Origin of the sequence: Candidatus Phytoplasma palmae (genome assembly GCF_046896035.1) — a bacterium.
Classification (GTDB): Bacteria; Bacillota_I; Bacilli_A; order Acholeplasmatales; family Acholeplasmataceae; genus Phytoplasma; species Phytoplasma palmae.
In genome coordinates, this window is record NZ_JBIPDD010000003.1 from 1 (window position 1) to 43,610 (window position 43,610).

Below are 43,610 nucleotides of genomic sequence, written 5' to 3' on the forward strand. Positions count from 1 at the left end.
GTTATCAAAAACCCTAAGATGTTTTTTGTTAAAAACATTGATAATTTTGAAAATCGTAACTTTTATTTTTCCAAATAACTTTGATAAACAGTTCAGTTTCAATTCATTTCTGCTTAGTATTATAATTACCCCGTTTATTGCATTTAGCCTTTTTTAATAAGGTTATCCGTGTGAGTCATTCTTCTGGCGTGATCTTCTTGGATATGAATTTCTCCTCAACCCGCTTTTATTCTTTGCTGTAACTTTTGATTCTTTCGTTTCAAAAGCCAAGAATATGAAGGAACATATTATCATGATGTTCGTGATACGTGAAATCACTCAAAATTAGGCATCATTTTACGCCCTGTTACAATTGATGGATGTCTATAATCCAAATAATTACTTTCTTTTCTGAAAATATTAATTTCAAATATATTGTTTTCAAATAAAATTTTTAAAGAACCATATTTTTCATTTATAAAAATACAATTAAATAATTTTTTAATTTTTTCTATATTTGCATTAGTTATTATATCGATATCAGAAAATTTTAAATTTAAAATAAAATCTCTAACAAAACCTCCTACAATAAAAGCTTCAAATCGATTTTTTTTTAATATTTTTAAAATTTTTTGTGCTTGTTTAAATTTTTGAATTTTTTTTTCTTTAAATATTATTTGTTATTTCCTCCTTTAGATTTGGTTCGGTTATAATAATACCTACTCCTATTACATTATTACCTACATGTGCTCCAATAGCTGGTGTAGAAGGAATTTCTAAAATGTTTTTTAAATTAAAATTTTGACATAAAATTGATTTTAATTTTTCTCTTAAGTTATTGTTGCCTGTAAATAGAATAAACATAATAAATTTTTTATTTTTAGTATAATTTTTTATTTTTTCTATTATTGACAAAAAAGCTGCTTCGATGGTGAATTTTTTCTCAATTATTATTATTTGCCCTTTTTCATTAACTTGTAAAATGGGTTTTATTTTGAAAAATCTTCCTAAAAATCCTTTTGTTTTGGTTAAGCGTCCGTTATTTATTAATTGAGTTAAGGAATTCACAACAAAAAAAATAGTATTGTTTTTTTTTAAAAAATTTAAATGTTTAATAACTTGTTCTGTTGAATAACCTTCTGAAAATAAACGTTTTGCTTCAAGAGCGAAATATCCTTCAGAAAAACAAACTGTATTAGTATTATATGGTATTATTTCTATTTTATTTTTAAGAAATTTTTGACTTTGCAAAACAACATTATAACTTCCACTGAGTTTTTTAGATAATGTTGTAACAAATATTGTTTTGTATCCTTTTTGAGCTATTGTTTCAAAATAATTAATTACTTCTCCTAAAGATACTTGAGAAGTTTTAATTACTAGTTTAGGATTTTCATTTAACATATTATAAAAGTTATATGCTGTTAAATTTTTTCCATCTGTATATTCTTTATCGTTTATATAAATTTTAATTCTAATTAAACCAATATCATGATTTTCTTTATAATAATCTAAGCAACTAGTTGATGTGGAAACTACTTTTACATTCATATTCATTAATATCCTCTTTTTTTAATTTTTTTTAATTATAAAAATTTTATTTTTATAAATATTTATACCAAAATATTCACTTTAAAATATTTTGAATAAAAATAATTTTTTCATAATATGAATATTTAATAGTTTTTAATGTTTTTGGGTATTAATTATTTTTTATATTAATACTAAATTAATATGAATAATGTAATACAATTGATTTAATTTTTTTTAATACAATCATTTATTAATAATAACATTTTAATGAAAATTTTTTATTAAAAATTTTTTAATAATTTTTAATTTTTTATTTTTTATGACAATTCATTATTACTACGTGTTTATTTTCATAATTAAAATTAAGTTTAAAAAAATAAATAAATAAATTAGAATAAAATAATAAAAAAAAAATATTTTTTTATTTTTGGAATAATATTGTTTAAAATTTTTTTTAATAAAATTGTTAATTTTTTTTTTCATTTTTCCTCATTTTTTTTATTTTTAATATTTTTTTTCAAAAAATAAAATAATAAAAAATATTTAATTTTATAAAAAAATTATTAAAAAATAATTATAATTATTTTTTATTTTAAATCTTAAAAAATATTTTTCGATATCATGTCAAAATAATAAATGTAAAAAAATATTTTAAATAATAATATTAATATTATAATATTAAGATTATAATATTTTTCTTGTAATATTAAATAAATTAAATAACTTAAATAATTAAAAAAAATGAATTTTTTTGTTTTTTATATTAAAATTAAAAAAATAATAATAATTTTATTATTAATTAATTTAAATATTTTTATATTTTTAATTTTTTTTATAGAATATTAGTATTGTAAGTGTTTTTTTGATTTCAATAAATAAATAATTTTTTAATTAAAATAAAAAAAAAGAAAAGTTAAATTCATATATGTTAATGAAAAAAATAATAAAAAATAAGTTGATTTATTTTTTTAAAATTTTTATTATAATGATAAATATTTTGTTTTTTTATTTATTTTTAATAACTTTGTGCAATTTGTTTTGGTCGCATGAAATAGCTCTTAAATTTTTATTTTTTAATTTTTATAGAGTTGATAGCGGAAGTATGGAACCTTTAATCAAAGTAAATGATATTGTTTTAGTGAGGAAAATTTCTAATAAAGAATGTGATAACTTGAAAGCTTCTCGTGAAGATGGAGATATTATTATTTTTAAAGTGAGAGACAGTGGTTTTTCTTCTTTGGGTAAAAATAATGAAATTAATGTTATTCATAGGGTTATTGATAAAAATTTAAAGGAAAAATTTGTTCAAACTAAAGGTGATGCTAATGCAGGTATTCATGATTGGGAGAAAAAAATTTTTTATGATCAAATTATAGCTAAACATGTTTTCACTTTTTCTTTTTATAATATTTTGTCTTTGTTAATTTTTGTTTTGGTTTTGTTAATTTTTGTTTTTGTTTAATTTTTTGAGTAAAAAAAATTTTTTTACGATAATTAGAAAAAAATATTTAAAATTTAAAAGTTAAAGAAAATATACATATGAATTGGAAAGATATAATTGCTAAAGAACAAAAGAAACCTTATTTTAAAGAAATATTAAATTTTTTAAAAATACAAATTGATAATAAAAAAATTATTTTTCCTTCATTTGATAAAATTTTTAATTCTTTTAAATTAACTCCTTTTGATAAGGTTAAGGTGGTAATTTTAGGACAAGATCCATATATATATTTTAATCAAGCTCATGGATTATCTTTTAGTGTTTATAAAGCGAAAATTACTCCTAGTTTGAAAAATATTTTTAAAGAATTGAAAAATGATTTACATTTAGTTCCGAAAACAAATAATTTAACTCTTTGGGCTTTAGAAGGAGTTTTATTGTTAAATACTATTTTGACCGTAGAAAAAGGAAAATCCTTAAGTCATAAAAATATTGGATGGGAAATTTTTACTCAGAATATTTTGAATTTTTTATTTAAAAAAGAAAATATAGTTTATATTTTATGGGGTAATTTTGCTCATAATTATGCTAAATTTATCGATATTAAAAAAAATTGTATTATTAAAAGCGCTCATCCTTCTCCTTTATCTGCTCATAGAGGTTTTTTTAATTCTAAACCCTTTTCAAAAACTAATCAATATTTAATTAGAAATAATATAACTCCCATAAATTGGGATTTAAATAGGAAAATTTAAAATTATTATTGAAATTTAAATTTTATAAAAGGATCAACAAATTGTTAAATTTTTATATTTTTAAACAATTAACATTATTTCAAATTGATAATATTCGTGTTTTTTACAAATCGTTTATAGTTGATGTTGATAATAAGAATAATAATGTTTTTTTTATAGTTAATAAAAAAAATATACAAATTACCGTCTACAAAAACGGTACTTTATTGGTTCAAGGGAAAATTGAACAAAAAGAAATTGAAAATTTAAAAAAAATTTTAGGTTTTTCTTCTAATAAGGAATATTCAATATACAATAATTATGATAATTATAATGATATAATTGGTTCTGATGAGGTTGGAACTGGTAGTTTCTTTGGACCTGTAGTTGTCTGTTCTGCTTTTGTTTCTAAGGAAAATTTTATTTTTTTTAAAAATAAAGGTATAAAAGATTCAAAAAAATTATCTAGTAAAGAAATTTTCGATTTAATGTTTTTAATTAAACAAAAAATACCTTATTGTGTTTACAATATTTCTCCTAATAAGTACAATATTTTAAAAAAAAAAATAAATTTAAACGAAATAAAAGCTTTATTTCATAATTATGCTATTATAAAAATTTTACACAAGATAGGTAAAAATGTTAAAGTTATTATTGATCAATTTGCTTCTCCTCAAAAATATTACGATTATTTAAAAAAAGAAAAAACAGTATATAGAGAAGTTTTATTTGAAACAAAAGCTGAACAAAAATATTTATGCGTGGCTATTGCTTCTATTATTGGGAGATATTATTTTTTAAAAGAAATCGATAAACTTAGTCAAAAAGTAGATATGAAATTAAAAATTGGATGTTCAAAAGAAGTAGATCAACAGATATTAGAAATTTACAATTCTTATGGGTTAGAAATTTTTAATGAAATAGCTAAGTGTCATTTTAAAAATTTAAAAATTTATTTTAATATTAGATAAATATTTTTTTGTTTTATTTATTTAATATTATTTAATATTTTTTGTTTTTTTAAAAAACAAAATATTGATAATTAAATTCAAAAATTTAAAGAAATGTGAGTTATTTTTTATGCTTAATATTTTTCAAAAAATTATAGATAGACAAATACCTAGTTATATTATTTACGAAGATGAATTGGTTATTGTTTTTTTAGACAAAATGCAATCTACTAAAGGGCATACTTTGGTAGTTACTAAAAAACCATATATCAATATTGAAGAAGTGCCTGAAGATGTTTTTGCTTATGTTTTTAAAATAGTTCATAAAATTAGTAAAATTTTATTAAAAACTTTTCAAGCTAAAGGGATTAATTTATTAAATAATAACGGGGTCATGTCTGGACAAACAGTTTTTCATTTTCATGTTCATTTGATTCCTAGATTTGATAAAAATGAATTTAATTTTAGTTTTATTGATAATAGTGATAAATTAACTCCAAAAGATTATTATCAAATTCAAAAAAAAATTATTGCCAACTTATAAAATAAATTCAAATATTTTATATTTTTTTGAAAATTAACAATAAGAAAGAAAAGAATTATTTTATATGAAAAATATTCATTGTACTAATAAAAAAAATTCAAAACAAACTATAGGGGAAGAAATTGCTAATTCTATTTCTCATTTTTTAATGATTCCTTTAAGTGTTTTTATTTTTTTTATTTATTATGATATTATTAAGCATAAAAATGAACCTATTTGGCCTTTATTTTGTTTTTTTATTAATATGTTTAATCTTTATCTTTTTAGTTTTTTATATCATTCTTGTGTTTTTAATAAAGCTAAAATTTATTTTCAAAGAATTGATCATATTTGTATATATTTATTAATATGGGGAAATTTTATGCCTTTTTTATTTTTTATAAAATCTTTACAAAGTTCATTCTTTTTGTTTCCTTTTTTAACTTTTTCGCAAATTTTCTTTTTTTTTCAAACAATTTTAGTTTTTTTAGGTATTTTTTTGAAGATTTTTTTTATGAATAAATGGAATAGAATGCATTTGTTTTTTTATTTATTGTTAGGTTGGAGTGGATTAATAATTTTATCTTATTTATGGCAATTAGATTTAAGGATATTAATTTTATTATTTTTTGGAGGTATTTTATATAGTATAGGTATTATTTTTTATAATCAATCATATAAAAAATATTATCATTTTATTTGGCATATTTTTGTAATTTTAGGCAATTTATTTCATGTCGGTTCTGTTTATTATTTGATAACAGCATTATAGTTTTATTATTTTTGTAAAAAAATAAATTTTCTTTTTATTATATTAATTTTATGAAAAATAAAATTATTCCAAATTATTACGTTTTTCCCGTATAATAAAAACTATTTGACAAAATTTAAAAAATAAGTTACTATTATTTGTGATGATTATAATAGTATATTTTTCATAATTAATTTTTATTTTTTCAATAAAAAATAAAATAATAATAGTGAAAATTATTAAAAAAATAATAAATGTAGTTATTATAAATTCGAATATTATTGTGTATATTTTATATTTTTTTAATTTATGCTTTATATTGTTTTTGATATTTTTATATATATTTTTAATTTTAATTTTTTCGTAATTTTCAAATTTAAAAAAAATTATTATTATATATAGCTTTATAAAAATCAAATATAAATACGTACGTAAATAAAATAAAAATAATAATGTTATAAATATAATATATAAAAAAAATTAAAATGTTTTGAATTTGTTATTTATATTATATTTTTGTTTTTTATTTTTTTTGATAATTTCAAGAATTGATATTTTTTTGATTTTCAAATTAAATTATATTTATTTAATGTTTTTTAATTTTTTCACATTTATGAATATTATTGTTTTTTGTTTGTGTATAAATTAAGGGTTTAATTTTATAAAAAAATTAAATTATTTTTTATTATTGTAATTATATGTTTTTTATTTTTCAAAATTTATTTTTTTCATTTTATTTTAATATTTATTTTTTATTATTTCGTTAATATTTATTATTTTGGATGATTTATATCTTAATTTTAAATTTTTTTAAATTTTAAAATAATGTAAAAAATATGTTTTGAAAGGTATATTTTTAAATGAAAGTTATTGATTTAAGTGTTTACGATCCTTTAAAGAAAAAAAAATTTCAAATTTTAGATTTAGATGGCAATATTATTGATGGTCAAAAAGAGCCTAATATATCTGATGATAAATTGTTAAAAATGTATAAAACTATGGTTTTAGCTAGAGTTGCAGATGTAAAAGCTTTACAATATCAAAGACAAGGAAAAATGTCAGCTTATATTTTAAATAAAGGACATGAAGCTGCTCAGATAGGTTCAGCATCTGCTATGGATAAAAATGATTGGTTTTCTCCTTATTTTCGTGATATTGGTTTCTTTTTGTATCGAGATCCTAATTTTTTAGAAGACGCTTATTTATATTGGTATGGTAATGAAAAAGGTTCTAAAAGAGCTATTGAATTAAAATGTTTACCAGTTAATATAATTATTGGCTCTGGTATAACGATAGCTGCCGGTTTAGCTTGGGCTAGTAAATTGCAAAATAAAAAAGAAATAACTGTAGCTACTATTGGAGATGGAGGCACAGCTCATGATGAATTTTATTCAGGTTTAAATTTTGCTTCTGTTTTTAAATCTCCTTTATTAGTTATAATTATGAATAATCAGTATGCTATTTCAACTCCTAGAAGAATTGCTTCTAATACTTACACTTTAGCAGAAAAATGTTATGCTTTTGGTATTCCTGGAATACAAGTAGATGGAAATGATGTTTTAGCTGTTTATACTGCTGTTAAACAATTTTCTGAAGATATTAGGAAAGGAAAAGGTCCTGGACTTATAGAGTTAGTTACTTATCGTATGGGCGCTCATACAACTAATGATAATCCTAGTTTGTATCGTTCAAAAGAAGAAGAACATGAATGGGAAAAGAAAGATCCTATTATACGTTTTCAAAAATATTTATTAAATAAAAATATATTGACAAAAGAATTAATCGACAACATACAAAAAGAAACAGAACAATTTGTTTCTCAAGTGCATAGTAAAATTATTTCTTATGGTAACGAAGTTAAACCTATTGAGATATTTCAACATATGTATCATAAAATGACTCCTCAATTAGAAGAACAATTAAAAGAACATGAAAGTTTTTTAGATTCGTTGCAGAAAGAAGGAAAATAAAATGGCTTTAAGAAATTTATTGCAATCTATTAATCATGCTTTAGATTTAAATTTTTCAAAAAATCCTAAATTAGTTTTTTTTGGACAAGATGTAGGTAAATTAGGAGGAGTTTTTAGAGTAACTCAAGGATTACAACAAAAATTTGGTGAAAATAGAATTGTTGATGTTCCTATTAGTGAGTCTGGTATTGTAGGTAGTGCTGTTGGTATGTCTATTAATGGATTAATACCTATTGCTGAGATTCAATTTGACGGTTTTGTTTCTACAGGATTACAAGATTTAGTTTCTCATGCGGTTAGAATGAGAAATCGTACAAGAGGCAGTATACATTGTCCACTTGTAATAAAAATTCCTGTTGGTGCAGGTCTTCAATCTTCTTTAGAACATCATTCTGAAAGTATCAATACTTTAATGGGTAATATTCCTGGATTAAAGGTTGTTATACCATCTAATCCTTATGATGCGAAGGGATTATTGAGTGCTGCAATTAATTCTCCCGATCCGGTAGTTTTTTTGGAACCTAAGTTTTTATATCGTTATGAAAAGCAAGAAGTTCCTGATGAATATTATGAAGTTCCTATTGGCAAAGCTAAAGTAGTTAAAGAAGGAAATGATATTACTTTGGTATGTTGGAGTTCGGCTGTCCCTATTTCTAAGTTAGCTATAGAAATTTTAGAAAAAGAAGGCATTTCTGTAGAATTAATAGATTTAAGAACTATTAATCCTATGGATAGAGAAACTATTTTTAATTCCGTTAAGAAAACTGGAAGATTAGTAGTTGTACAGGAAGATCCAAAAACTTTTGGTCCAAGTTCAGAAATTATTACTTTGGTTAACGAATATGTTTTTGAATATTTAAAAACAGCTCCAAGAAGAATTACTGGATATGATATTGTAATGCCTTTAGTAAGAGGGCAACACCATCAATGTTTAAATATGAATAAAGTTGTTTATGGTATTCGTAAAATTTTTAATAACAATAAATAATTAATTAAACAAAAATAATAGTGTTTGTTATTTTAAAAAATTATTACATTTACTTTTTTATTCAGAAATAAAAAATTTAAAAATTCAAAAAAATTATAAAGAAAAGAGATAATTTTAGAAATATAATATTATGAAAATAGAAGAATTAAGATTTACAGAAGAAGAAGGAACAATTATAAATTGTAATTTTAAAGTTGGAGATAAAGTTCAAGAAGGCGAAATAATTTTTGTTATTGAAACTGATAAAATAAATGCTGAAATAACTTCTCCTAAAACAGGCGTTGTGAAACAATTATTTTTCAAAGAACAAGATATTGTTAAAAGCGGAGATTTATTAGCTTTAATTGAATAATTGTAAAAAAAATAAAAAAAATTATAATAAGTATTTATAAAAAATAAATTGATTTATTTATAAACATAAAGTTATTAAGGAAATATATAAATGACAAATAATAATATAAATAGTTCCATTTCTCAAAAAGAAGATTCTAAACAAGAAAATAATGTTGATATAGAAGTTGTAAAAATTTCAAGATTAAGAAAAGCTATTGCAAAACAAATGGTTATTTCTAAAACTATTATTCCTGAAGTTACTTTAATTGATGAAATTAATATTAATAAATTAGTTTCTTTAAGAAAAAAAATGAAAATAGAAGCAGAAAAAAAAGGAATTAAATTGACTTATATATCGTTTATTGCTAAAGCTGTTATTTTAGCTTTACAAGAATTTCCTTTATTAAATTCTAGTTTTTCAGATGAAAAAGAAGAAATTATAATTAAAAAAAATATTAATTTAGGTATAGCTGTAGATACAAAACAAGGTTTAATAGTTCCTAATATTAAAGATGTTGCTAATTTAAGTGTTTTTTCATTAGCTAAACAAATTCAATTAATAGTTCAAAAAACTATAGATAGGAAGATTGAATTAAATGATATTACTAAAGGAACTTTTACTTTAAGTAATTATGGCTCTATTGGGGCTTTATATGCAACACCTATTATTAATCATCCTGAAGTTGCAATTTTAGGTATCGGAAAAATGTTACAAAAGCCGGTAGTAGAAAATGAAAATATTAGTATTGGTAATGTATTACCATTTAGTTTAACTTTTGATCATCGTGTAATTGATGGCAGTTATGGTGTTAAGTTTTTGAATAAAATTAATTCTTTGCTTTGTGATACTTCTGTATTAGAAGAAAATATTTTTTAAATTTTTAAATATTTTGAAAAAGAGAAAATATAATGATGAAACTGTATGATATTGTTATTATTGGCGGAGGTCCTGGAGGATATGTTTCTGCTATTAAATCTTCTCAATTAGGAGCTAAAGTAGCTTTAATAGAAAAACATAAAATTGGTGGAATTTGTTTAAATTATGGTTGCATACCTACAAAAGCTTATTTAAAAAATGCTAAAGTTTTTAGTTTATTTAAAAAAGCTAAAGAATTTGGCATTGATGTTTCGGTTGAACAATTAAATTTTAATTGGGAAGATATTTTAAATCGTAAAAATAAAATAGTTAATAATTTAACTAGTGGTATTCGTTTTTTATTAAAAAAAAATAAAGTTGATTTATATGAAGGATTTGGCGAAGCTTTGTCTTTTGATAAAATTAAAGTTAATAATGAAATTATAAAAACGAAAAAGTTGATTATAGCTACTGGTTCTAGTGCTTTTATTCCTCCTATACCAGGCGCAGAAGAATCTTATAATAAAAAATATTTGTACACTAGTAAGGAATTAGTTCAAATAGAATTTGTGCCTAAGAAAATGATAATTATAGGTGGAGGAGTAATTTCTGTTGAATTTGCTACTATTTTTAGTAATTTTGGCACAGAAGTTATTATTTTAGAAAGAGAAGAAAATATTTTAAATAATATGGACCATGATGTTATTAAATTTTATTCTTCTAAATTAGCTAATAATAATATTAAAGTTATTACTCAAGCTCAAGTTAATAAGATTGAAAATAATAAAGTTTATTATTTGCATAATCAAGAACAACATTTTTTGACTTCTGATATTATTTTAATGGCTGTCGGTAGTAAACCTAATATGAAAGGTATTGAAAATTTAAAATTAAATACAGATAAATTAGGCATTGTTACAGATGGTTTTTTAAGAACTTCTGTACCAGGAGTTTATGCTATTGGCGATGTAAATGGACGTTCTATGTTAGCACATACTGCTAGTCATGAAGGAATGATAGCTGTTCATGATGCTTTAGGTTTAAAAAAGTTAGTTAAAACTATTAATTATGATCATATTCCTTCTTGTGTTTATGGTTTTCCTGAAATAGCTTCTATAGGATTGACTGAAGAGCAAACTAAATTAAAAAATATTGATTATAAAGTATCTAAATTTCCTGTTAAGGCTATAGGAAAAGCTTTAGCTGATGGCGAAACTGATGGTTTTGCTAAATTAATTATTGATAAAAATAATTTTAATATTTTAGGTATGCATATAGTAGCTTATAATGCTACTGAATTAATAAGCGAAATCGGATTAGCTATGGGAACAAAAAGCACAGCTTATGATATAGTTCATAATGTACATCCTCATCCTACTTTATCTGAATTAACTTTAGAAACTTTTTTAGGAGCAATTGATAAAGCAATACATATTTAGTAAACATTTAAAATATTATTTATTTTTTAAAAATAAAAATACCCTATTAATTAAATTCATTAAATAGGGTATTTTTTATAATTTAATTTTTTTAATAAAAAAAATAAAAATTTTAAAAAGAAATGAAAATAAATTAAAATTATGTTAATCGATACTCATGCACATTTAAATTTGAATATTTTTGAAAAGGAATTAGAAGAAATACTAAAAAGATCTTTTCAAAATAATGTTAAATATTTTATTGTCCCTGGTTTAAATGAAGAAACAAATAAAAAAGCCATTATCTTATCGCGTAAATACTCTTGTATTAAGGCAGCTGTAGGAATTCATCCTTGTTATTGGCTTAACGAAGATCCTTTAAAAATTGAGAAATATTTAAAAAATAATAATGACATTGTTGCTATAGGAGAAATAGGTTTAGATTTGTATCATGAAGCCAATTCCCTTTCTATTCAGAAAAAAAATTTAAAAATACAAGTAGAACTAGCTATAAAATATAATTTACCTATTATTCTACACGCAAGAGAATCTTTTGATGAAATAATAAAAATTCTTTTACCTTATAAAGGGAGAATTAATGGAGTTTTTCATTGTTTAACTACACGATTAGAAGAAGTTCAAAAAGCTATTGATTTAGGATTTTATGTTGGTTTAGGAGGTATTGTTACTTACGAAAAAGCCGTTGAAGCTCATAAAATTGTAAAATATACTCCTTTAGATAAAATTTTATTAGAAACAGATGCTCCTTTTTTAACTCCTTTTCCTATAGCAAAAAACACAAGAAATGAACCCTCTTTTATAAAAATTATAGCTGAAAGAATTTCTTTTTTAAAAAAAATTAGTTTTGAAGAAGTTTGTTTTCAAACTACTGAAAACGCTAAAAAATTATTTAAGATTTAAAATTTTTAAAAAAGAAAGGTTTTTTTATGTTTCAAATTTTTAATTTAGAACAAAATTCATTTGAGTGGCACGAACATAGAAAAAAATATATTAATGCTTCTGAAGTTGCATCTATTATGGGTTTAAATCCTTTTGAAAGTGAAAAATCTATTTTTAGAAGAAAGCTTTTTAATGAAAAAATAAAAGAAAATAAAGCTATTCTTCATGGTAGAAAGTTAGAGCCGGAAGCTAGAAAATTTTTTAATATAGTTAATAAAAGTAATTTCAAACCTGTTGTTTTTGTTAAAGAATTTTTTTCTGCTTCTTTAGATGGTTGGGATCAAGTTTTTCAAAGTATTTTGGAGATTAAATGTCCTATTTCTTTAGATACTAGAATTTGGAATAATTTTTTTATTAATGATATTATTCCTATTTATTATTATGCTCAAATTCAAGCTCAATTGTATTGTTCAGAAGTTGAGAAAGCTTTTTTTTTAGTATATCGAACATATCAAAATGCTAAGATCAAAGAAATAAAAAAAGATTTAGATTTTATAAATAAAATGTATGAAAAATGTCGTGTTTTTTATTTTCTTTTAGAAGAAGCTCGGCAAATTTTATATCAGTTATAATTTTTAACATTAAAATTATATTTTTTAAAAAGATATATTATATATATAATTATTAATGAATTAATTTTTTTGTTTTTTTTATTGTTTTTTTAATATTTATCGAATTATTATGAATTAATTTATTTATTTTATTTCTTTTTATTTTTAATAATTTAACAAATTTTAATTTTTTAAAAATTAAAAAAAATAAAAATATAATGTTAGAGGATGAAATTTGTTTTTTTTAGATGATATTATTTTTACTTTAAAAAAATATTTTTTAATTTTTAAAAATTTTATAGAAAATTATTTTTTTTCTTTTTATTATTGTATTTTAAGACATTTTAAAAATTTATTATCAATTAAAGATTATGATTTTAATTTAAAATTGTTTCAAAATGTTGATATTCTTTTTTCATTATTGTATTCATTTATTTTTTTGTTTTTCGTTTTATTTATTGTTTTTTTTATACATGATATTTTTTTATTTTTTGTTTCTATATTTGGCATTATTTTTCAGTTTATTTTATTAATATTAAAATTTTTTTATATTTTTTTAAAAAAAATTTTGCTGTTTTTTAAAGAAATTTTTTTGTTTTAAAAAAATTTTTTCTATAAATAATTTTTAAAATGTTTTTCTAAAAAAGGAGAAATTTTGTTTTTTATGAAAAAAAAAATCAATAAAAAAAAATATATATTTTTTTTATTTGTCATAATGATAGTAATTTTTTTTATTCTTTTGATGCTTTTATTATTTAATTTTAAATTATTTAAATTTGATATTCAGAAATTTTTTAAACAAAGAAATGTTTCTTCTGAACCATTTTCTATAGAAGAAATTCAAAAAATAAAATCAACAAATACATTAGATTTATTAACAGAAAAAAAAGATACAAGCACTTTGGAAATGAATAATAATGAATTAAATGATAAAGATTTAATGAACGAAGCGAAAGTCAATTATTTAGAAAACCAAAATGGAGAAAAAAAGATATTAAACAATAATTCGTTCAATGATTCTAATATTGCTTCTTCTTCGCAAACAGAAGCAGAAGATAATAATTCTGAAGAAAGCGATAAGGACAATTTTGTTTCTCAAATTAAAATTTTGAATGAGAATAGTTCAACAGAATTATTAACAAAACCAAAAGATACAAGTACTTTTATATTAAAAAATAATGAATTAAATGATAAAGATTTAATTAAAGAAACTCAAATAAATACTTCTTTAGAAAGAAAAAATGAAGAAAAAAAGATATTAAATAATGATTCGTTCAATAATTCTAATATCGCTTCTTCTTTACTAACAGAAGATAATAATTCTGAAGAAAACAATAAGGTTAATTTTTTTGCTCAAATTAAAATTTTGAATGAAATTATTGACAATTTAAAAAAAGTAAATGAAGAGATAACAAATAAAAATGAACAATTAGAAGAAGAGAATTTGGAATTTATTGAAGAAAATTTACAATTGTTAAAAAAATATCAAAAATTAGATTTATCTTTTAAACAATTCTCTCATTATGTTTTTTTAGAATTAAATTCTGGTATCCATTATGGAATGACTAAAGAACAAGTTAAATTTTTAATTAAAAAAATTAAAAAAGAAGGCGAAAGTAATCAATTAAAATACGGAATAAAAAAAAACAATAAACAATATCATGACGATTTTATAAATATTATTCCAGAAAATTCAAAAAATAAATATTTTAAATTATTAAATGATGACAAAGATATCGTTGATTGTTTAGTTTCTTTAGGTATGATTATTAGTGCTGCTAAATTTTTATCTTTAGTTATTATTTAAAAAATAATCAAAAAATCAAAATTTTTTGATTATTTTTTTATATTTTTAGTCATTGTATTTTTTAAAAAAACCTAATATTTGTAACAAGTTAATTAAATTTTTAAAAATCCAGATTAAAGTTATATGAAATCCTAATGCAATATTCCATTCATTATCTTTATGCAATCTATTAGATATTATAAAATCAGCATCTTCGAAATCTACTGCTAAACTCATACATCCTAAAAATAAAGAAAACACAGTTATAAGAAGTGAAAAAAAATTTAATAATCTGAAAAATTGCATAACAATTAATAATAACAATGATATTAATAAAAATGATCTAAATTTTTGGTTTATTTTTATTATATTACAGGAATATAAAAAATGAGATATTGTGAAAAGCAATATAGTTGATGTTAAAGCTATAGTTATTCCTTCTATTGCATTTTTATAAGCAATATTCAAAAATGATAGAAATAAACTTAAATTAATTCCTTCTATTAAAGCAAAAGAAATTGCTATAAATTTTCTTATACGAATATTTACCATGTTAATCATAATAACTAAAATAAATTGTATAATAGAAAGTAAAAACACATACGTAAATAATTTATTGACAAAATTAAAATTAGTATAATATTGTGTTTGTAATAAAAAACGATAAGTTGTTATTGAAGTGGCTATTGTGCATAAAAATAAAAAAAATGTTTTTAGTGAAATTGATTTTTTGGAACAAATGTTTTTATCATCTAATTTCGCAAATTTTCGACTTTTTGTTTTTGCTTCATTTTTTATTCTTTCAATTAATGGATTATTTTTAAAAATTGTTTTTTTGTTCATTTTATTTATTGACACCTCTATTTCATAATTTTAAAAATGATAAATATTTTTTATTTTAAAATTGAAATTTATCATTATTATATCATTTATATTATTTTTTGAAAAGTATTGTTTTTTACAAAATAAAAAAAATTTATTTTTTTTAACTTTTTTGTTTTTTTTAAAAAAATATAATTATAATTATATATAATTTTTATATTTATTTTTTTAAAAACTAAATAATGAAAATTTAAACATAAATAAAATTAAATTTTATAAAATGAAAAATTTTGATTATTATTTTTTTTTAGTTAATTTGAAATTTAATTTTATTATTTACTAATTGTTTTATAAATTTTTTACTTATAGTTGTAACAGAGGTTTAATATGATTTTAAAAGAAATTAAAAAAATAATTGTTGAAAAAAAAACTTTTTTAAAAGAAGAAGATATTAATTTAGAAACTAAATTAAAAGATAATTTAGGTTTAGATTCTTTTGATGCTTTTGAAATTGTTATTGAATTGGAAAAACGTTTTTTTTTAAAGATTAGCGATGAGGCAGTTAATCAATTTAAAACTATTGGAGATGTTGTCGAATATATTCAAAAAAATATTATTTATTCTAAAAAATAAATAAATTGTAAATTTATTTATTTAAAATTTTGATAAAAAAATAAAGTTAAAGGTTAATTTGGTTAATATATGTTGATATATGATTTTAAAAAAATAGAATCTCAATGGCAGTCTCATTGGAAAAAGAATAAAATTTTTAAAACTAAATTCGATTTAACTAAAAAAAAATTTTATTGTTTAGATATGTTTCCTTATCCTTCTTCATCTGGTTTACATGTAGGACATATTGAAGGTTATACAGCAAGCGATATTGTCAATAGAATTAAAAGAATGCAAGGATATAATGTTTTACATCCTTTTGGTTTTGATAGTTTTGGTTTGCCTGCTGAACAATATGCTTTAAAAACTGGGAATAATCCTAGAGAATTTACTTATCAGAATATAGAAAATTTTAAAAAACAGATAGAATTGCTAGGAAAAGGAGTAGATTGGGACACTGAGATTGCTACTTCTGATCCTTATTTTTATAAATGGACTCAGTGGATTTTTAAAAAATTTTACGAACACAAAATAGCGGTTTTGAAAGATGTAGAAGTAAATTTTTGTGAAAAACTTGGTACTGTTTTGGCTAATGAAGAAGTTATTAAAACTTCTAAAGGATTTGTTTCAGAAAGAGGTAATTTTCCTATTGTTAGAAAAAAAATGAAACAATGGGTTTTAAAAATTAATAATTATGTAGAACCACTTTTAAAAGGTTTAGAAGAATTAGATTGGCCTTCGCAAGTTAAAGAAATTCAAAAGAATTGGATAGGAAAACAAGAAGGTTTTGTTTTTAATTTTGAAATTGATGGTTTTGAAGAAGTTTATTTAAGTGTTTTTACTACTAAACCTAATACTATTTTTGGGGTTAATGCTTTAATTTTAGCACCTGAACATAATTTGATTAACGATATTGTTAAAAAGAAATTTGCTGTTTCAGTCAATGAATATATAACTCAAATTTCACAAAAAAGCGATTTAGAGCGTAATATTAATTATGAAAAAACAGGAGTTTTTACAGGAAGTTATGCTATAAATCCTTTTAATAAGAAAAAAATTCCTATTTGGATTTCAGATTATGTTTTATCTCATTACGGAACAGGAGCTATTATGTGTGTTCCTTTTTGTGACAAAAGAGATTTTTTGTTTTCTAAAAAATATAATTTAGAAATTATTCGTATTTTTGAAAATCAAAATCATAAAGTTGCAAATGATATTAAACATAATTCAGATTATTTAGAAGAAAATTATTCAAAAATAGAAGAAGATGATTTTTGTGAATCTTTGGAAGAAGGTTTTTTTATTAACAGTGATTTTTTAAATGGTCTTAATAATGAAGAATCTCATAAAAAAATAATTGAAATAGCTTCGCAAAAAAAATGTTTTTTAAAACGTACTACTTATCAAATACGCGATATATTGTTTTCTCGTCAAAGATATTGGGGAGAGCCTTTTCCTTTAAGGTATGATAACGATAATAATATTTATTTAGAAAAAGATGAATCTTTACCTATTGAATTGCCTGTTTTAGAAAAAATTGAGATTTCAGGAGATGGTACTTCTCCATTGTCTAAAGTTTTTTCATGGTTGTATTTTAAAGAAAACGGAATTAATTACAAAAGAGATTCTAATACTATGCCTCAGTTTGCGGGTAGTTCCTGGTATTATATTGCATATATTTTAAAAAATTCTTCTTTAAATTGTATTTCTGATTTAAACAGCAAAAGTTCTAAAGTTTTATTAGATTATTTTTTACCTGTTGATTTATATATTGGAGGAAAAGAACACTCAGTAGGGCATTTAATATATTCTCGCGTTTGGAATAGATTTTTATTTGAATTAGGAATAGTTTCTTGTCAAGAACCTTTTCAAAAATTAGTTAATCAAGGAATGATCTTAGGACATGATAAAATGAAGATGAGTAAGTCTAAAAATAATAGTGTTAACGCTACTTCAGTTTTAGAACAATATGGATCTGATGTTATTAGACTTTATATTATGTTTTTAGGACCTTTAGAAGATGATAAAATTTGGAATGAAAATGGAATAAAAGGTATTCAACGTTTTTTAAATAAAGTTCATAAAATTTGTTTTTCTTTTATAAGTTCTGAAGAAAATTCAATTTTAGTTTCTGAATTGCAAGAAACAATTAAATTAGTCACTGAATATTATGAAAAATTAAAATTTAATAAAGTAATTAGTCAATTAATGATTTTTATTAATAAAGTTTTTCATTATAAACAAATAAGTCATGAACAAATGAAAATTTTTTTACAATTATTAAATCCTATAGCACCTCATTTAACAGAAGAATTAAATAAAAAAGTTCTAAAAAATAAAGAAGAATTGGTTTTTTCTAAATGGCCTTCTTTTTGTAAGGATAAAATTGATTTTACTCATTTAAAAGAAAAAAAAGAAATTATAATTCAAATTAATGGAAAATTTAAAACTAAGATTTCTTTTAATCAAAAAAATATAAATAAAGAAATAATTTTAAAAGAGGTTTTAAAAAACAATAAGATAATGAAATATCTTAAAAAAGATAAAGAAATTAAGAAAGTTATTTATATTTCTAATAAATTATTAAATTTGGTAATTTGATTTTTTTTAATTATGTTATTGAATCAAAATAAAATAAATTTAGAGAGAATTATTAAAGATATGAAATTGCATCAAAAAGGATTATTAATAATAATTTCAGGTCCTTCAGGAGTGGGTAAAGGGCAAATAACAAAATCTTTACTCAAAAGAGAAAAAAATAATTTTATTTATTCTGTTTCAGTTACCACTAGAAAACCTAGAAAAGGCGAAAAAGAAGGTAAAGATTATTTTTTTGTTGATGAAACAGATTTTCAAAAAAAGATTCAAGAAAATTATTTTTTAGAATATAATAAGTTTGTTGGTAATTATTATGGTACTCCTTACGATTTAGTTAATGAACAATTGGAAAAAGGAAAAGAAGTTGTTTTGGAAATAGATATTCAAGGCGCTTTGCAAATTAGAAAACATAAAATAAATAAAGATAGTGTTTTTATTTTTATTGCTCCTCCTACCAGACAATGTTTATACGAAAGATTAAAAAAGAGAAATACTGAAAGTCATGAAATTATTCAAAAAAGAATTCAAAAAGCTAAAGAAGAATTTTCTTTAGCTTATAAGTATGATTATATTGTGGTTAATGATGAAATAGAAAATGCTGTTGATAAAATTTTATCTATTATTGTTGCAGAACATTCTAAAACAAAAAATAGTATTTCTTATTATTTGACAGAAATTTTAGGAAAAGAGGTTTAAAATATTTATTTATGAATAATATTAAAAAAGAAAAATTGGAAGGTCTTAATTACCCTTCAATTGATAAATTATTACAAAAAATTGATTCTAAGTATAAATTAGCTTATTTATCTAGTAAAATTGCTCATTGTATAAAAGTTAACAAGATAGAATTACCTGATACTTTAGGTAAAAAAACTTTAACTAAAGCTTTGAATGAAATTATTAATGATAATTTTGAAATAGTTTTTAAATAAAAAATAAAAAAATATTTTAGCGAATATAATTTTTATTTAATAATTAATAATTTGAGATTAAAAAAGGATTATAAAATGAATTTTCATCATATTCCAGTTTTAACTGAAAAAGTTTTAGAATGTTTGAATATTAATAATAAAGGTATTTACGTTGACGCTACTTTAGGCGGTGGAGGACATAGCGAAAAAATTTTAAAGAAACTTACTTATGGAAAATTATATTCTTTTGATAGAGATATTTTTTCCATTAATCTTTGTAAAGAAAAATTTAAAAAAAATAAAAATATTTTTTTAATTCATAGTAATTTTAATTTTTTAAAAAAAGAATTGAATAAGCGAAATATTTTTTCTATTGATGGTATTGTGTTTGATTTAGGATTATCTTCTTTTCAAATTGATGATAAATCAAGAGGATTTAGTTATTTAAGTGATTCTTTTTTAGATATGAGGATGGATCAAGGACAAACCAAAACAGCTCATTTCGTTATTAATAATTATAGTTACGAAGAATTAAAAAATATTTTTTTTCTTTATGGAGAAGAATCTAAAGCTTCTTTAATTGCTAAAGAAATTGTTAAAAAAAGACCAATAAATACAACTTTAGAATTAGTACAAATTATTGATAAATTTTATCATTGTTATGGTAAAAAAATAATAAGAGGGCATAGTTCGAAAAAAATTTTTCAAGCCTTGAGGATAGAAGTTAATCAAGAATTGAAAAATTTAGAAAATGCGTTACAACAAAGTATACAATTATTAAAGAAAAACGGAAGAATAGTTGTGATTAGTTTTAATTCTTTAGAAGATCGTTTGGTAAAACATTTTTTTAAAAAATATAGTCAATTAAATATTCCTTTTAATTTACCTATAGAAGATAATAAAATTCCTCCAAGTGTTTTAAAACTTTTTAATAAAAAAATTATTTATCCTGATGAAAAAGAATTAACATTGAATTGTAGAAGTCATTCTGCGAAATTAAGATTTGCTATAAAAAATATCTAATTTCGAATCAGTTATATTTAAATAATAAATTTTTTAATATATAATAATTAAGATATAATATTTTAGGTAAAAAGTTTAAATTAATTAAATAATAATAAATAATTTATAAAACAAGATGATGTTTTTATGATATTAATTTTACATGTTGTTATATTGCTATTTTGTTTTTGCTCAATTAATATATTAAGTTTAATTAATTTTAATTTAAATTTTTTTTATTGATAATAATGGTTTTATTTTGTGAAAAATAAAAAATATAAAATTATTTTTTAAATAACTTTTTATTAATAAATATGATCATATTTATTATTTTATAAATGAATTTTATTCATTTAATAAGTAATTTTTTATTTTTTTTAGATTAAATAATTAAGTAATAATATTTTTTTCAAAAGAAAGAGAAAAAAATAATTATAATTCTATAATTTTTTGTTTTTATTTAAATATTAATTTCAAAATGGAAGGTATAACAAAATGATTAAAGAGCAAGAGGTTGTTAAAATTATTTTAAAAACATATGATTATCATTTAATTGATCAAGTTGCTAAAAAAATTGTTAATAGTGTTATAAAAACTGGAGTTAAAATAAAAGGGCCTATTCCTTTACCTACTAAGAAAGAAGTTTTTACTGTTTTACGTTCTGCTTTTGTTCATAAGGATAGTAGAGAACAATTTGGTCGTTCAACTCATAAACGTTTGATTCAAATTATTAGTCCTAATGCTAAAACAATTGATTCCTTAATGCGTATTAATTTGCCATCTTCTGTTAATATTTATTTAAAAAAATAATTAATAAATGATAATTTTTATTTAGTGAAAGAGGCGAAAAAATGGCTAAAGGTATTTTAGGAAGAAAATTAGGAATGACGCAAGTTTTTGATTCTCAAGGTTTTTGCATCCCAGTGACTATTATTGATGTATCCGATAATGTTGTTTTGCAACAAAAAAATATTAATAAAGATGGTTATCAATCTACTCAATTAGGTTTTTTAGATAAAAAAGAAAAATTAATGAGCAAACCTCTTTTAGGTCATTTTAAAAAAAATAATTCAATTCCTAAAAGTTTTGTAAGAGAAATTTCTTTTTCTGTTCCAGAAATAAATGAATTGAAAGATATAAAAATTGGCGAAAAGATAGATATTAATGTTTTTAAGTCTGGTGAATTTATTGATGTTATAGGAATTAGCAAAGGTAAAGGTTTTTCGGGTAATATAAAAAGACATAATCAAAGTAGAGGACCTGAGAGTCATGGTTCTAGATATCATAGAAGACCTGGTTCTATGGGACCTATTAAAGGAAAAATTAAAGGAAAAAAACTACCTGGAAGAATGGGTTGTGAACAAGTTACTTTACAAAATTTAAAAATTATTTCTGTTGATATTGAAAAAAAAATAATTTTAATTAAAGGTTGTGTTCCTGGTAATAAAAAAGGTTTTATTGTTATAAAATCTGCTGTTAAAAAAAATTTAAAGGAGTCAAATAATGCCTAAATGTAATGTTTTAAATCAACAAGGCGAATTTGTATCTGAAATTTATTTATTAGATGAAGTTTTTGGAATGAAACCTAATAAACAAGTTTTATATGATGTTGTTAATAGCCAAAGAGCGGCAATACGACAAGGTACTCATTCTACCAAAAATAGATCTGCTGTAAGAGGCGGTGGTAGAAAACCTTATCCCCAAAAAGGAACTGGTAATGCTCGTCATGGTACTATTCGTTCTCCTTTATGGAGAGGTGGAGGTGTTGTTTTTGGTCCTAAACCTAGACAATATTCTTTAAAAGTAAATTCTAAAGTTAAAAAAATAGCTCTAAATTCTGCTTTTTCTTGGCAATTTGAACAAGGTAATTTAATTATTATTGATTCTTTTAAATTTGAAAATCCTAAAACAAAAGAATTCTTTAATTTTTTAAAGAAACTGAATCTTATGAAAAATAATAGAGTTTTAATCATAGTTAAAGAATTGAATGATAATTTGTTATTTTCAACTAATAACTTATCTGGAGTTACTGTTGAAAGTGTTCAACATGTTAGTGTTTATCAACTTTTAAAAGCTAAAAAAATAATAATTTCTAAAGAATCTATTAATTTTTTTGAAAAGGTGTTTAAAAAAAATGAATAAGTATTATGATTTAATAAAATCTTCTATTATTACTGAATCTACTAATAAAAAAATGGAATTTCAAAACGAATATACTTTTAAAGTTGATAATAGTGCTAACAAAATAGAAATTAAAAAAGCTATTAAAAATATTTTTAATGTTAAAGTTTTAGATGTTAGAACTATGAATGTTATTCCTAAATTCAAAAGAAGAGGAAAACATAGTGGTTTTACTTCAGGTTATAAAAAAGCTATTATTAAATTAGTTCCAGGTCAAAAAATAGATATTTTTACTAATCAATAAAAATTAATTTTTTCTTTTAAAAAAAATCCAAAATAATTTATATATTTTGGAAGAAAGGTTCTTTTATGTCTATTAAAAAATATAAACCTACATCTAATGGGCATCGTAATATGAGATTACGTAGTTTTAAAGAAATTACCACTTCTACTCCGGAAAAAAAATTACTTTTATCAAAAAAGAAAACAGGTGGTAGAAATAATCAAGGAAAAATTACTTTAAGACATCGTGGCGGTGGTCATAAAAAGATGTATCGTTTAATAGATTTTAAACGTGATAAAGATGATATACTTGGTAAAGTTATTACTATAGAATATGATCCTAATCGTAATTGTAATATTTCTTTGATTCATTATAAAGATGGTGAAAAAAGATATATTTTATGTCCTAAAAATTTAATTGTCGGAAGTACTATTATTTCTGGTATTAACTCTGATATAAAAGTGGGTAATTCTTTGCCTTTACAAAATATTCCTATTGGCACTTTTGTTCATAATATTGAAATGAAGCCTAATAAAGGTGGACAATTAGCTCGTAGCGCAGGAACTTCAGTTCAAATTGTTAAAAAAGAAGATAAGTACGTTGTTTTAAGTTTACCGTCTGGAGAAATTAGAAAAGTTTTATCTAATTGTAGAGCTACAATAGGTATTATTGGTAATGAATCTCATAAATTAATTAGAAACGGAAAAGCCGGAAGAACACGTTATTTATCTATAAGACCAACAGTTAGAGGAACTGCTATGAATCCTAATGATCACCCTCATGGTGGAGGAGAAGGACGTGCTCCTATTGGAAGAAAATCTCCTATGACGCCTTGGGGTAAAAAAGCTCGTGGCCTTAAAACTCGTAAAAAAAATAAATCTTCTGATAATTTAATTTTAAAAAGACGAAAAAAATAAACAATTAAGTAAGAAGAGGTATATATGAAAAATGGCTCGTTCTATTAAAAAAGGTCCTTTTTGTGACGAACATATATTAAAAAAAATATTTAAACAAAAAACAAATAAAACAAAAAAAATTATTCAAACACGTTCTCGTAGAAGTGTTATTATGCCTGAGTTTGTTGGACACAAATTTTCTATTTATAATGGTAAAGAATATATTATTTCTTCCATTACAGAAGATATGGTGGGTCATAAATTGGGCGAGTTTTCTCCTACTCGTACTTTTCGCGGTCATTCTAAGAAAGATAAGAAACCAGAAAATAAGAAAAGTTCCAAAAAATAAATTTAAGAATTTAAAGAAGGTATAACAAAATGAATGTTCAAGCTGTTGCAAAACAAATATCTATTGCTCCTAGAAAAGCTCGTTTAGTTGTTGATTTGATTCGAGGAAAGGCAATTAAAGAAGCTCAAGCTATTTTAATGTTTACTCCTAAAGCATCTTCTTTTGTTGTTTTAAAACTTTTGAAAAGCGCTGTATCTAATGCTATTAATAATTTTAGTATGAAATTTGAAAATTTATATATTAAAGAAATTTTTGTTAACGAGGGTATTCGATTAACTCGCTTAATGCCTAGAGCTAAAGGTAAATCAGATAAAATCAAAAAAAGAACTAGCTGTATAACTATAGTTGTTGCTTCGAAAAATTTAGAAACTAAAGGAGATATAATAAATGGGTCAAAAGAGTAATCCTATTGGATTAAGACTTGGAATTAATAAAAATTGGGAATCCCAGTGGTATGCTGAATATAAACAAGTACCCTTTTTTGTTATTGAAGATTTTAGAATAAGAAAATTAATAAATAATTTTTATTCAAAAGGTATTATTTCTAACATTGTTATTAAACGTTTGAAAAAATCTAATATAGATAATATTGAAATAGATTTATATACATCAAAAATAGGTATTGTTCAGAGTGCTGAAAAGAAAGAAAAAAATAGTTTAATAAAAAAATTAGAACAATTGATTAAGAAAAAATTTAATGTTAATTTTTTTGAAGTTAAGTCTTCTGACAAAATTGCTATTTTAGTAGCTCAAAATATTGCTTTACAATTAGAAAAAAGAGCTTTTTTTAGATCTGTTCAAAAAATATTTTCTAAAAAAGTTTTAAAAAGCGGAGCTAAAGGGGTTAAAATTATTATTTCTGGTCGTTTAGTAGGAGCAGAAATCGCTAGAAGAGAATCTATTTCTTTGGGACTTGTTCCTTTAAACACTTTGAAATGTGATATTGATTATGGATTTTCAGAAGCTCATACTACTTTTGGAGTTTTAGGAGTTCAAGTTTTAATTAATAATGGAAATAAAAAAACTTCTATTTTAAAAATAAATGATAATAAAAAAACAGATTTAGAAAATAAAAATTAAAAAAATATTTCTCTAAAAAAAAGGTGACAAAGGTGACAAAATATTATGTTAATGCCTAAAAAAACTAAATATCGTCGTTTTCATCGTTTAAGTTATGAAGGAAAAGCGAAGGGTAAAAATAAAATTTTAAATGGTAATTTTGGTTTATATGCTAAAGAAGGTGCATGGATTACAAGTCAACAAATAGAATCTTCTCGTATCGCTATGACTCGTCAATTAAAAAGAGAAGGTAAAGTTTGGATTAATATATTTCCTCATTTATCTTTAACTAAAAAACCTTTAGAAGTTAGAATGGGTTCTGGTAAAGGTTCTCCTGAATTTTGGGTGGCAGTTGTTAAAAAAGGAAAATTGTTATTTGAAGTTAGCGATATTAATAATATAGAAAAAAATGAAATAACTGCTTTAAAATTAGCATCTCATAAATTGCCTATTAAAACTAAAATAGTTAAAAGAGGTCAAGAATAATGAATATAAAAGAAATTCAAAATATGAATATACCAGAACTAGAAAAAAAAATTCTTTTTCTGAAAAAAGAATTATTTCATGTTAAACTAAAAATAGATTTATCTCAAGCAAAAGACACTTCTCTTATTCGTAAAATAAGAAAAAATATTGCTCGTATTAAAACTATTATTAAGCAAAAACAAACAATAAAAGAATAAAAATATTTTAATTTTGAATCCAAAAGGAGGTTAGTTTTGATTCGTAATGCGAGAAAAATTTTATCAGGCATTGTTGTTTCTGATAAAATGCAAAAAACAATTACTGTTAAAGTAGATTATTATAAAAAGCATATTTTATATGGAAAAAGAATAAAAAAAACTAGTAAATTTTATGTTCACGATGAAAAAGAAATTGCTAAAATAGGTGATTTTGTTGAATTTATGGAAACTAGACCTTTGTCCAAAACAAAAAAATTTTGTTTATTAAATGTTCTTTTGATGGCTGATAAGGAGAATAGTATATGATTACAAGAAATAGTCGTTTATTAGTAGCAGATAATAGTGGCGCAAAAGAAGTTTTAGTTATTGATATTCCTGGTTCTAGTCATAGACGTTACGCTAATATTGGTGATGTTGTGATTGTTACTGTTAAAAAAGCTATTGCTTCCGGTACAGTAAAATCAGGAGACGTTACAAAAGCTTTAATTTTGAGAACTAAAAAAGGATTAAAAGGTAAAGATGGTTCTTATATTAAATTTGATGATAATTCAGTTGTTATTATTAAAGATGATATGACCCTTAAAGGAAGTAGAATTTTTGGTCCTGTAGTTAAAAATAATAAATTAAGAAATAGTAATTTTTCTAAATTTATTTCTTTAGCGGAAAAAGTATTTATCATATAATGAGGTTATTAGTATTATGTATATTAAAGTAGGAGATATAGTTTCTATTATTTCAGGCAAAGATCGTTTTTATTTTAATGAACAAGGTCAAAAAATTTTTAAAACTGGAAAAGTAGTAAAAATTTTTTTTAAAGAACAAAAGGTTTTAGTAGAAGGAATTAATATTGTTACCAAACACAAAACTCCTTCAAAAGATGATGAAAAAGGAAATATTATTAAAGAAGAGTCGCCTATTCATATTTCTAATGTTGCTTTATTTGATCCAAAAAGCAAAATGCCTACTAGAATCGGTTTTCGAATTGAATCAGGAAAAAAAGTCCGTTATTATAAAAAAACAGGCGCTCTTGTAGATATAATCAGTTAAAGAAGGTTTTAAAAATAATGAAAAATTATAACAATTATTCCGACAAAAATTTATTTTTGACTTTAAAAGAAATTTTTAATTTTAAATCAATAATGCAAGTTCCTAAAATTGAAAAAATAGTTATCAATATGGGAGTTGGAGAAGTAGTATCCAATGATAAGGTTTTAGATGAATTATTTGAACAATTAACTTTATTAAGCGGACAAAGACCTTTATTGATTAAGGCGAAAAAATCTATTTCTAATTTTAAATTAAGAGAAGGTATGATTATTGGATTAAAAGTAACTTTAAGAGGCAAAAAAAAAGAGGCTTTTTTTTATAAGTTGATTAATATTGTTTTTCCTAGAATAAGAGATTTTAGAGGAGTTTCTCCTAAATCTTTTGATGGTAATGGAAATTATTCTTTAGGAATTAAAGAACAGAATGTTTTTCTTGAAATTGATTTGGATAAAATTAAAAAAATTTCCGGTATGGATATTACAATTGTTACTACTTCTAATAATGATTCAGATGCTAAAAAGTTATTGGAATTTTATGGCATGCCTTTTCATAAATAAAAAAATATTTATTTAAAAAAAAATAAAAAAAGGAGGTTTTTATGGCGAAAAAATCTAAAATTGTTAAAAATTTAAAACAACTAGATCTGTTTTTAAAATATAGAGAAAAACGTTTGATGTTGAAACAACAAAAAGATTATAAAGGATTAGCACGTCTTCCTGTTAATTCTTCTTCTGTTAGATTAAAAAATATAGATAAGATTGACGGAAGATCTAGAGGTTATATTAGAAAATTTGGTTTATCTCGTATAAATTTTCGCAATTTAGCTAATAAAGGAAAAATACCTGGAGTTAAAAAGGTTAGCTGGTAAAGGAGAGAAAATATTATGTCTAAGAATCCTATTGCTGATTTGCTTACGATAATTCGTAATGCTAATATTATGTTTCATGAAAAAGTTTTTGTTCCACTGTCTAAAATAAAATTAAATATATTAGAAGTTTTGAAAAAAGAAGGTTTTATTAAAGAATTTAAAGTATTAGATTCTAATGAAAAAGGTAAAAATAAAAAAGTTATTATTGTTTATTTAAAATATAATAATATTACTAAGGAAAGAAGTATTATAGGATTAAAAAGAGTTTCTAAATATGTTTCTTTAAAGAAAATCCCCAAAGTAGCTAATGGTTTAGGAATAGCTTTAATTTCTACTTCAAAAGGCATTTTAACGGATCATGAAGCTAGAATCAATAAAGTTGGTGGAGAAGTTTTAGCTTATATTTGGTAATTATATTTTTCCTAATTTTTTCCTAATTATTAAGGAGAATTAAATGTCTAGAATAGGAAAAAAAGCAATTTTTGTTCCTGAAGGAATAAAAGTTGAAGTTAAAGAAAACAATTTAGTTATTGTTAATTCATCTAAAGGAAAGTTAGAATATCAATTTAATTCTTTTTTAAAAATCAAAAAAGAAGGTGATTTTATTTATATTTCTAGACCTAATGATGAAGTTTTTATGAAAAAAATTCACGGAACTACAAGAGCTTTATTATTTAATATGATTAAAGGTTTAAAAGATAATTTTGTTAAAAAACTTGAAATTGTCGGATTAGGATATGATGTTAAAAAAGAAGGTTCTAAATTAATTTTTAATTTAGGTTTTTCTCATAATGTTTTTTTAGATATTCCTAATAATTTAGATATAGAAATTTTAAAAAATAAAGAAATTGTCGTTAAAGGCATAGATAAGCAATTTGTAGGAGAATTTGCTGCTAAAATCGTTCAATTACGTAAACCAGAACCTTATAAAGGTAAAGGGATTAGATATGTTGGTCAGTATATTAATCGTAAATCTGGTAAAAGCGCTAAAAAATAAAAATTTCCTAAGAAAGGATTAGTTATTTCTGTAAAAAGTATATGAAAAATAAATATTCATCTCTAAGTTTACGTAAAAAAAGACATTTACGTTTAAGAAAAAAAATAACGGGAACTTCAGAAAGACCACGTTTAAATGTTTTTTATTCTAACAAACATTTTTTTGTTCAAATTATAGATGATCAAAAACAAATTACTTTATGTAGTGTTCATAGTAAAGAAATTGAAGCTCAAACGGTTAACAAAGATGTTGCTGCGCAGATTGGAAAAATTATTGCTCAAAAAGCTTTAAAAAAAGGAATTAATTGTGTTGTTTTTGATCGTGGGGGTTTTTTGTATCACGGAAGAATTAAAACTTTAACTGAAAACGCTAGAAAAGAAGGGTTAAGATTTTGATGAAAGAAAATTATAATAAAACTAAACAAGAAGCTAATCAATTCAAAAAAAATATTTTTGAAGAAAAAGTAATTCAAATAAAAAGAATTACTAAGGTTGTTAAAGGTGGTCGTCGTTTTCGATTTTCTGCTTTAGTTGTTGTAGGTAATAAAAAAGGAAAAGTAGGATTTGCTACTGGTAAAGCTCAAGAAATTTTAGAAGCTATTAAAAAGGCTTTAGAAAAAGCTAAAAAACAATTAATTGATGTTCAATTGGCTCAAGGTTCTACTATTTTTCATGAAATTATAGGTGTTTTTGGCTCTACTAAAATTATTTTAAAACCTGCTTCAGCAGGAAAAGGCATTATCGCTGGAGGAAAAGCTGCAAGAACGATTTTTGAATTAGCTGGTATAAATGATATTTTAGCAAAATCTTTTGGTTCTAGAAATTCCATAAATGTTTTAAAAGCAGTTGAAAACGGTTTAAAAAAAATAAGAAGTATTAAACAAATCGAACAAATTAGAGGAATTTCTTTAATTGAAAAATTCAAGGATTATAAAAATGAAAAAAATAGAAATCACATTAAATAAAAGTTTAATTGGAAGAACACCCAACCAAATAAAAAATGCTTATGCTTTAGGGTTAAGAAAGATTAATCAAAAAGTTATAAAAAAAGATATTGCCATTATTCAAGGAATTATTAAAAAAATTAATCATTTAGTTTCTATTAAAGAAATTATTGAAAAGGAAAATTAAAAATGTTAAATTCATTAAAACCTGTTAAAGGTTCAAGGAAAACAATTAAGCGTTTAGGAAGAGGTCCTGGTAGTGGTAATGGTAAAACTTCAGGAAGAGGTTCTAAAGGACAATTATCTCGTTCAGGAGGAAATGTTAGAATAGGATTTGAAGGCGGACAAACTCCTTTTTTTCAAAGAATTCCGAAAAGAGGTTTTCATAATATCAACAAAAAAGAATATTCACTAGTTAATTTACAAGATTTAGAGATTTTTGAGGATGGAACTTTAGTCAATAGAGAAATTTTAATTAAAAATAAGATTATTAAAAAAAATACATTATTAATTAAAATTTTATCTAAAGGTAATTTTACTAAAAAATTGACTGTTCAAGCATCTAAGTTTTCTAAAAAATCAAAAGAAATTATTGAAAAAAATGGCGGAATTGTAGAAATATTAAATTAAATTTGGAGTAAAATATGAAAAAAATAATTAATTTTTTTTCAAATAAAAAAGATATAATTAAAAAAATTTTTTTTACTTTATTTATTATTTTTATTTATGTTGTAGGTGCTAATCTTTATATTCCTTTTCTTCCGGAAAGTAAGTATGAGTTAATTATTTCACACCAAAAATTACCTTTTTTATTTGGTTTTTTAGGAGAACATTTTAATACTTTATGTATTTTATCTTTAGGAGTTATGCCTTATATTACTTCGTCTATTTTTGTTCAGATTATGCAAAAGTTCTTTTTACCTTTGAAAGAATGGTCAGAACAAGGAGAAAAAGGTAAATATAAAATGAGTATATTTACTAGAGTTTTAACTTTTTTTTTCGCTATAGCTCAAAGTTTAGCTTTAATTTTAAATTCCAAAGTTTTTTATCCAAATGATGATTTGTTTTTGATAATACAAACGTTATTTTTTTTAATTGTTGGTGCATTTATTTGTATTTGGTTATCAGATTTAATAACTTCTAAAGGAATTGGTAATGGAGTTTCTCTTTTATTGGTTTTAAGTATAAGTAAAGAAGTTTTTAATCTTTTTAAATTTTTAATAAAAGGCGACGGTAATATGGGTATTACTGAGAGAATAATTATATTATTTTTATTCTTTCTTTTGTTAATTTTAACTGTTATTTTGTCTTCTTCTTATTTAAAAATTCCTATTCAATATACTACTAAGGTTAATAATGATAGTAAATTAGAAAGAAATATCCCTATTAAGGTTAATGTAGTTGGAGTTTTGCCTATTATTTTAGCTAATACTTTATTAAATGTTATTCCTATTTTTAGTGTTTTCTTTAGTAAAGAAAGTTCTTTCAATAAATTTGCAAAAATTTTTGTCGAATCTAGACATTATTTAGGGATAGGATTTTTTGTTTATCTTTTATTAATTATTTTATTTTCTTTTTTTTCAGTTTTTATGATTATTCAACCTAATGAAATTTCTGAAAGTTTATCAAAACAAGATGCTTTTTTAGAAAGTGTTAAACCAGGAACAGAAACTGTTTATAAGATTACTTATGAATTATTTAGAGTTACAATTGTAGGAACTATTTTACTGACTTTATTAGCTGCTTCGCCAGATTTAATTGGATATTTTTTCTCAATTCCAAAAAATTTTAAATTCGGTGGTACTAGCCTTTTGATTATTGTAGGTGTTGTTTTTGATTTTATACAAAAAATAACTTCTAAAACGAATATTCAACAGATGTATGATAAATTGTTTTAATAATAAAATAAAAAAATACTAATTAATTTTTTTATTTTATTTATTTTCGGAGAGGTTTGGTTATATTTATAATGTTATTTATTAAAACTTCAAATGAAATTGTTATAATGAGAGAAGCAGGAAAGATTTTATCTGTTATTAGAAAAAAGTTATTCAATTTTGTAAAAGCTGGAATTTCAACTTTTGAACTAGATATTATTGCTCGAGATTTAATGGCAGAAAATGGAGTTGTTTCTGCTTTTAAAGGTTATAAAGGATTTGGCGGTTATACTTGTATATCTGTTAATGAAGTGGTTGTTCATGGTTTGCCTTCTAAAGATGTAATTTTAAAATTAGGTGACATAGTTACTATTGATATCGGTATTAAACATAAAAATTATTATGTTGATTCCGCTTATACTTGTTCTTTAGGTAAGGTACCTAAAAAAGTTCAGAATTTTTTAGATAATACTGAAAAAGCTTTATTCGAAGGAATAAAACAAGTTAAAAAAGGTAATTATGTTTCAGATATTTCTATTGCTATTGAGAAAATTGGTTTAAAATATAATTACGGAATAATAGAAGTGTTTTCTGGACATGGAATAGGAGCTCAACTTCACGAAGAACCTTATATTTTTAATTTTAATTATACTCAAAAAGACTATTTGTTGAAACCAGGTATGATTTTTTGTATTGAACCTATGTTTACTTTAGGAGGGAAAAACGTTAAAATAAAAGAAGATGGATGGACAGCTTTTACTTCTGATTATAGTTTGAGTGCTCATTTTGAACATACAATTTTAGTTACTGAAGAAGGATATGAAATTTTAACATTATAAATATAAATTAATTATTATAAAAAATTATTGTAGAAAGATATTATTGTGAATATATGAATGAAAAAAAAAACGATATTGAAAGTGATGATGCTTTAGTTATTAAAATTTTACCAAATACTAAGTTTCAATTAAAATTATCCAATGGAAAAATAATTATTGCTTATATTTCTGGAAAAATGAGAACTAATAATATTCGTATTTTATTAGGAGATTTAGTTAAAGTAGATCAAAAAGGACGTATTATTTTTCGTTATATTAACAAAAAATGATAATTTTTTAATTTTTGTTAAAAATTATTAAGGAGAATTTGAAAATGAAAGTTAGAGCTTCTGTTAAGAAACGTAGTGATGATGATATTATTGTTAGACGTAAAAAAAGAGTATATATTATTAACAAAAAAAAACGTCGTAATAACCAAAGACAAGGATAATATGAAAAACATGAAAGGAGAAAAACAAACATGGCAAGAGTAGAAGGAGTAGATTTACCTCTTAATAAAAGAATAGTAATAGCTCTTACTTATATTTTAGGTATTGGAAAAAACCAATCAAAAAAAATTTTAAAAAAATTGAATATTGATGAAAATATTCGTGTAAACCAATTGACTGAAGAACATTTATCTAATATTAGAAATGAAATTGTTTCTTCTAAAATAATTGTCGAAGGTGAATTGAGAAGTAAAGTTTTTTCAGATATTAAACGTTTAATAGAAATTAAATGTGATAGAGGGATTAATCATAGAAGAGGATTGCCGGTTCGCGGACAACATACTAAGAATAATGCTAAAACAGCTAAAAAAAATAGAACAATTAAAGCGACTCTGAATATGAATAACAATAAAAATAAAAATATTAAAAATAATAATAAAAGAGGAAGTTAATTATGTCTCAAAAGAAAAAGAATAAACGTAAGAAAATAAAAAAAATTCTTCCTTTAGGAAAAGCTCAAGTAAAAATACAAACTAATTTTAGTAATACTATTATTAATATCACTGATATGAAAGGAAATACTATTGTTTGTGGTTCTGCTGGACATGTAGGTTTTTCTGGTTCTAGGAAGTCTACTGCTTTTGCTGCTCAACAAATAGTAAAAAAAGTTGTTTTATCAGCTAAAGAACAAGGAGTTCAAAGGGTAGAAGTTTTTGTAAAAGGTCCTGGTTCTGGTAGAGAAAGTTCTATTCGTTTTTTAAAAGAATTAGGTTTGGAAGTTCTCTCTATTACGGATAATACTCCTATTCCTCACAATGGTTGTAGGCCTCCTAAACGTCCGAGAGGATAGAAAAACAATAGTAGAAGGGTATTAAAATGGAAAAATTAAAATTTATAAAACCTGTTATGACTGTTGATGAAGCAGATGGGAATGATTTATTTAATAAAAAATTCATTGTTAAACGTTTAGAAAGAGGTTTTGGTGTTACTCTTGGAAATTCTTTAAGAAGAGTTTTACTTTCTTCTTTACCTGGAGCTTCGATTGTGAATGTTTATATTGAAGGTATTGAACATGAATTTAGTGTAATTCCTGGTGTTTACGAAGATGTTATGTCTATTGTTTTAAATTTAAAAAAAGTTATTTTAGCTGTGGATTCTTCTGAAGAAGATTTTGAACAAAGATTAGAAATAGATGTTACAGGCGAAAGAGTTGTTACTGCAGCTGATTTTAAACCTGTGGATGGGATTAAAGTTATCAATAAAGAACAAGTTATTGCTCGTATTTCAGGAAAAGATACTCGTTTTAAAATGGAAGTAACTGTTAGAAAAGGTATGGGTTATGTAGGTTCTGAAGGGAATAAAATTTATAATAAAAATCGTTTTGGAGTTATTCCTATCGATTCCATTTATACTCCTATTTCAAGTTTTGCTTTTAATGTAGAACAAAAGTTAAATAATAAAGAAGAATTAACTATGAAGATAGAAACTAATAAATCTATTACAGCGAAAGAAGCATTAGCTACTGCTGCTAAAATTTTAATTGATCATTTAAATGTTTTATTAGAATTATGCGAAAAAGTTCAAAATAATAATTTTATTTATGAACCTAAAGTGGAAAGTTATAATCATGTTTTAGATTTAAAAATTGATCAATTAGAGGTATCTGTTAGATTATTTAATAGCTTAAAAAATTCAGGGATTAATACTGTTAAAGAATTAGTAAATTACAGAGAAAAAGATATTATGAAATTAAACAGTTTAGGAAAAAAATCTTTTGAAGAATTAAAACAAAAGATGGAAAAATTAGATCTTTTTTTTAAAAATGAATGATAATAAATAATGAATATTATTTCAAATTTATTTTATAATTTTATATTTGATAATAAAAAGGAGTTAATATTATAATGTCTTATAGTAAATTGAGACGTAATACGTCTCAAAGAAAAGCTTTATTAAGGAATTTAGTATCTAATGTTATAAAATATGAACGAATTTTTACAACTGAGTCTAAAGCAAAGGAAACTTCAAAGATATTAGATAAATTAATTACTTTAAGTAAAAAAAACACTTTAGATGCAAGACGTAGAGCATTGCTTTGGATTTATGACAAAAAAATAGATAATAATAAAACTGTTTTACAAAAATTATTTACAGATATTTCTTTAAAATATAAAAATAGAACAAGCGGATATACAAGAGTTTTGAAAAGTAGTGATTTTCGTAGAGGAGATTCTTCGCATATGGCTTGGCTTTTTTTAGTTTGATTTTTGAAAATAATTTTTTAATAAAATATTAAAAAAATAAAAATAAGCAAATTAAAAATAAGTTAATTTTTATTTTTTTGTTTATGTTTTTTATTTAAATTTTATTAAAATTTTAAAAGAAAGAAATTAATTATAAGTGATAATTGTTAAAAATTTAGATTTTAAATACAAAGATAAAATAATTTTTCATAATTTGAATTTTATAATTAATTCTGGTCAATGGATTTCTATTATAGGTGAAAATGGTTCTGGTAAATCTACATTGGCTAAAATTTTAACTGGTTTATTGCAATTACAAAAAGGAGAAATTCTAATTAATAATATTTCTTTAACAGAAGATAATTTAATTGATTTACGTTCTTCTCTTGGTATTATTTTTCAAAACCCTGATTATCAATTTGTAGGTTTTGATGTAAGAAGTGATATTGCTTTTGGGTTAGAAAATAAACAATTAAAAAGATCTGAAATCGAAAAAAAAATTCAAAAATATTCTTTAATGTTAGGTATTGAAGAATTATTAGATAAAAAACCTCAAGAATTATCTGGAGGACAAAAACAAAAAGTCTCTATTGCTTCAGTACTTGCTATGGAACCAGAAATTATTATTTTTGATGAACCTACTGCTTTTTTAGATCCAAAAGGAGCAAAAGAAATTCAAAATATTATTCAAAATATTCATAAACAAAAAAATAAAATTTTAATAACTATTACTCATGATTTATCTTTTGCTTTAAAAAGTGATAAAATAATGGTTTTACAAGAAGGAATTTTGGTAAAATATGAAAATTCTTATAAATTTTTAAAAGATTTTGATTTTTTAAATAAATTTTTTCCTAATTTGCCTTTATCTTTGCAACTTTATTTTTTATTATTTAAAGATCAAAAAATTGATAATCAAAATAAAAAGTTTTTTAATAAGTTAAAGGATGTTTTATGGCAATATATTTTAAAAATGTAACTTTTTATTATAAAAAAGATAAAAAACAAAATTGTGCTTTAAAAAATATTAACTTAAAAATAGAAGATAAAGGTGAAGTTATTGCTTTATTAGGAAAATTAGGTTCTGGAAAATCTACTTTAGTTCAATTAATGAATGGTTTATTGATTCCTTCTGAAGGAAATATAGAAATTTTTCAAAATAAAATAAATTCTAAAACTTCTTCTCAAAATTTAATTCCATTAAGAAAAAAAATAGGTTTAGTTTTTCAGTTCCCGGAATATCAATTATTCGAAACAACAGTTTTAAAAGATGTTATGTTTGCTCCTAAAAATTTTGGAAAAAGTGATTATGAAGCTAAATTAAAAGCTATTGAAGTGTTAAAGCAAGTTAACATTAACGAAGAATTATTCAATTCTTCTCCTTTTCAATTATCAGGCGGACAACAAAGAAAAGTTGCTATTGCTGGTATTTTAGCAATGGAGCCTTCTATTTTGATTTTAGATGAGCCTACTAGAGGATTAGATGTTAAAAATAAGAACGAAATAATTAATATTTTAATGACAAAAAATCGTAAAGAAAAAAAAACTATTATTTTTATAACTCACGATATGGATTTAGTTTCTGAATTTGCTGATAAAGTTATTTTTTTAGAAAAAGGAGAGATTGTTTTTTTTGGTTCTAAAAAAGAATTTTTTTTAAATGAAGAAATAAAACATAAAAATATAGAACAACCTGAAACTTTTAAAATTTTAAAATTTTTAGAAGAAAAAATAGATATTCCTTTTTATCCTAAATATTCTTTAAAAGAAATTTATCAATATTTAAAAAAATTTTTTAGAGGGAAAAAATAGTTGGATGAAAAATATTTATAATAATAAAAAAAATTATTATGTTGAAGAAAATAAATTTTTTTTATATCGTATAAATCCTGCTATAAAAATTATTTTAACTATTTTGATGTTTAAAATTATTTTTAGTTTAAAAATTGACTTTTCTCAAAATAGTATTTATTTATATATGCATATTTTTCTTTTTATTTTTTTTATTTGTGTTTTATTTTGGTTATTAATGTCTATTAATTTTTCTTTAAAAAAATTATTTTATCAAATCTTTAATTTTAAATTTCTTTTTCTTTTTAGTTTAATTATTCATTCATCATTTCAAATACCTGGTTATGTTAATCGTAGTGATTATTTTGAAATTTATATATGGAAAAATTTTTTTAATTTATTTTTGATATTTTTTATATTTTTTTGTTTATTTTGTTTTTTTATAAAAAATAAAATTTATAAAAAAATTTATTGGTTTTTGAATTTTTTCTTTTTTTTAATTTTACCTTTGTTAATTCATTATGGTTATATTTCCATTGGTTTTTTTCAAAAAATATATTTGCAAAGCATTTTTTTAAAAAAAAAGGATTTGTTTCAAATTTTTTTAATTTTTATTCGTATTTTATTGTTACTGATAGTTAATATTTTGATAAATCAAACTACTTCTTTTATAGAAATTAATGATGGATTAGAAATACTCTTAAAACCTTTAAAAAAAATTAAATTTCCTGTAGAAATTTTTTCTATTATGTTGTCTTTAATTTTTATGTCTATTCCTTTCTTATTAGAAGAAACGCAAAAAATTTTTAAAGCGCAGTTATCTCGTGGTTTGAATTTTTACACTAATAATTTTTTTAAAAAAATTTATTATTTAATTTCTCTATTAATTCCTATTTTTATTTTATCTTTTAAAAAATCTTTTGTTTTAGCTAATGCTATGGAAAGTAGAGGATTTGTTTTAGGGCAAGAACGTACTAAGTTAGCTAATTATAAAATTTTAAAAAAAGATTATTTTATATTAATTATTATTTTTTTGTTTTTTGTTATAAGTTTTTTTTAATTAAAATAATTTTTCGGAATTGATTGTATTAAATTTACTATCAAACAAAATATTAATAATTAATAGTCAAAGGGGTTTTTGAGATTGCAAAATTTTACTTATAAAATGATTTTGAGTTATAATGGAACTGGTTATTATGGTTATCAAAAACAAAAACAAACTAAATTAATTACTATTCAGTCAGTTTTAGAAAATTCTTTATTTAAATTAACAAAAAAACAAATTAAAACTTTTGCTGCTAGTCGGACAGATAAAGGTGTTCATGCTGAAGGACAAGTTGTTCATTTTTCATTATCATTTTTTATTTTTGAAAATGTATTAAAATTTAATTTAAATAAAATTTTACCTGATTCTATTAAAATAATTGATATATGTTTAGTGAATGATAATTTTCATGCTCGTTATCATTCTAAATCAAAAATTTATAAATATGTTTTTTCTAAAAAACCTTTGAATCCTTTTGATTATTTTTTAAAAGTTTATTTTGATTATCTTGATTTTGAAAAAATTTCTAAAGCTATGTGTGTTTTTGAAGGAGAACATGATTTTTCTTTATTTACTACTAATAAAGATAAAAAAAAATCAACAGTAAAAAAAATTTATCGCTCTTTTTTAGCAGAAACGCAAGAAAAATATATTTTATTTTTTCATGGAAAAGGTTTTTTAAGAAAAATGATTTTATTATTAGTTGGATTTTTAATTCAAATTGGTCAACAAAAAAGAAGTTTGTCTGAATTAAAGGATAAATTAAATTTGAAAACGAATCAAAAGTGTTTTTTTGCTGCTCCTGCTAAAGGTTTATATTTAAGTCAAATTTTTTATTAATATATTTTTTTTAATATAAAGAAAGAAGAATAATAAAAATGTTTATTTCTTTTGAAGGTGGCGAATCTACAGGAAAAACTACTTTAGCTAATTTTTTAGTTAAAAAATTATCTATTAATTATCAAGTTATTTTTACTAAAGAACCTGGAGATGGAATTTTTAATTCAAAAATTAAAAATATTTTATTTGATTTTTCTAATGAAATAGATATAATTACAGAATCTTTATTGTATGCAGCTGATAGAAATGAACATTTAACAAAAGTAATTATCCCTGCTTTGAATGATAAAAAAATTGTCGTTTGTGATCGATATTTAGATTCTTCTATTGTTTATCAAGGATTTGTTGGTGGAGCGGAAGAAGAATGGTTAAAAAAAATTAATTATAAAGCTTCTATAAATTTACCCGATATTACTTTTTATTTAGATTTAGATCCTAAAATAGCATTAGAAAGATTATATAGAAATAGAAAAGATAAAATAGAATATTTTGATTTAAAAGATTTAAAATTTCATAATAAAATAAGACAAGGATATTTAAATCTTTGTAAAAAGTATCCAAAAAGAATTTATAAAATAGATGTAAATTCAAATTTATTAAATATTCAAAATATAATACAAAAAAAAATTGAAAAATTATTAAAAAGCAAATTATGAATAATTATAAATACTTATTAGATAAGTTTAAAATTATTATTAAAAACAAAAAGTTAACTCATTTTTATTTGATAGAAGGAAAAAATTTTATAGAGCAAAAAAAAATCGCTATTGGATTGATATATGAATTTTTTAAAACCGAAAATCATTCAGAAAAATTAAAAAAATGTATTGAAAAATTGTGTTATCCTAATATTTATCATTTAGGAATAAATGAAGAAGAAATTAAAAAAGAACATATTTTAAATATGCAAAAATATTTTTTTCATACTTCTTTTTTTCAAAAAAAAAAAGTTTGTTTAATTGCTAAAGCTGAAAATATTTCTTATCAGGCTTCTCATAGCTTACTTTATTTGTTAGAAAATCCTGTTAATGAAAATTTTTTATTTCTTTTATTAACTAGTGATCGTTATCTTTTGATACCTACTATTGTTTCAAGGGCTCAAGTTTTCTCTTTAGAATTAATGAATAATAAAAATGTTAATTTAGAAAGTGATTATTTTGTAAATAATAAATTAGATAAAGACAATTTGGATCGTTCTTTATTTATTTTGTTAAATCGTTCTAAAACAAGAGAATCAAATTTTTTATTAAGTTCTTATTATTGTAATTTTAAAAAATTTTTTTTGTTTTTTTTGGATAATTTCCCGTTTTTTATGGATAAAAAAAAATTATTTTTTTTTATAAGAAATATTTCAGATGAATGTAAATTTTTTTTTGAAGATTTTTTATTTGTTATTACTATGTTTTTTTTGGATTTAAATTATAAAAAAAATAATTTAAATATCATTTTTCCTTTAAATTTTTTAAATTATTTTTGTGAGAAAAATAAAATATCTATTGAAAAAATTAATAATATTTTGTATATTTGTAAAGAATTAGAACAAAAAAATAATATTTTAGATGATTTAGTTTGTTTTATAATGTTTTTGATAAAAATAGAAAAAATTTTTAAGAAGGAATTTTAATTTTTTTAAATTGAAAAATTAATATAATGGTTATAATACAAAAAACTTTTACTGAAAAAAAATCTATTTTATATTTAGTATCCACCCCTATAGGAAATATTTCAGATATTAGTTTAAGAGCTTTGCAAATTTTGAAAGAAGTAGAAGTTATTTTTTCTGAAGATACTAGAATAGCTAGAAAATTATTAAATTTTTATAATTTTAAAACTCCTTTAATTTCTTTTTATGAATATAATGAAAAAAAACGTATTAAAGAAATTTTATTTTTATTAGAACAAGGAAAAGATTTAGCTTTAATTAGCGATGCTGGAACACCTTTAATAAGTGATCCAGGTTTATGCTTAGTTAAAGAGGTTAAAAAAGCTGGTTTTCATGTTACTGCTATTCCTGGAGCTTCAGCTTTTTTATCTGCTTTTATTATGTCTTCTTTTGAATCGCCTTTTTGTTTTTTAGGATTTTTGCCTAAAAAAAAACAACAAAAGCATGTTTTTTTACAAAAATATCGTTTTTTTAATGGTAGTATTATTATTTATGAAACTTCTAAAAGATTATTAGATACTTTGTTTTTGATAAAAAAATGTTATAATAAAAGAAATATTTCAATTTCTAGAGAATTAACTAAAAAATTTGAAACTATTATAAACGGTGATATTGATGAAATTTTAAAACAAGATTTTATTTTAAAAGGTGAATATGTTTTGGTTATTGAGAAAAATAAATCATCTTATTCTGAGTTAGGATTAACTTTAGATGAGCATATTGATTTTTATTTACAACAGGGTTTCTCCGAAAAAGAATCTTTTTCTAAAGTTGCTAAATACAGAAAAATTTCTAAAAAAGAAATTTATAAAAAATATAAAATTTTAAATAAATAATTAATTTAAAATAAATTTATAAAATAAAAAGAGGTTAAAATTGTATTTTGGATAAAAATAAAAAAAATTTTTATATTTCTACTTCTATTGTTTATTCTTCTTCTATGCCTCATATTGGTAATTTATATGAAATTATTTTATCAGATGCAATAGCCCGTTTTAAAAGAATGGATGGTTATGATGTTTATTTTCAAACAGGAACTGATGAACATGGGCAAAAAATCCAACAGAAAGCTATTCAACAAAATTGCACACCTAAAGAATATGTTGATTTTTTTTCTTTGGAAATTGAAAAAATTTACAAGAAAATGAATATTAATTATGATTATTTTGTAAGAACTACAGATTCTGTTCATAAAAATATTGTTCAAAAAATTGTAAAAAAATTTTTTGAACAAAAAGATGTTTACTTGGGAACTTATGAAGGATGGTACTCTGTTTTCGAAGAAAGTTATATTTCTGAAAAAGATTTAATAGATGGAAAAACTGCTTCTGGAGAAACTCCTATTTGGGCTAAAGAACAGGTTTATTTTTTTAAATTATCTAACTATCAGAAAAAATTTTTAAAGTTTTTAGAAAAAAACGATGATTTAATTTTTCCTGAACAAAGAAAAAAAGAAATTTTAAATTGGTTAAAAGAACCTTTACCGGATTTATCAATTACTCGTACTTCTTTTAAATGGGGAGTCGAATTAGATTTTGATCCTAAACATATAGTTTATGTTTGGGTAGATGCTTTGATGAATTATATTACCGGTTTAGGGTATGATCCTTCTAAGTCTTTAGAAGAACAATGTGAAAAATTTTCAAAATATTGGCCTTGTGAACTTCATGTTATAGGTAAAGATATTAGTAGATTTCATCTTGTTATTTGGCCTATTTTTTTGATTGCTTTAGGTTTACCTTTACCTAAACATTTTTTAATTCATCCTTGGATTTTGTTTAATAATAAAAAAATGTCTAAATCTATTAATAATGTTATTTATGAAAAAGATTTATTGAAATTTGTTTCAGTAGATGCTATTAGATATTTTGTTTTACACGAAATTCCTTATAATGATGATGGAATAATAACTTATGATATTTTCTTCCAGGTTTATAATGCTGATTTAGCAAATACATTAGGTAATTTATTAAGCAGAACTATAGGGCTTATTTGTAAATATCGTGGTGGAAAATTAAATAAAATTTCTAATTTAAATTTTAAAAAAGAAAGCGAAATTAATTTATCTCAAAAATCTTTAGAAACTTTACCTATTATTCGTGATTTAATGAAAAAATTTAAAGTTGGTGATTCTTTAGAAAAAATTATGCAATTAGCTAGATTATGTAATAAGTATATTGATTTAAATCAACCTTGGAATTTAATTAAGGAAAATAAATTAGAAGAATTGGATGTTTGTTTATATAATTTAATAGAAACAATACGATTTATAGGTATTTTATTAAAACCTTTTTTACCTGAAACTGCTGAAGATATTTTAAAGCAAATTAAATCTGAGTCAGATAGTTTTGAAAGTTTGAATTTTTTTGGCTTAACTAAAAGTAAAACCTTAGAAAAAGGAAATAAAATATTTTCTCGTTTTGAGAAAACGGATTTTTTTTAATTATTTTTGAATTTTTTATATTAAAATATTTATTGGGGATGTATAATGGTCTTGCCAAAGCTAAAAGTAGTTTTATTTAGCATGTCTGGGCGCGAAATGATACCTAGTTATGAGTGATTTAACGCATCACGAACATTATGATAATATGTTACTTCATATTCTTGGCTTTTGAAACGAAAGAATGAAAAGTTACAGCAAAGAATAAAAGCGGGTTGAGGAGAAATTCATATCCAAAAAGATCACGCCAGAAGAATGACTCACACGGATAACCTTATTAAATGAGGCTAAATGCAATAAACGGGGTAATTAAATTACTAAACAGAAATGAATTGAAACTGTGTTTTTGAAGTTTTTTGATGTTTAAAATAGGATATGAATATCAAAATTATCAATGTTTTTCCAAAAAACATCCTAGGGTTTGGAACCTAACTTTGAACCTACCTTTATATAATTAGATAGATCTTCAGTGTTATATAG

Annotated in this window: 57 protein-coding genes and 1 pseudogene; 55 read left to right on the forward strand and 3 right to left on the reverse strand. The window is 22.0% G+C overall.

Translation table 11 applies throughout. The annotated features are described in order from the left end of the window. Positions 1-314 precede the first annotated feature (314 nt). Both ACHMP6_RS00615 and ACHMP6_RS00620 read right to left on the reverse strand, forming a co-directional pair. A complete protein-coding gene (locus ACHMP6_RS00615; RefSeq protein ID WP_412097652.1) occupies positions 315-656 on the reverse strand; it encodes a tRNA nucleotidyltransferase/poly(A) polymerase family protein in 342 nt (113 codons plus the stop codon). Next, positions 646-1,536, reverse strand: coding sequence for a DegV family protein (locus ACHMP6_RS00620; RefSeq protein ID WP_412097598.1), 891 nt, complete (start codon positions 1,534-1,536; stop codon positions 646-648). Before ACHMP6_RS00620 ends, ACHMP6_RS00615 begins: the two co-directional genes overlap by 11 nt. Positions 1,537-2,437: 901 nt before the next feature. On the opposite strand from ACHMP6_RS00620, the gene ACHMP6_RS00625 reads away from it, so the two are divergent. The 13 genes and pseudogenes from ACHMP6_RS00625 to ACHMP6_RS00685 all read left to right on the forward strand — a co-directional run bounded on the left by ACHMP6_RS00625 (position 2,438) and on the right by ACHMP6_RS00685 (position 14,794). Beyond that, positions 2,438-2,974, forward strand: a complete 537-nt coding sequence (locus ACHMP6_RS00625) for a signal peptidase I (RefSeq protein WP_412097599.1) — start codon at positions 2,438-2,440, stop codon at positions 2,972-2,974. Between the two features lie 59 nt (positions 2,975-3,033). Continuing rightward, positions 3,034-3,708 (forward strand): annotated as a pseudogene (locus tag ACHMP6_RS00630) (uracil-DNA glycosylase); the annotation flags it as partial. A gap of 41 nt (positions 3,709-3,749) precedes the next feature. Continuing rightward, positions 3,750-4,658 carry a ribonuclease HIII gene (gene rnhC / locus ACHMP6_RS00635; RefSeq protein WP_412097600.1) on the forward strand — a complete coding sequence of 303 codons (909 nt, stop codon included), beginning with the start codon at positions 3,750-3,752 and terminating at the stop codon, positions 4,656-4,658. Between the two features lie 109 nt (positions 4,659-4,767). After that, a complete protein-coding gene (locus ACHMP6_RS00640) occupies positions 4,768-5,181 on the forward strand; it encodes an HIT family protein (RefSeq protein ID WP_412097601.1) in 414 nt (137 codons plus the stop codon). A 64-nt stretch (positions 5,182-5,245) separates the two neighbouring features. Further along, on the forward strand, positions 5,246-5,932 hold the full coding sequence (trhA, locus tag ACHMP6_RS00645) for a PAQR family membrane homeostasis protein TrhA (protein WP_412097602.1): 687 nt from the start codon (positions 5,246-5,248) through the stop codon (positions 5,930-5,932). An 839-nt stretch (positions 5,933-6,771) separates the two neighbouring features. Beyond that, a complete protein-coding gene (locus tag ACHMP6_RS00650) occupies positions 6,772-7,881 on the forward strand; it encodes a thiamine pyrophosphate-dependent dehydrogenase E1 component subunit alpha (protein ID WP_412097603.1) in 1,110 nt (369 codons plus the stop codon). A gap of 1 nt (position 7,882) precedes the next feature. Further along, entirely contained in the window at positions 7,883-8,869 is a 987-nt protein-coding gene (locus tag ACHMP6_RS00655; RefSeq protein WP_412097604.1) for an alpha-ketoacid dehydrogenase subunit beta, read from the forward strand. Between the two features lie 130 nt (positions 8,870-8,999). Next, on the forward strand, positions 9,000-9,221 hold the full coding sequence (locus tag ACHMP6_RS00660; RefSeq protein ID WP_412097605.1) for a biotin/lipoyl-containing protein: 222 nt from the start codon (positions 9,000-9,002) through the stop codon (positions 9,219-9,221). A gap of 90 nt (positions 9,222-9,311) precedes the next feature. Next, positions 9,312-10,079 carry a dihydrolipoamide acetyltransferase family protein gene (locus ACHMP6_RS00665; RefSeq protein ID WP_412097606.1) on the forward strand — a complete coding sequence of 256 codons (768 nt, stop codon included), beginning with the start codon at positions 9,312-9,314 and terminating at the stop codon, positions 10,077-10,079. 35 nt (positions 10,080-10,114) lie between these two features. After that, entirely contained in the window at positions 10,115-11,497 is a 1,383-nt protein-coding gene (gene lpdA / locus ACHMP6_RS00670; protein ID WP_412097607.1) for a dihydrolipoyl dehydrogenase, read from the forward strand. A gap of 141 nt (positions 11,498-11,638) precedes the next feature. After that, positions 11,639-12,397: a TatD family hydrolase gene (locus ACHMP6_RS00675; protein WP_412097608.1), complete on the forward strand. Its 759-nt coding sequence runs from the start codon at positions 11,639-11,641 to the stop codon at positions 12,395-12,397. Between the two features lie 26 nt (positions 12,398-12,423). Then, a complete protein-coding gene (locus ACHMP6_RS00680) occupies positions 12,424-13,008 on the forward strand; it encodes a lambda-exonuclease family protein (RefSeq protein WP_412097609.1) in 585 nt (194 codons plus the stop codon). 643 nt (positions 13,009-13,651) lie between these two features. Next, on the forward strand, positions 13,652-14,794 hold the full coding sequence (locus ACHMP6_RS00685; protein ID WP_412097610.1) for a hypothetical protein: 1,143 nt from the start codon (positions 13,652-13,654) through the stop codon (positions 14,792-14,794). Between the two features lie 45 nt (positions 14,795-14,839). Here ACHMP6_RS00685 and ACHMP6_RS00690 read toward each other — a convergent pair whose 3' ends face one another. Then, positions 14,840-15,616, reverse strand: a complete 777-nt coding sequence (locus ACHMP6_RS00690; protein WP_412097611.1) for a Bax inhibitor-1/YccA family membrane protein — start codon at positions 15,614-15,616, stop codon at positions 14,840-14,842. 366 nt (positions 15,617-15,982) lie between these two features. Here ACHMP6_RS00690 and ACHMP6_RS00695 point away from each other — a divergent pair, with 366 nt between their 5' ends. From ACHMP6_RS00695 to metG, 42 genes are all read left to right on the forward strand, one after another. Beyond that, positions 15,983-16,228 (forward strand): acyl carrier protein, encoded by a 246-nt coding sequence (locus ACHMP6_RS00695; RefSeq protein WP_412097612.1) that lies wholly within the window; start codon positions 15,983-15,985, stop codon positions 16,226-16,228. A gap of 69 nt (positions 16,229-16,297) precedes the next feature. Further along, entirely contained in the window at positions 16,298-18,808 is a 2,511-nt protein-coding gene (gene leuS, locus ACHMP6_RS00700) for a leucine--tRNA ligase (RefSeq protein WP_412097613.1), read from the forward strand. A gap of 60 nt (positions 18,809-18,868) precedes the next feature. Beyond that, positions 18,869-19,501 (forward strand): guanylate kinase, encoded by a 633-nt coding sequence (gene gmk, locus ACHMP6_RS00705; RefSeq protein WP_412097614.1) that lies wholly within the window; start codon positions 18,869-18,871, stop codon positions 19,499-19,501. Positions 19,502-19,512: 11 nt separating this feature from the next. Next, positions 19,513-19,737, forward strand: a complete 225-nt coding sequence (gene rpoZ, locus ACHMP6_RS00710; RefSeq protein WP_412097615.1) for a DNA-directed RNA polymerase subunit omega — start codon at positions 19,513-19,515, stop codon at positions 19,735-19,737. Between the two features lie 75 nt (positions 19,738-19,812). Continuing rightward, positions 19,813-20,739: a 16S rRNA (cytosine(1402)-N(4))-methyltransferase RsmH gene (gene rsmH / locus ACHMP6_RS00715; protein WP_412097616.1), complete on the forward strand. Its 927-nt coding sequence runs from the start codon at positions 19,813-19,815 to the stop codon at positions 20,737-20,739. A 474-nt stretch (positions 20,740-21,213) separates the two neighbouring features. After that, positions 21,214-21,528, forward strand: a complete 315-nt coding sequence (gene rpsJ, locus ACHMP6_RS00720; protein WP_412097617.1) for a 30S ribosomal protein S10 — start codon at positions 21,214-21,216, stop codon at positions 21,526-21,528. A 41-nt stretch (positions 21,529-21,569) separates the two neighbouring features. Next, the gene (gene rplC, locus ACHMP6_RS00725; RefSeq protein ID WP_412097618.1) at positions 21,570-22,229 is read left to right on the forward strand and encodes a 50S ribosomal protein L3; all 660 of its coding nucleotides are present in this window, start codon (positions 21,570-21,572) and stop codon (positions 22,227-22,229) included. Then, on the forward strand, positions 22,222-22,860 hold the full coding sequence (gene rplD, locus ACHMP6_RS00730) for a 50S ribosomal protein L4 (protein WP_412097619.1): 639 nt from the start codon (positions 22,222-22,224) through the stop codon (positions 22,858-22,860). Before rplC ends, rplD begins: the two co-directional genes overlap by 8 nt. Then, positions 22,853-23,143 (forward strand): 50S ribosomal protein L23, encoded by a 291-nt coding sequence (gene rplW / locus ACHMP6_RS00735; protein ID WP_412097620.1) that lies wholly within the window; start codon positions 22,853-22,855, stop codon positions 23,141-23,143. Before rplD ends, rplW begins: the two co-directional genes overlap by 8 nt. A 65-nt stretch (positions 23,144-23,208) precedes the next feature. Beyond that, on the forward strand, positions 23,209-24,039 hold the full coding sequence (rplB, locus tag ACHMP6_RS00740) for a 50S ribosomal protein L2 (RefSeq protein WP_412097621.1): 831 nt from the start codon (positions 23,209-23,211) through the stop codon (positions 24,037-24,039). 31 nt (positions 24,040-24,070) lie between these two features. Further along, the gene (gene rpsS, locus ACHMP6_RS00745; protein WP_412097622.1) at positions 24,071-24,367 is read left to right on the forward strand and encodes a 30S ribosomal protein S19; all 297 of its coding nucleotides are present in this window, start codon (positions 24,071-24,073) and stop codon (positions 24,365-24,367) included. A 29-nt stretch (positions 24,368-24,396) separates the two neighbouring features. After that, on the forward strand, positions 24,397-24,771 hold the full coding sequence (gene rplV / locus ACHMP6_RS00750) for a 50S ribosomal protein L22 (protein ID WP_412097623.1): 375 nt from the start codon (positions 24,397-24,399) through the stop codon (positions 24,769-24,771). Then, on the forward strand, positions 24,755-25,447 hold the full coding sequence (gene rpsC / locus ACHMP6_RS00755; protein WP_412097624.1) for a 30S ribosomal protein S3: 693 nt from the start codon (positions 24,755-24,757) through the stop codon (positions 25,445-25,447). Before rplV ends, rpsC begins: the two co-directional genes overlap by 17 nt. A gap of 45 nt (positions 25,448-25,492) precedes the next feature. Then, positions 25,493-25,912: a 50S ribosomal protein L16 gene (gene rplP, locus ACHMP6_RS00760; RefSeq protein WP_412097625.1), complete on the forward strand. Its 420-nt coding sequence runs from the start codon at positions 25,493-25,495 to the stop codon at positions 25,910-25,912. Next, positions 25,912-26,109 carry a 50S ribosomal protein L29 gene (gene rpmC, locus ACHMP6_RS00765; protein ID WP_412097626.1) on the forward strand — a complete coding sequence of 66 codons (198 nt, stop codon included), beginning with the start codon at positions 25,912-25,914 and terminating at the stop codon, positions 26,107-26,109. Before rplP ends, rpmC begins: the two co-directional genes overlap by 1 nt. 39 nt (positions 26,110-26,148) lie before the next feature. After that, positions 26,149-26,415, forward strand: a complete 267-nt coding sequence (rpsQ, locus tag ACHMP6_RS00770) for a 30S ribosomal protein S17 (protein WP_412097653.1) — start codon at positions 26,149-26,151, stop codon at positions 26,413-26,415. Further along, a complete protein-coding gene (rplN, locus tag ACHMP6_RS00775; RefSeq protein WP_412097627.1) occupies positions 26,412-26,792 on the forward strand; it encodes a 50S ribosomal protein L14 in 381 nt (126 codons plus the stop codon). Before rpsQ ends, rplN begins: the two co-directional genes overlap by 4 nt. A gap of 16 nt (positions 26,793-26,808) precedes the next feature. Beyond that, positions 26,809-27,156, forward strand: a complete 348-nt coding sequence (gene rplX, locus ACHMP6_RS00780; protein ID WP_412097628.1) for a 50S ribosomal protein L24 — start codon at positions 26,809-26,811, stop codon at positions 27,154-27,156. Positions 27,157-27,173: 17 nt separating this feature from the next. Then, entirely contained in the window at positions 27,174-27,713 is a 540-nt protein-coding gene (rplE, locus tag ACHMP6_RS00785; protein ID WP_412097629.1) for a 50S ribosomal protein L5, read from the forward strand. Positions 27,714-27,754: 41 nt separating this feature from the next. Beyond that, positions 27,755-28,024: a 30S ribosomal protein S14 gene (gene rpsN / locus ACHMP6_RS00790; protein ID WP_412097630.1), complete on the forward strand. Its 270-nt coding sequence runs from the start codon at positions 27,755-27,757 to the stop codon at positions 28,022-28,024. Between the two features lie 12 nt (positions 28,025-28,036). Then, positions 28,037-28,435 (forward strand): 30S ribosomal protein S8, encoded by a 399-nt coding sequence (gene rpsH, locus ACHMP6_RS00795; RefSeq protein ID WP_412097654.1) that lies wholly within the window; start codon positions 28,037-28,039, stop codon positions 28,433-28,435. A gap of 43 nt (positions 28,436-28,478) precedes the next feature. Beyond that, positions 28,479-29,021: a 50S ribosomal protein L6 gene (gene rplF / locus ACHMP6_RS00800; RefSeq protein ID WP_412097631.1), complete on the forward strand. Its 543-nt coding sequence runs from the start codon at positions 28,479-28,481 to the stop codon at positions 29,019-29,021. A gap of 41 nt (positions 29,022-29,062) precedes the next feature. Further along, positions 29,063-29,416, forward strand: coding sequence for a 50S ribosomal protein L18 (rplR, locus tag ACHMP6_RS00805; RefSeq protein ID WP_412097632.1), 354 nt, complete (start codon positions 29,063-29,065; stop codon positions 29,414-29,416). Further along, on the forward strand, positions 29,416-29,985 hold the full coding sequence (rpsE, locus tag ACHMP6_RS00810) for a 30S ribosomal protein S5 (RefSeq protein ID WP_412097633.1): 570 nt from the start codon (positions 29,416-29,418) through the stop codon (positions 29,983-29,985). Before rplR ends, rpsE begins: the two co-directional genes overlap by 1 nt. Continuing rightward, positions 29,957-30,151, forward strand: a complete 195-nt coding sequence (gene rpmD, locus ACHMP6_RS00815) for a 50S ribosomal protein L30 (protein ID WP_412097634.1) — start codon at positions 29,957-29,959, stop codon at positions 30,149-30,151. The genes rpsE and rpmD overlap by 29 nt, the downstream gene beginning before the upstream one ends. A 2-nt stretch (positions 30,152-30,153) precedes the next feature. Next, on the forward strand, positions 30,154-30,594 hold the full coding sequence (gene rplO, locus ACHMP6_RS00820) for a 50S ribosomal protein L15 (protein ID WP_412097635.1): 441 nt from the start codon (positions 30,154-30,156) through the stop codon (positions 30,592-30,594). A gap of 14 nt (positions 30,595-30,608) precedes the next feature. Continuing rightward, entirely contained in the window at positions 30,609-31,862 is a 1,254-nt protein-coding gene (secY, locus tag ACHMP6_RS00825) for a preprotein translocase subunit SecY (protein ID WP_412097636.1), read from the forward strand. Between the two features lie 71 nt (positions 31,863-31,933). Beyond that, positions 31,934-32,680, forward strand: a complete 747-nt coding sequence (gene map, locus ACHMP6_RS00830; RefSeq protein ID WP_412097637.1) for a type I methionyl aminopeptidase — start codon at positions 31,934-31,936, stop codon at positions 32,678-32,680. A gap of 53 nt (positions 32,681-32,733) precedes the next feature. After that, complete coding sequence (infA, locus tag ACHMP6_RS00835) at positions 32,734-32,949, forward strand: translation initiation factor IF-1 (protein ID WP_412097638.1); 216 nt, start codon at positions 32,734-32,736, stop codon at positions 32,947-32,949. Between the two features lie 44 nt (positions 32,950-32,993). Further along, a complete protein-coding gene (rpmJ, locus tag ACHMP6_RS00840; RefSeq protein ID WP_412097639.1) occupies positions 32,994-33,110 on the forward strand; it encodes a 50S ribosomal protein L36 in 117 nt (38 codons plus the stop codon). Between the two features lie 30 nt (positions 33,111-33,140). Beyond that, positions 33,141-33,560 (forward strand): 30S ribosomal protein S13, encoded by a 420-nt coding sequence (gene rpsM / locus ACHMP6_RS00845; RefSeq protein WP_412097640.1) that lies wholly within the window; start codon positions 33,141-33,143, stop codon positions 33,558-33,560. A gap of 2 nt (positions 33,561-33,562) precedes the next feature. Beyond that, complete coding sequence (gene rpsK, locus ACHMP6_RS00850; RefSeq protein ID WP_412097641.1) at positions 33,563-33,958, forward strand: 30S ribosomal protein S11; 396 nt, start codon at positions 33,563-33,565, stop codon at positions 33,956-33,958. A gap of 26 nt (positions 33,959-33,984) precedes the next feature. After that, positions 33,985-34,938: a DNA-directed RNA polymerase subunit alpha gene (locus tag ACHMP6_RS00855; protein ID WP_412097642.1), complete on the forward strand. Its 954-nt coding sequence runs from the start codon at positions 33,985-33,987 to the stop codon at positions 34,936-34,938. A 74-nt stretch (positions 34,939-35,012) separates the two neighbouring features. Further along, complete coding sequence (gene rplQ / locus ACHMP6_RS00860) at positions 35,013-35,372, forward strand: 50S ribosomal protein L17 (RefSeq protein ID WP_412097643.1); 360 nt, start codon at positions 35,013-35,015, stop codon at positions 35,370-35,372. A gap of 136 nt (positions 35,373-35,508) precedes the next feature. Beyond that, positions 35,509-36,330 carry an ATP-binding cassette domain-containing protein gene (locus tag ACHMP6_RS00865; protein ID WP_412097644.1) on the forward strand — a complete coding sequence of 274 codons (822 nt, stop codon included), beginning with the start codon at positions 35,509-35,511 and terminating at the stop codon, positions 36,328-36,330. Further along, positions 36,306-37,163: an ATP-binding cassette domain-containing protein gene (locus tag ACHMP6_RS00870; protein WP_412097645.1), complete on the forward strand. Its 858-nt coding sequence runs from the start codon at positions 36,306-36,308 to the stop codon at positions 37,161-37,163. Before ACHMP6_RS00865 ends, ACHMP6_RS00870 begins: the two co-directional genes overlap by 25 nt. Before the next feature lie 4 nt (positions 37,164-37,167). Further along, entirely contained in the window at positions 37,168-38,202 is a 1,035-nt protein-coding gene (locus ACHMP6_RS00875; protein ID WP_412097646.1) for an energy-coupling factor transporter transmembrane component T family protein, read from the forward strand. 84 nt (positions 38,203-38,286) lie between these two features. Further along, positions 38,287-39,027 (forward strand): tRNA pseudouridine(38-40) synthase TruA, encoded by a 741-nt coding sequence (gene truA, locus ACHMP6_RS00880; protein ID WP_412097647.1) that lies wholly within the window; start codon positions 38,287-38,289, stop codon positions 39,025-39,027. 38 nt (positions 39,028-39,065) lie between these two features. Beyond that, positions 39,066-39,683: a dTMP kinase gene (tmk, locus tag ACHMP6_RS00885; protein ID WP_412097648.1), complete on the forward strand. Its 618-nt coding sequence runs from the start codon at positions 39,066-39,068 to the stop codon at positions 39,681-39,683. Beyond that, a complete protein-coding gene (locus tag ACHMP6_RS00890; RefSeq protein ID WP_412097649.1) occupies positions 39,680-40,651 on the forward strand; it encodes a hypothetical protein in 972 nt (323 codons plus the stop codon). Before tmk ends, ACHMP6_RS00890 begins: the two co-directional genes overlap by 4 nt. Positions 40,652-40,677: 26 nt before the next feature. Further along, positions 40,678-41,526, forward strand: a complete 849-nt coding sequence (gene rsmI / locus ACHMP6_RS00895; RefSeq protein WP_412097650.1) for a 16S rRNA (cytidine(1402)-2'-O)-methyltransferase — start codon at positions 40,678-40,680, stop codon at positions 41,524-41,526. Positions 41,527-41,573: 47 nt separating this feature from the next. Then, a complete protein-coding gene (gene metG / locus ACHMP6_RS00900; protein ID WP_412097651.1) occupies positions 41,574-43,133 on the forward strand; it encodes a methionine--tRNA ligase in 1,560 nt (519 codons plus the stop codon). Positions 43,134-43,610: the final 477 nt, after the last annotated feature.

Bases quoted from the DNA above. Each gene is read 5' to 3' on its own strand.
- ACHMP6_RS00870 (WP_412097645.1), top strand. From the start codon at position 36,306: ATGGCAATATATTTTAAAAATGTAACTTTTTATTATAAAAAAGATAAA.
- rplE (WP_412097629.1), top strand. From the start codon at position 27,174: ATGAAAAATTATAACAATTATTCCGACAAAAATTTATTTTTGACTTTA.
- rpsN (WP_412097630.1), top strand. From the start codon at position 27,755: ATGGCGAAAAAATCTAAAATTGTTAAAAATTTAAAACAACTAGATCTG.
- rpsJ (WP_412097617.1), top strand. From the start codon at position 21,214: ATGATTAAAGAGCAAGAGGTTGTTAAAATTATTTTAAAAACATATGAT.
- ACHMP6_RS00650 (WP_412097603.1), top strand. From the start codon at position 6,772: ATGAAAGTTATTGATTTAAGTGTTTACGATCCTTTAAAGAAAAAAAAA.
- rplN (WP_412097627.1), top strand. From the start codon at position 26,412: ATGATTACAAGAAATAGTCGTTTATTAGTAGCAGATAATAGTGGCGCA.
- ACHMP6_RS00665 (WP_412097606.1), top strand. From the start codon at position 9,312: ATGACAAATAATAATATAAATAGTTCCATTTCTCAAAAAGAAGATTCT.
- rplB (WP_412097621.1), top strand. From the start codon at position 23,209: ATGTCTATTAAAAAATATAAACCTACATCTAATGGGCATCGTAATATG.
- rplF (WP_412097631.1), top strand. From the start codon at position 28,479: ATGTCTAGAATAGGAAAAAAAGCAATTTTTGTTCCTGAAGGAATAAAA.
- infA (WP_412097638.1), top strand. From the start codon at position 32,734: ATGAATGAAAAAAAAAACGATATTGAAAGTGATGATGCTTTAGTTATT.
- ACHMP6_RS00695 (WP_412097612.1), top strand. From the start codon at position 15,983: ATGATTTTAAAAGAAATTAAAAAAATAATTGTTGAAAAAAAAACTTTT.
- rpmJ (WP_412097639.1), top strand. From the start codon at position 32,994: ATGAAAGTTAGAGCTTCTGTTAAGAAACGTAGTGATGATGATATTATT.
- rplD (WP_412097619.1), top strand. From the start codon at position 22,222: ATGCCTAAATGTAATGTTTTAAATCAACAAGGCGAATTTGTATCTGAA.
- rpoZ (WP_412097615.1), top strand. From the start codon at position 19,513: ATGAATAATATTAAAAAAGAAAAATTGGAAGGTCTTAATTACCCTTCA.
- rpmD (WP_412097634.1), top strand. From the start codon at position 29,957: ATGAAAAAAATAGAAATCACATTAAATAAAAGTTTAATTGGAAGAACA.
- ACHMP6_RS00855 (WP_412097642.1), top strand. From the start codon at position 33,985: ATGGAAAAATTAAAATTTATAAAACCTGTTATGACTGTTGATGAAGCA.
- rpsE (WP_412097633.1), top strand. From the start codon at position 29,416: ATGAAAGAAAATTATAATAAAACTAAACAAGAAGCTAATCAATTCAAA.
- ACHMP6_RS00620 (WP_412097598.1), bottom strand. From the start codon at position 1,536: ATGAATATGAATGTAAAAGTAGTTTCCACATCAACTAGTTGCTTAGAT.
- ACHMP6_RS00640 (WP_412097601.1), top strand. From the start codon at position 4,768: ATGCTTAATATTTTTCAAAAAATTATAGATAGACAAATACCTAGTTAT.
- rpsS (WP_412097622.1), top strand. From the start codon at position 24,071: ATGGCTCGTTCTATTAAAAAAGGTCCTTTTTGTGACGAACATATATTA.
- map (WP_412097637.1), top strand. From the start codon at position 31,934: ATGTTATTTATTAAAACTTCAAATGAAATTGTTATAATGAGAGAAGCA.
- rplW (WP_412097620.1), top strand. From the start codon at position 22,853: ATGAATAAGTATTATGATTTAATAAAATCTTCTATTATTACTGAATCT.
- ACHMP6_RS00680 (WP_412097609.1), top strand. From the start codon at position 12,424: ATGTTTCAAATTTTTAATTTAGAACAAAATTCATTTGAGTGGCACGAA.
- ACHMP6_RS00675 (WP_412097608.1), top strand. From the start codon at position 11,639: ATGTTAATCGATACTCATGCACATTTAAATTTGAATATTTTTGAAAAG.
- rpmC (WP_412097626.1), top strand. From the start codon at position 25,912: ATGAATATAAAAGAAATTCAAAATATGAATATACCAGAACTAGAAAAA.
- rsmI (WP_412097650.1), top strand. From the start codon at position 40,678: ATGGTTATAATACAAAAAACTTTTACTGAAAAAAAATCTATTTTATAT.
- ACHMP6_RS00690 (WP_412097611.1), bottom strand. From the start codon at position 15,616: ATGAACAAAAAAACAATTTTTAAAAATAATCCATTAATTGAAAGAATA.
- rplC (WP_412097618.1), top strand. From the start codon at position 21,570: ATGGCTAAAGGTATTTTAGGAAGAAAATTAGGAATGACGCAAGTTTTT.
- rsmH (WP_412097616.1), top strand. From the start codon at position 19,813: ATGAATTTTCATCATATTCCAGTTTTAACTGAAAAAGTTTTAGAATGT.
- rplP (WP_412097625.1), top strand. From the start codon at position 25,493: ATGTTAATGCCTAAAAAAACTAAATATCGTCGTTTTCATCGTTTAAGT.
- ACHMP6_RS00660 (WP_412097605.1), top strand. From the start codon at position 9,000: ATGAAAATAGAAGAATTAAGATTTACAGAAGAAGAAGGAACAATTATA.
- ACHMP6_RS00655 (WP_412097604.1), top strand. From the start codon at position 7,883: ATGGCTTTAAGAAATTTATTGCAATCTATTAATCATGCTTTAGATTTA.
- rplO (WP_412097635.1), top strand. From the start codon at position 30,154: ATGTTAAATTCATTAAAACCTGTTAAAGGTTCAAGGAAAACAATTAAG.
- rpsM (WP_412097640.1), top strand. From the start codon at position 33,141: ATGGCAAGAGTAGAAGGAGTAGATTTACCTCTTAATAAAAGAATAGTA.
- rplQ (WP_412097643.1), top strand. From the start codon at position 35,013: ATGTCTTATAGTAAATTGAGACGTAATACGTCTCAAAGAAAAGCTTTA.
- ACHMP6_RS00625 (WP_412097599.1), top strand. From the start codon at position 2,438: ATGTTAATGAAAAAAATAATAAAAAATAAGTTGATTTATTTTTTTAAA.
- ACHMP6_RS00875 (WP_412097646.1), top strand. From the start codon at position 37,168: ATGAAAAATATTTATAATAATAAAAAAAATTATTATGTTGAAGAAAAT.
- leuS (WP_412097613.1), top strand. From the start codon at position 16,298: ATGTTGATATATGATTTTAAAAAAATAGAATCTCAATGGCAGTCTCAT.
- rpsC (WP_412097624.1), top strand. From the start codon at position 24,755: ATGGGTCAAAAGAGTAATCCTATTGGATTAAGACTTGGAATTAATAAA.
- gmk (WP_412097614.1), top strand. From the start codon at position 18,869: ATGAAATTGCATCAAAAAGGATTATTAATAATAATTTCAGGTCCTTCA.
- rplR (WP_412097632.1), top strand. From the start codon at position 29,063: ATGAAAAATAAATATTCATCTCTAAGTTTACGTAAAAAAAGACATTTA.
- rplX (WP_412097628.1), top strand. From the start codon at position 26,809: ATGTATATTAAAGTAGGAGATATAGTTTCTATTATTTCAGGCAAAGAT.
- ACHMP6_RS00685 (WP_412097610.1), top strand. From the start codon at position 13,652: ATGAAAAAAAAAATCAATAAAAAAAAATATATATTTTTTTTATTTGTC.
- rpsK (WP_412097641.1), top strand. From the start codon at position 33,563: ATGTCTCAAAAGAAAAAGAATAAACGTAAGAAAATAAAAAAAATTCTT.
- rplV (WP_412097623.1), top strand. From the start codon at position 24,397: ATGAATGTTCAAGCTGTTGCAAAACAAATATCTATTGCTCCTAGAAAA.
- tmk (WP_412097648.1), top strand. From the start codon at position 39,066: ATGTTTATTTCTTTTGAAGGTGGCGAATCTACAGGAAAAACTACTTTA.
- trhA (WP_412097602.1), top strand. From the start codon at position 5,246: ATGAAAAATATTCATTGTACTAATAAAAAAAATTCAAAACAAACTATA.
- lpdA (WP_412097607.1), top strand. From the start codon at position 10,115: ATGAAACTGTATGATATTGTTATTATTGGCGGAGGTCCTGGAGGATAT.
- secY (WP_412097636.1), top strand. From the start codon at position 30,609: ATGAAAAAAATAATTAATTTTTTTTCAAATAAAAAAGATATAATTAAA.
- ACHMP6_RS00890 (WP_412097649.1), top strand. From the start codon at position 39,680: ATGAATAATTATAAATACTTATTAGATAAGTTTAAAATTATTATTAAA.